Source organism: Methylobacterium sp. AC690 (genome assembly GCF_979256535.1).
In genome coordinates this window covers 112,086-167,108 of the sequence record NZ_CEEDOX010000010.1, presented here as the reverse complement: position 1 = coordinate 167,108, position 55,023 = coordinate 112,086, and the positions used below count along the sequence as shown (strand labels likewise).

Below are 55,023 nucleotides of genomic sequence, written 5' to 3'. Positions count from 1 at the left end.
CGCGGGCCGGAGCCTTGGGGATCACCAGGGTGTGGCCGTCCCCCTGGGGCATCACGTCCATGAAGGCGAGGGTGTCGGCATCCTCGTAGACCCGCTCGGCGGGGATCTCCCCGCGCAGGATCTTGGCGAAGATGTTGTCGGGATCGTAGGCGGGCGTTGGGCGCGTCTCGGTCAAGGCAGCCGGCTCCGGGTCTGGGGCGTGCGTTTCGGCGCGCACGATGCACATGCCGACGCGCCGCGTCCACCGTCCCGGGCGCCTCCGGGCCGGCCCCTCGCCGCCGCGTAGCGCCGCGACGGGACCGCGCCGGCCCGCCCTTGACCTTCCCACGATGGGAAGCCCCATCTGAGGCAAACGCCGCGCCGCTCACCCCGGCGCACCCCGGCATGGACCGGCCGCGCACCGATTCGGACGCGCCGTCCACGCCCCGGACCGCATCCCGTGGCGGCAGGCCTCGCCACCGGATCCGCACGGAGTTTCCGATGTCCAACCCCACCCAGACGACGCACCCGACCGGCACCCGGACCGCCATCCTGTTCCGCATGGTGATGCCGGAGCACACCTGTCCCTACGGCCTGAAGGCCAAGGACCTCCTGGAGCGCCGGGGCTTCACGGTCGAGGACCATTGGCTGACGACCCGCGCGGAGACCGACCGCTTCAAGGACGAGCAGGGGGTCAAGAGCACGCCGCAGACCTTCATCGACGGCCGGCGGGTCGGCGGGTTCGACGACCTGCAGCGGCATTTCGGACAGACCGTCCCCGACCCGGACGCGACCCGCTACACGCCGGTCGTGGCGGTGTTCGCGATGACGGCGCTGATGGGGCTGGCGGCGAGCTACGCCGTGTTCGGCACGCCCTTCACGGCCCGGGCGGTGGAGTGGTTCATCGCCTTCAGCATGTGCGTGCTCGCGATCCTGAAGCTGCAGGACGTGGAGACGTTCTCGTCGATGTTCCTGGGCTACGATCTCCTGGCCCGGCGCTGGGTGCGCTACGCCTACGCCTATCCGTTCCTCGAAGGCCTGGCGGGCATCCTGATGGTCGCCGGAGCCTGGAACGGGATCTCGATCCCGGTGGCCCTCTTCATCGGTAGCATCGGCGCCGTCTCCGTGTTCAAGGCGGTGTACCTCGACCGGCGCGAGATCAAGTGTGCCTGCGTCGGCGGATCGGGCAAGGTGCCCCTCGGCTTCGTCTCGCTCACCGAGAACCTGATGATGGTGGGCATGGCCCTCTGGATGCTCACCCGAGCGATGTGACCCGCGGGCCGAACGAAGGGGTTCCGGGGAGCGGCGAGCGCCAGCACGAACGCGGCGCCCCGATCATCCGGACGGGGCGAGCGGAGGGGCGAACCTTCCGGGCGCCCCGTGCGTTGCCTGCGCTTTGCCCCCCACCGGTGACGCTTGGCCGGACGCGCGGCCCGCAGCGGCGCCCGTCGGGACCGCGCCGTCCGCCCCAGAAGCCCGAGAGATCCGTCCCGCATGGCCCACGAGAGCACCAGCGCCATCTATACCGCGGCCGGGGCCAACCTCGCCATCGCGGCGGCCAAGTTCGTCGGCGCCTTCCTCACCGGCAGCTCGGCGATGCTGGCCGAGGGCGTCCACTCGGTGGTCGACACCACCAACCAGATCCTGCTCCTCATCGGCATGAAGCGGTCCCGGCGTCCGGCCACGGCGAAGCACCCGTTCGGCTACGGCCGCGAGGTGTACTTCTACGCCTTCATCGTCGCGCTGTTCATCTTCCTGGGCGGCGGCGCCTTCGCGGTCTACGAGGGCATCCACAAGCTCCAGCATCCCGAGCCCTCGGCGGACGCCGTGGTCTGGGGCTACCCCGTCTCGGGCTTCTGGGTGAACGTGGCGATCCTGGGCTTCTCGGTGATGGCCGAGGGCTATTCCTGCTTCGTGGCCATGAAGGCGTTCTGGGCGGAGAAGGGCCAGCGGCCGCCGCTCGCCGCCATCCGCCGGAGCAAGGACCCGGCCCTGTTCACCGTGCTGGCCGAGGACGTGGCCGCCCTGATGGGCCTCGTGGTGGCGCTGGCCGGCGTGATCCTGGCCCGGCTCCTCGACATGCCCGCCCTCGACGGCTGGTCCTCCATCGGCATCGGCGTGATCCTGATCGGGATGGCGGCCTTCCTGATGATCGAGACCCACGGCCTCCTGATCGGCGAGGCCGCCGATCCGGAGCTCGTGGCGGCGATTCGCGCCGTGGTGCGCGACGAGGCGGGCGTCCACCACGTCAACACCGTGCTGACCCAGCATCTCGGCCCGTCCGACGTCCTGGTGAACATCAGCCTCGACATGGACGACGACCTCAGCGCCGGTGAGATCGAGGCGATGGTCGCCCGGGTCGAGACCCGGCTGAAGGCGCACAGCCCCGACGTGACGCGGGTGTTCATCGAGGTCCAGGCCCGGGCGACGACGGCTCCGGACGCCCTCGGCGCCGCCCCGGCCTCGGCCAACGCCTGACGCGGACCGTCAGCCGCCGTCCGGACGGGTCTACCGCGATCAGTGCCCGGATCTGCGTGGCGCGGATCTCGATCGAGAAGGGCCTGGTCACCACCGCCATGCCGGGGGCGAGCAGGCCGTGGTTGCGGACGGCGTCCTCGGCAGCGCCGGTGATGAACCGCACCGTCAGGCCCGGGCGCAGCGCGGCTTGCAGCACCGGGAGGCCGGACGCCCTGTCGCCGGCCTCGACGGGGGTGCAGCCGAGGTCCTCGAGGAGGTCGTGCACCCGCATCCGCCCTTGAGGCTGGCGTACCGGTCCGGGTCGTAGACCGTCGCGCTGGCGCAAACCCGCATGGCCTCCAATCGCGGGCTGCGTACCGCCCGATCGTCCGACATCACCGGCCCGAACGTCGGCGCCCGGCCCGTCGATCAGCCCCAGCTCTTTCCGACGGCATGCCGGACGGCATCGGAGATCACCGTGTCGAACGCGACCATGTCCCGCGCGGCATCGACCGATCGCAGCAGGGTCGCGAGCGACAGGACGTCCTCCGAAGGCTTCGGATGCGACATCTCGATGGGGGCAACCCCCAGGCGGTCGAGGAGCGCGGTATAATACTCGTTGGTATAGTCGCTGTGCCCCACGACCTTGATCCGCGAGATGATCTCCATGGCGACGATGGAGTTGCCGGGCCCGAACGGGTCACTGGGCGAGCGTGTTCCGAACTGCCGGCAGAGCGGGTTGTAGAGGAAGCGGTAGCACGGCTCGGGCAGCATCCGCAGGAAGCGCTTGATGTTTCGGCCGTTCGACAGATCGTACTCCGCCGCGAAGCGGACGGATTCCAGGAGCGCGCCCAGGCGCCAGTTTTGCGCGGGATCGTCCGCGACCGCCTTCTTCGCCTGAAGCCACCGCATGCGGGCGGCCATCTCCACGAAGGGGTCCTGCACCAAGACGCCGCTGACGCAGTTGTCGTCCTGGAAGAACACCTCGTAACGCGGAAAGATCACGGCCCCCGTGATGAGCGACGACGTCAGCCAGGGGCCCTGCATGATGCTCTGCACGACCTCTTCCGAGAGCCGGTCGACGTTGAAGTAGCTGTACTGGAAGAGGTCGAACAGGTTCTGCTCGACGAAGGTGTTCTTCTGCACGGTCGTGGTGATGTTGATCAGCTTCGCCGGCAGGAAAACCTTCTCGCGAAGGGACCGGAAAATCAGAATGTTCGTGTCGGCATCGAAGATTTCGATCCGATTCGCGGAGAAGAGTTCCGGCAACTCATTCTCGGTGATCATGTAGACGCATTGACCGGTCGAGTGCCAGCCATGCGCGCGAATGTTATCGTCCGTGATCCAGGCCGACAGCTCCAAGGTCCGGCGCCCGTCGACGGAGACGAAGACTTTGCTGATCGCGCGCGGATTGTCGGGCGCCAGCCAGAAGTGTATCCCTCCGCTCACTTCCTTGTTGACGAAAAATCTCATCGTTGGGTCCTAAGGAACACCTGCGCGGATCGCCCGACCGGCAGGCCTGACACAAGCCTGGATTGAGGAAGACACGGCGACGTCGAAACGCCGCGCAGCGGACCGTCGCGCCGCACTGGATGCCTGGGCTCGCCCGTCCGATCGATCAAGGGGCCCGGGTCCCGGGTCCCGCGGCAAAAACAGCCATCCCGCTCGGAAGATCCGCACCTCGACTCGCCCATGCCGACACCGGGGCTTGGATCACGGCCGGGCCCGAACCCTGACCCCACCCGTGCGCGCCCGGGTGCGGGGCCTGGGACCGGAAGGCGGATCAGGAACCCCTGCCGTCGTTTCGCATCCCCCCGGCCCCGTGAACGGACCCGCCGCCGGACGGCCCCCCGACCCACCTCGGCATCGAGGGCCGCGTTCTCGCACACCCTGGATTCTCTCGTCCAGCGCCTTCGGGTCTCAGGGAAAAATCCGGTCTGCCGAGCGCGCCCTTCGCGCGGGGTGTGCACGCGCACGGCCCCGTAGAGCTTGCGGCTCCGCAGGGGAGGGCGCGGCGGACGCCCCGCTCAGGCGAGTTCGAGCTCGAGGGCGACGTCGGTCAGGTAGTAGGCGATGCGGCGGCGCGCCTCCGGATCGGCGCAGGCGACGCTGAAGCCGACGGTGAGGGTCTGGCCCGCGTAGCGACGCAGGACCGATTCCGCCATCAGGGCGGCCTCCCGCTCGGCCATCGCGGTCAGGACGCGGCGCCCGTCGCGGGTCTCCAGGGTCACGCGGTAGGTCTGGGCGTTCATCATGGATCAGTCCCTGCGCGTGGGAACGGTGACATCGACCGGATCCGCGCACGGTCCTAGCAACGGCGGAGACGGCAAGACCGATCCCCATCGAGCGATCCACGGCGCGGCAAACGGTGATGCAAGGTTCGAACCTGCGGCCCCGCCCCCGGTTCACGACATCTCGATCCCGTGAAGACGGGGCGGCGCCAGGCGCCGAGACGGACGGGCCGGGCAACACGCCGCCTCGGAGGCCGCGCTGATGCCCGACGCTCCGGCCCTCGCCAGCATCGCCCCCGCCCGGGTCCAGCCCGAGGGAGGGGCAGCCTCGCATAAGGCGCGGCTTCGCGCCGGTGGCGCCCCGGGGATGACGGCTCAGGCGGCCGTCGCCCCGCGCGCCTCCATCCCGAGGGAGCCGACCAGGAAGGCCCGGGCCCGACTGACGCGGCTCTTCATGGTGCCGACCTGACAGCCGATCAGCGCGGCGGCGGCCTCGTAGGTCATCCCCTGGGCCGCCACGAGCACCAGCGCCTCCCGCTGGGCGGGCGGCAGCTTGCCGAGATGCTGCCAGACCCGGCGCAGGTCGCTGCTCGCCTCCTGCGCGGCCGGCGCCACCACCTTCGCGGCGAAGGCACCGTCCGCATCCTCGACCTCGCGCTTCCGCTTGCGGCACTCGGTGTAGAACTGGTTGCGCAGGATGGTGCAGAGCCAGGCCTTGAGGTTGCTGCCGGGCTCGAAGCGGTGCCGGTTCGCCCAGGCCTTCAGCAGCGTCTCCTGCACGAGGTCGTCGGCCGCGTTCGGCGCGACGGCGAGCGACAGGGCGAAGGCGCGCAGGCCGGGCAGGGCGTCAAGCAGTCCGGCGCGGAAGTCCGCGGCGGCGGGCGGATGGACCTCCAGCCGGGCGATCAGGTCGAGCAAGGCCGTCGGAGGCGCCTCGGCCAGAACCGTGGCGTAGAAGGCCTTCAGCTCGGATCCGAGATGCAGCCGCACCCCCTCGGGCATGGCCCGGACTGGAGCCGCAGCGTCTGCCTCCCCGTTCGCCGCTGCCGATCGCCCCGTGCCTGCAGTCATGCCGTATCCCCACCTCCCCGGATCGCACCGCAAGCCGGGACGATCCGGCAACTCGGTCGGGAGTTTCTGGCATACCAAGGCTGAACGTCGGCTAACGAACTCTTCACCCGATCGTCACCTGCCCGGGCCGGACGGGCCGGTATCGGGGCCGGGACGGCCGCCTGGTCCCGCCGGTCGGCCGGCTGTTCGCGCTCCGATGCCTGTCGGGTCAAGCGGTTCCGGGGCCTGTCGGATTGGGCCAGGACTTTCCTAACCTTGGCCACGGATCGCGCCCACCGGGCTGGGGATGACGCCGACGGGTCCGGCGCATTCCGGCCGGCGGGACGGCGCGGGGCCCGACGCGGCCGGTCCGAACGCCCCGTCGCCGAGCCTCCGCCCCGAGTCTCCGCTGCCGAGCCTCCGCCGCGGCGGCTGGCCCTTCAGGAGGCGGGCGCCGGCTCCGCCAGGGCGGCCGCGACGGCGGCCTCCAGGGCCTCCGGCTTGGTGGAGGGTGCGTAGCGGGCGATCACCCGGCCATCGCGCCCGACGAGGAACTTGGTGAAGTTCCACTTGATAGCGCGGCTGCCGAGGAGGCCGGGCTTCGCCTGCGTCAGGTGCGCGAAGACCGGGTCGGCCGCGGGGCCGTTCACCGCGACCTTGGCGAGGACCGGGAAGCTGACATCGTAGGTCAGGCTGCAGAACCGGGCGATCTCGGCCGCATCCCCCGGCTCCTGGGCGCCGAACTGGTTGCAGGGAAAGCCCAGCACCACGAGCCCGTCCGTCCGGTGCTTCTGCGCCAGGGCCTCCAGCCCGGCATATTGCGGCGTGAACCCGCATTTCGAGGCGGTGTTGACGATCAGGATCACCTGCCCCCGGTGCTGGGCCAGGGGGTAGGGCGCCCCGTCGGCCGCCCTCGGAATCAGGTCGTGCAGGCTGTTCATGGACATCGACCGTGCGGCGTGCGGAAGGGGCCCTCTCCTAAGACCCCGCCGCCCCGGTTCGCAAGCGCCGCCGGGATGTCGCGGATCGTCCCGGCCGCCGGCATTCCCGCTGCACCGGTGTGTGCCGATGCGGCGATCCACGCCCTCGAGGACGCCCGGACTCCTCGCCCGCACGCGCTCAGTCGCCGTTCAGGCCTCAACACCACACCTTTCGATTGCAGAGAGATCGGAATCACCCGTATGACGACAGCGGCGACGACAGCGGCGCAGCCCTCGTCCGCCGAGGCGGGGCGCGGCGCATCGACGACGGGCGGGCGTCCGGAAACCGCCGCCTCCAGGGCGGCGGGCGCGGCGGCGGCGGTCGATCCGAGCGCGGCCGCGCAGCGGCAGATCGCCCAGAGGGGCACGGGGGCCGCCGGTCGTGTCCGGTCCCTCGATGAAATCGTCCAGGCGCGCACGAAGGCCCTGGCCGGTACGCTGACGGAGCGCCTGACCCGTCTCGGGGTACCGCAGGACGAGCCCATCGTGCTGCGCCTCGACGATCTCGGCCAGGTCAAAACCGACAGCCCCTACCGGGAGGGCATCGAGACGCTGTTCCGTGAGACTCCCGAGCTGAGACAGGCGTTCCGGGACGTCGCTGCACGCAACGTCATGAAGGCGGCCCAAACGGCCTTTGAGGCCTTCGCCGCCGAGGCGAAGGCGGCCCGGGACGACGCGGCGCGATCTGCGGCCTCCGGGCGCTACACAACCCGGCTGATGACCTCGCAGGCGTTGGCGGGGACGATGACGCTGAGTGACGGCGACCTGCACGCGGCGAGCGTGGCGTTCATGGACGCCGCCGTGGGCGACGTGGCTCCGGCCCGGGCCAGCCGGCGGGCCGAACAGGTCGCCGCGAAGCGGGTGGCGCTGACGGCCTGAGCCATCGGCCGGCCGGGGAAACCCGGACCCCCTTCGGGGTCAGCGAGCCGGAGCCGGTCCGGCGCCGGCCCGCGGATCCGCATCGGCGCGCGATTCACCCTCCTGGAGGCGGTGCGGGCCCTCATCGGGCTCGTCGCGCGCAGTCCGTGCGGGGACCCGCCGGGTCCTGCCGGCGGATCCTGCCGGCGGACATGGTCACCATCCGGCCCGACCACGCCCCGCGATTCCGGCTGGAACCGCGGGTGTGATCCCGGCGGTCCGCTCCTCAGGCTGCGGTACGCCGCTCCACGAGGCGGGCGAGGAAGGCCGAGCCGAGGGGAATGATGCTGTCGTCGAAGTCGAAGCTCGCATTGTGCAGGCCGGGGCCGGGCGTCGAGCCGATCCACGCATAGGCGCCGGGCACCCGCGCGACCATGTCGGCGAAATCCTCGCTGCCCATGCGCGGCTTCGACTGGTCGTCGACGCCCTCGGGGCCGAACAGCTCGCGGGCGACGTCGGCGGCGGCGGCGGCGTGCTGGGGGCTGTTCATCAGCACCGAGAACACGTCGCGGATGTCGACGTCGATGTTGGCGCCGTAGGCCGTCGCGATACCCGCGGCGATCTCCCGGATGCGGGTGGTGACGAGGGTGCGCAGGTCCGCGTCGAAGGTCCGCACCGTGCCGGTGATGTGCGCGCCCTCCGGGATGACGTTGTAGGCGGCGCCCGCGTGGAACTGCGTCACCGACAGGACCGCGCTCTTGAGCGGGTCGGCGTTGCGCGAGACGATCGACTGCAGCGCCTGGACCAGGGTGGAGCCCACCACGATGGGGTCGATGCCTTGCTGCGGCTGGGCCGCGTGGGCGCCGCGCCCGGTGATGCGGATGTCGAAGAAGTCCGCCGCCGCCATGGCCGGGCCGGGGCGCAGCTTGATCTTGCCGTGCGGGCCGTTGGGCTGGTTGTGGATGGCGTAGATCTCGTCGCAGGGGAATTTTTCGAACAGGCCGTCGGCGATCATCGCGCGGGCGCCGCCCTGGCCCTCCTCGGCCGGCTGGAACACGAACAGGGCGGTGCCGTCGAAGTCCCGGGTCTCGGCGAGGTAGCGCGCGGCGCCGAGCAGCATCGTGGTGTGGCCGTCATGGCCGCAGGCGTGCATCTTGCCCGGCACCGTCGAGCGGTAGGGCAGGTTGGTCTCCTCCTCGATCGGCAGGGCGTCCATGTCGGCGCGCAGGCCGATGCGCCGGCCGGAGCCGGTGCGGCCCTCGAGCACGCCCACCACCCCGGTGCCGCCGATGCCGCGATGGACGGCGATGCCGTAGCGGGCCAGCTCCGCGGCGACGATGCCGGAGGTGCGGACCTCCTCGAAGCCGAGTTCGGGATGGGCGTGGAAGTCGCGGCGGATCGCCACGAGATCGTCGGCGAAGGTCTTGATGCGGTCGATGGGGCTCACGGATCGTCCTTGGGCTCTCGCGCCTCTCGGGGGCGGGCTGGGCTGGGTCGGAGGGGCGTCCCTAACCGGAAGGATTCGCCTCCGGCGCGGCCCCAGGCAAGTCGGATGCCGTTTCGTCGGACGCTTCGGGCAAAGAATCAGGCACGATTTCCCGCCGGAAGGGGGTCATCGTGTCCAGAACTTCGGCGGCCTCGAGCACGTGTTCGCGCTCGCGCGTCAGGTAATCGGCCACCGCCCGGCGCAGGGCCGGGTCGGCGATGTCGTGGGCCGAGTGCATGAGGACTGGGCGGTAGCCGCGGGCGAGCTTGTGCTCCCCTTGCGCGCCCGCCTCGACGCGCTTCAATCCGTGGGCGATGGCGAAGTCGATGGCCTGATAGTAGCAGACCTCGAAATGCAGGAACGGGTGGTCCTCGATGCAGCCCCAGTTGCGACCGTAGAGGGCGACGTCGCCGATGAGGTTGATGGCGCCGGCCACGTAGCGGCCCTCGCGCTTGGCCATCACCAGCAGCACCCGCTCGGGCATGCGCTCGCCCAGGAGCCCGAAGAACGCCCGGTTCAGGTAGGGCCGGCCCCACTTGCGCGCGCCGGTATCGGCGTAGAATTCGTAGAAGGCGTCCCAGTGGGCGGGGGTCAGGTCGGCACCGGTGACGTGCTCGATGGTCAGGCCGGTCGCCAGGGCGTCGCGGCGCTCGCGCCGGATCGCCTTGCGCTTGCGGGAGGCCAGCGCCCCGAGGAAATCCTCGAAGGTGGCGTAGCCGGCATTGTCCCAGTGGAACTGCTGGTCGACGCGCTGGAGGAAGCCCAACGCCCCGGCCTGGGCCCACTCGCGCTCCTGCATGAAGGTGACGTGGATCGAGGAGGCCTTGGTCTCGGCGCGCAGGGCGCGCAGGCCGGCGACGATCGCGGAGGCCGCCTCGTTCACGTCCTGCCCCGGCGCGATGAGGAAGCGCGGGCCGGTGACGGGGGTGAAGGGCACGCTGACCTGGAGCTTCGGGTAGTAGCTCCCGCCCGCCCGCTCGTAGGCGTCGGCCCAGCCGTGGTCGAAGACGTACTCGCCCTGGCTGTGGGACTTCAGGTAGCAGGGCGCCACGCCCACCAGCCGTCCCTCGCGCTCCACCGCCACGTGCAGGGGCAGCCAGCCGGTCTTGCGCGAGACGCAGCCCGAATCCTCCAGGGACGACAGGAAAGCGTGCGAGGTGAAGGGGTTGTGGGTCTCGTCGCCCCCCGCCAGGGTCTCGGCCGAGGTGGCGCAGGCATCCCACTCGGCCGCCGCGATCCCGGTCAGCCCCGGCACCGCCCGCACCTGCAGTTCCGTCACGGTCTCGGCCGGAGCGTCGGCTCCGTCGCCGGACTCGGATGTGTCGCCGGACCCGGATTCATGGCCGGACCGATCTGTCTCGCCGGGTTTCATCATCGCCGGGCAATCTAGTCCCCGGGGGCGGGCGGGCCAAGGGCGGCCCGGCGCCCCGCACCGTCGCAGGGGGTCGACCGGCGCCCTACGGACGGAACCCCTCGAACACCATCTGGTCGGCATGGGCCTCGGCATTGCGGCGCTGGTCCGGGTTGCGCACGGTCCAGGTCATCACCGGGCGCTGGCCCAGGAGCCGGCACAGGACGGTGGGCGCGCAGGGCAGGTCGTCCACCCGCCAGGACAGGAAGTCCGGCCGGGTCTCGTCGAAGTGCAGCAGGTCGGAGAGGGCGCGCCGCAGGCTCGGGGGCAGCGTCGCGTAGGCGGGGTCGTCCTGGCGCGTCTCGGCGACGATGCCGCGCGGGAGCCCGGGCGCCAGCGTCCGCAGGGCGGTGACGATGTGCGGATCGAAGGATTTCAGCGCCACCGGGCCGTCATAGGCGACCGCGAGGGCGGCCACGCGCTCGGCGAGCCGCAGGTCGCCGCTGTAGCGTGACTTCACCTCGATCACGAGGGGGGTGCGCCCGCCGATCCGGGCGAGGAAGTCCGGCAGGGTCGGGATGCGCTCGGCACTCCCCGCCACCGCCAGGGCGGCGAGGGCGGCGGCGGGCCGCGTGCCGACCGCCTCCCCGGCCGCGGTCAGGCGGCACAGGGTCTCGTCGTGGAACACCATCGCCTCGCCGTCGGCGCTGAGCTGCACGTCGCACTCGATGGCGTAGCCGCCCCGGATGGCCGCCTCGGCGGCGGCCCCCGTGTTCTCCGGTACGCCGGCGGCGCGGTCGTGCAGGCCGCGATGGGCGATGGGCCGGGCGATGAGCCAGTCGGGGGCGTTGGGACCCGTCACCGGGCTCACTTGACCTCGAACATCGCCTCGACCTCGACGGCCGCGTCGAGGGGCAGCTCGGCGACGCCGACGGTGGAGCGGGCGTGGCGGCCGCGGTCGCCCAGGATCTCCACCATGAGGTCGGAGGCGCCGTTCATGATGCCGGCCAGTCCCGCGAAGGTCGGGACCGCGTTGATGAAGCCGCCGAGGCGGACGCACTGCACGACACCGCGATCGAGATCGCCCACCGCCGCCTGAAGCTGGGCCAGCACGTTGAGGGCGCAGAGCCGGGCCGCGGCGATGCCGTCCTCGGCCGAGACCTCGGCCCCGAGCTTGCCCTTGTGTGCGTCGGCGATTCGGCCGTCGGCCCCGAAGCAGATCTGCCCGGAGATCACCACCAGGTTGCCGCTGCGCACGAACGGCACGTAGTTCGCGACGGGGGCCGCGGCCTTGGGCAGGGTCAGGCCGAGGGCCTCCAGGCGTTCCGTGACGGTGCTCATGCTGCGTCGTTCCTCTGCTGGGCGGCCGCGGGTCGTCCGGCCGGCGTGCCGCGGCTCTGAGCACTTCCGGGCGCGGGGTGCAAGGCATGGTGCAGGGCGAGGCATGGTACGAGGCATCGTACGAGGCATGGCTGAAGGCAGGCCGCGCAGCGCGCGGGCAACAGCCTAATTGGCAGGCATGTCAGGACTGTGAACCCGGTCTGTCGTTGACAGAATTGGGCATTTCTCTAGTAATCGCGCGCGTGCCGCCCCATCCGAGGCGGCACTTTCATTTGGTGCGGTCGCGTTCCTCGCGTGCCCGCGAGACACACGGGAAGACGGGATCGTGACATCCGCCCTTCTGCCGACCTATGCCCGGGCTCCCATCGCCTTCGAACGCGGCGAGGGCGCATGGCTCGAGGCGCGCAGCGGCGAGCGATTCCTCGACTTCGGCGCCGGTATCGCGGTGAACGCCCTGGGCCACGCCCATCCGCACCTCGTCCAGGCCCTGACCGCGCAGGCGCAGAAGCTCTGGCACACCTCGAACCTGTTCGAGATCCCGGAGGGTGAGCGGCTGGGCCGGCGCCTCGTGGACGCGACCTTCGCGGACGTGGCCTTCTTCGCCAATTCGGGCGCCGAGGCCAACGAGGCCGCCATCAAGATGGCGCGCAAGTACCACGCCGCCGACGGCCATCCGGAGCGCTTCCGGATCATCACCGTCGAGGGCGCCTTCCACGGCCGGACGCTCGCCACCATCGCGGCCGGCGGCCAGCAGAAGTACATCGAGGGCTTCGGCCCGAAGGTCGACGGCTTCGACCAGGTGCCCTTCGGCGACCACGAGGCCCTGCGGGCCGCCATCGGCCCGGAGACGGCCGCGATCCTGATCGAGCCGATCCAGGGAGAGGGCGGCGTGCGCCCGGTGCCACCGCAATGCCTGCGCGGCCTGCGCGAACTCTGCGACGCGCACGGCATCCTGCTGATCATGGACGAGGTCCAGACCGGGGTCGGGCGCACGGGCAAGCTGTTCGCGCACGAGTGGTCGGGGGCGGCCCCCGACATCATGAGCGCGGCCAAGGGCATCGGCGGCGGCTTCCCCCTCGGCGTCTGCCTCGCCACGGCGGACGCCGCGCGCGGCATGACGGCGGGCAGCCACGGCACCACCTTCGGCGGCAACCCCCTGGCCATGGCGGTGGGCAACGCCGTCCTCGACGTGGTGCTGGCCGACGGCTTCCTCGACCACGTCCAGCGCATGGGCCTGATCCTGAAGCAGCGCCTCGCCGCCCTGCAGGACCGGCATCCGGCCGTCATCGCGGACATCCGCGGCGAAGGCCTGATGCTCGGCCTCAAGCTCCACGTGCTGAACACCGAGTTCGCCGCCGCCGCCCGCGACGCGCACCTGCTGGTGATCCCGGCGGGGGACAACGTGGTGCGCCTGCTGCCGCCGCTGATCATCACCGAAGCCGACGTGGCGGAGGCGGTCACCCGCCTCGACACGGCGGCCGGCCGGCTCGGAACGCGCCTGCGCGGCGCCGCCGAGTAGCCGCGGGGAGTCGGACACGTCACCGGACGGCCGCCCGACCCGGCCGCGCGGCCGGACCTGCCCCGACCGAAACTGCCCCGACCGAAACTGCCCAGACCGGATTTGCCCAGACCGGGACCACGCACACGAAGAACGGACCGATGACCACGACACTGAACGGGACCGGCCACGGAACCCGCCACTTCCTCGACCTCAAGGATTTCTCGTCCGAGCAGCTGCGCACGGTGCTGGACGCCGCCGCCCGCATCAAGGCGCACCGCCGCAAGGGCACCCTGGCCGAGGACCGCCCCCTCATCGGCAAGACCCTGGCGATGGTGTTCGACCGACCCTCGACCCGGACCCGGGTGTCGTTCGACGTCGGCATGCGCGAGCTCGGCGGCGAGACCCTGATGCTGACCGGCAGCGAGATGCAGCTCGGCCGGGGCGAGACCGTGGGCGACACCGCGCGGGTGCTCTCGCGCTACGTCGACGCGATCATGATCCGCATCCTGGACCACGGCCTGATGCTGGAGCTGGCCGAGTACGCCACCGTGCCGGTGATCAACGCCCTGACCAAGGTCTCGCACCCGTGCCAGATCATGGCCGACCTCCTGACCTTCGAGGAGCATCGCGGGCCGATCCGGGGCCGCACCGTGGCCTGGTCGGGGGACGCCAACAACGTGCTCGCCTCCTGGGTGCACGCCGCCGCGCGCTTCGACTTCACCCTCAACATCGCAGCCCCGCCGGAGCTGTCGACGTCCCAGCCGCTCCTCGACTGGGCGAAGGCGCAGGGCGCCACCGTCAACGTCACCACCGACGCCTACGAGGCGGTGGACGGGGCGGATGCGGTGGTCACCGATTGCTGGGTCTCCATGGGCGACGAGGACGACCAGCACCGGCACAACCTGCTGGTGCCCTACCGGGTCGATGCCCGCCTGATGGCGGCCGCGGCCCAGGACGCGATCTTCATGCACTGCCTGCCGGCCCATCGCGGCGAGGAGGTCACCGCCGAGGTGATCGACGGGCCGCAATCGGTGATCTTCGACGAGGCCGAGAACCGCCTCCACGCCCAGAAGGGCATCCTCGCCTGGTGCCTGCAGGCCCACGGCCTCTGACGGCCGCGACCGCCCCGGGGACGAGCGGCCGCGCGAAGACCTGGTGGGGGAAGACCTGCTCGGGGGAGGACCTGCTGGGGGGAAAACCTGCTGCGGGACCACCCGTGCACGGGCCGCATCCCGGCCCCGTCGCGCCGCCGCGCCCGGATGCCTATATAGGGACCATCCTTCCCTGAGGGTTGGGCGCGGACGCGCAACGAGCGCGGCCGTTCCGACCGGTGCGCCGCCGACACCGTTCGGCGATCTCATGACCCTGCCCCCGGAGGGTCACGTGGTCCATGGCCCAGCCCTCGCGTTCGTCGAGCCCGATCGGAGCTGCCATGACTTCTGGAATGCCTGCTGGAACGACCGCCGGATCCGTCCCCCCGCTCCTCATCGAGGGCGACGACGACGTGGTGCTGCCCTTCGCCGTCGAGGCCCTCGACGTGCGCGGCCGCGTGGTCCGCCTCGGCCCGTCCGTCGACACCATCCTGCGCCGGCACGGCTATCCCGACGCGGTGGCGCGCCTCCTCGGCGAGGCGGCGGCGCTCACCGTGCTCCTCGGCTCGTCCCTGAAGTTCGAGGGCCGCTTCCAGCTCCAGACCAAGACCGACGGCCCGGTCGAGATGATCGTGGTGGACTTCGAGGCGCCCGACCGCCTGCGCGCCACCGCGCGCTTCGACACCGCACGGGTGGACGCCCTCGGCGCCGGCCCGCTCCGGGACCGGGACCTGATCGGGCAGGGGCACCTGGCCATGACCATCGACCAGGGTCCCACCAGCAGCCGCTACCAGGGCGTCGTCGCCCTGGAGGGCCAGAGCCTGGAGGAGGCGGCGCACCAATACTTCCGCCAGTCCGAGCAGATCCCGACCCAGGTCCGCCTCGCGGTGGCCGAGCAGTATGCCGGCGGCGCCCGCACCTACCGGGCCGGCGGTCTCCTGGTGCAGTTCCTGCCGCAATCCATCGACCGGGCGCGGCTCGCCGACCTGCCCCCGGGCGACATTCCCGAGGGCCACGTCCATCTCGACGCGAACGGGGTGCCGGAGGACGATGCCTGGGTCGAGGCCCGCAGCCTCGTCTCCACCATTGAGGACCACGAGCTCGTCGACCCGGAGGTCTCGGCCGAGCGCCTGCTCTACCGCCTGTTCCACGAGCGCGGCGTGCGGGTGTTCGAGGCGCAGGGGGTGCGCGAGCAGTGTCGCTGCTCGCCCGAGCGGGTGATGGGCATGATCACCTCGTTCTCGCCTCAGGAGCGCCGGGACATGATCGCCGATGACGGCCGCATCGGCATCACCTGCGAGTTCTGCTCGCGACGCTACGATCTCGATCCGGCGGCGGTGGAAGCCGAAGTCACGGCCCAGTCGGCCAACTGATCCAGGGCTGCCGCGACAGATGTCGCGGCAGCATCGCCAAGCTTGACTGTTGCAGAATACAAGACGCTGCAAATTCTCGTCCCTACAGCCGGGATTTGTATTTGAACCGTTTCTGAGGTTTCGACGTTTGGGGTTTCTCAAGAGTGCTCAACAAGAGCTCAGGAGGAACGTCGATGAAGAAATTTGTGGTCGGCAAGACCCTGATCGGCAAGCGTCTGGTCAGCAAGCATCTGGTCAGCAAGAATTTCGTCGTTGGTCTGACGGCACTGCTGATGACGACCTCGGCCTACGCCCAGGGTGCGGGCCAGGCCGGCACCGCCGGCGGCAGCGAGGCCGGGGGCCGTGGCGGGGCCGCCGCACGCAGCCAGGGCGGCGAGGGCGCTGCGGGCGGCGCCCGCAGCGAAATGGGCGGACGGGCCGAGGCCGGCGGACGCCGCGAGGGCGGCCGCGGCGACACGGCGGCCCGAGACTCCCAGGGCCAAAGCTCCCAGGGTCAAGCGTCCCAGAACCAAGCGTCCCAGGGCCGGGATTCGCAGAACAAGGATTCGCAGTCCCGCAGCGCGGACCCGGGCGGCCGGGATGGCGCGCGCGGCGACCGGGCGACCCGGACCTCGTCCCGCCAGGATTCCTCGTCCCGAGAAGACCGGGTCAGCGGCCGCGAGCAGCGCGACCGGGTCTCGGTCAGCAGCCGCAGCGAGCGCTTCGAGGGCGGGCGCCGCTCGGGCCGCTTCGTCTTCATCGGCGGCCAGCGCGTGGTCTACGGCTCGCCGGAATACCGGCGCCTCGTCACCGTCGAGCATCGCGGCGGCGACCACGTGGTCGAGCGCTCGCGCCGGCGCTACGTCACCATCCGGGGCCAGCGCGTCCTCTACGGCTCGCCCCAGTACCGGCGCCTCGTGCGCGTCGAGGAGACGACCACCCGCCGTCCCGGCACCCGCTACGTGGTCGTGCGCGGCCAGCGCGTGGTCTACGGCTCGCCCGAGTATCGCCGCCTGACGGTGACCGAGCGGCGGGGCGGCACCGTCGGCGCCCGCTTCGAGGAGCGCGGCTTCCGCGGCAAGGCCGTCTCCTCCCGCACCGACGAGCGGCGCGATACGCGCAACGTCCGCGCGAGCCAGAGCGAGTCGCGGGAGGGCATCCGCAACGCCGAGACCCGCCAGCAGGGGGGCCGCACCGGCGCCGCGGCCGAGCGCAGCATGAACCGCGACCGTGGGACCGAGGGCTCGGGGATCCGCAACGCGGCCGACCGCTCGGGGGGCGCCGAGCGCGGCACCCTGAACACCGGCAGCCGGACCGGCGGCGCCGAGCGCGGCCTGAATGCCGGCGCGCAGGGCGGCAGGACCGGCAACACGGGTGGGGACAGCATGGGTGGCGGTAACATGGGGGGCGGCGAGCGCACCGGCGGGCAGGGCGGCGCGGGCCGCAACTGATCGCCAAGCTGATCGCCAAGCTGATCGCCAAGCCGATCGCCTGATGGGAAACGGCGCCGGGCCCTCTTCGCGGAGGTTCGGCGCCGCGCGTCGCGCTCAGGCCTTCAGGACGGGATCGGCGATGTCGCCGCCGCCCCGGCGGGCGAGGTAGGCGGGTTGGAACAGGCACATCCGCACCGCGTCGCGGTACTTGCCGTTGACGAAGAACTCGTCCTTCAGGATGCCCTCGGGCTCGAAGCCGCAGCGCTCGTAGATCCGCACCGCGCGGGCGTTGTCCTTGTCCACGTGCAGGTAGAGCTTGTGGATGTTGAGGACGCTGAAGGCGTAGTCCATGGCGATGCGCGTGGCCCGCGGGGCGTAGCCCTGGCCCTGGAAGGCCGGGTGGATCGCGATCTGGAATTCGCAGCGCCGGTGCAGGTGGTTGATCTCCACGAGCTCCACGAGGCCGGCGGGGGCCCCCTCCGAATTGGCGATGATGAAGCGCCGCTCGGTCTGGTTGTGGATGTTGCGCTCGTAGAGCTGCGCCAGTTCGGCGAAGGACTCGTAGGCCTCCTCGAACCAGTAGCGCATGATGCTGTCGTTGTTGTTGAGCTGATGCACGAACATCAGGTCCTCGCGCTCCAGCGGGCGCAGCTTCACCGGCCCGTCCGCCGCGATGGTGCGGGACGTGAAGGCCGTCACAGGGTCACGCACGCCGCCGCGAGGCGGTCCATGAAGGCCTCGCCGGCCTTGAGCGCCGCGAGCGTGATGTACTCGTCCGGCTGGTGGGCCTGGTCGATGGAGCCGGGGCCGCAGACCACGGTGGGGATGCCGGCGACCTGGAAGCGCCCGGCCTCCGTGGCGTAGGGCACCGAGATCGTGTGGTTGCGCTCCGCCACCCGGAGCGCCAGCCGCTCGGCGGCCGAGCCGGGCTCCGGCGCGAGGCCCGGCACCGCGACCTCCTCCAGCGTCTCGATCCGCCCGTAATCGCCGTAGCGGTTGAGCCGGTCGCGCAGCACGCTGCGCACCTTGGCCTCGAACAGGGCCGGGATCTCGCCCATGTCGAGGTCCGGCAGGCCGCGGAACTCCCAGTGGAAGGTGCAGACCTTGGGCAGGATGTTGCGGGCCGTGCCGCCCGCGATGGTGCCGACATGCACGGTGGTGGCGGGCGGGTCGAAGCGGCCCGAGGCGTCGCCCCGGGCGATCATCGCGTCGGCGATCCGGTTCAGCTCGGAGACCAGGTCGGCCGCCGCCATCACGGCATTGGCCCCGAGCATCGGCTTGGCCGAGTGCGCCTCGTGCCCGTGCACGGTGGTGAGGTAGGTGACGATGCTCTTGTGCGCGTCGGCCACCTCGAGGTCGGTGGGCTCGCCGACGATCACCGCGGCCGGGCGCGGCAGGTCGGCCCCGAAGCGCGCGATGGTGTCGGTCACACCCAGGCAGGTGGTCTCCTCGTCGTAGGACAGGAGGATGTGGATCGGGCGCTTGAGGTCGGCGGCCTGGAAGCGCGGGATCGCCGCCAGGGCGAGGGCGCAGAAGCCCTTCATGTCGACGGCGCCGCGCCCGTAGGCGCGCCCGTCCGCGACCCGCAGGGTGAAGGGATCGGCACTCCAGGCCTGCCCCGTCACCGGCACCACGTCGGTATGGCCGGAGAGCACGATGCCGCCGTCGACCATCGGGCCGATGGTGGCGAACAGGGCCGCCTTGTCGCCGCTGGCGTTGGGCACGCGGACGAAGGGCACCCCGAGCGCGTCGAGGGCGACCGCCACGCTGTCGATCAGCGCGAGGTTCGATTTCGAACTCTCGGTGTCGAAGGCCACGAGCCGCGCCAGCCAGTCGAGGGTCTCCGGACGCGGGCCTTCGGTGGACATGGCGGTGGACATGGCCCTAGTGCACGCTGCGGCGGACGTGGGGCGAATCGAGCGAGAAGGCCGGGATCTCCGCCTCGAAGCTCTCGCCGCCATGGGTCGCCATGGTGTAGCTGCCGGCCATCAGGCCGTCGGGCGTGGTGAGCGGGCAGCCGCTGGTGTAGCTGAACGATTCGCCCGGCTCGAGCACCGGCTGCTTGCCGACCACGCCGGCGCCGCGGACCTCCTGGGTCTCGCCGCGCCCGTCGACGATGCGCCAGTGGCGAGAGCGCAGCTGCACCTGCTCGGGGCCGTTGTTCACGATCTCGACCGTGTAGGCGAAGAAGTAGCGGCTCTCGGCCGGCGACGATTCTTCCTCGACGAAGCGTGGCATCACGGTCACGCTGATTCCGCGCGTCTGAGCCTTGTACATCCTCGTCATGCCTCCCTGGCCGGACCTGAACCCCGAGCGCGCTGCGTCCGCGACAAGCACAGGGCGTCGTGGTACGGCCCTCGCAAAACCGCGTCAATCGTGGCGAATGCGGGGCTGCCCGCGCAAGATCGAGGTCCGTGTCCCGTGGTCGAGGAGACCGTTTCACGCCTGTACGTCCGGTCCGCCGGCCGGGCCCTCCTCGCCAGCCTCGCCCTCGCGGGCCTGACCGTCGCCTTCGCCTGGGCCGCGCCCGAGCGCAACGGCTGGGCCGCCCTGGCCCTGGCCGTGGCGCTGGCCCTCGACGGGCTGGCGCAGGCGGCGGGGGCCTGGCTGGCCCGCCGCGGGGGCGGGGCGCCGCGGATCGCCGGCCTGCCCTCCGTGGTGCTGGCCTTCGGACCGGCCGCCGGCCTCGGCGCGGTCCTGTTCGGCGTCGCCCTGGCGGTCTGGCCGGCCGGCTTTCCGATCCTCGCCAGCGCCCTGGCGGGGCTGGTCGCCATGGGGGCCATCGCCCGCCTCGCCCTCGCCTGGATCGTGCTGCGGATCGACCGGGACCCGGAGGTTTAACCGGACCTTAGGCGATCCGGCCGCATTTCGTGCAGGATGCGGCGTTCCCGCCCCGGCCGCCGGGGCGGTGCCCGATGGACCAGCGGGTGGTGCGAGCGGATGCCGGACGGGATTGAGGACGGGGCGGGACGCCACCAGCACGGGATTCTGGCCGCGAGCGGGATCCAGGCCCTGACGCGCGCGGGCGCGATCCGGCCCGACACGCCCTACGCCCCCGACCAGATCCAGCCCGCGAGCCTCGACCTGCGCCTGGGCGCCCGGGTGTTCCGCGTGCGCACCAGCTTCCTGCCCGGCACCCGCACGGTCTCCGCCTGCATCGCCGCCTTCGCGCTGCACGAGATGGACCTGCGCCACGGGGCCGTGCTGGAAACCGGCTGCGTCTACATCGCCGAGCTGCAGGAGCACCTGGCCCTGCCGGGCGACCTCGCGGCCAGCGCCAACCCGAAGAGCTCCACCGGCCGCATCGACGTCTTCACCCGGGTCATCACCGACCGGGGCGCCGCCTTCGACCAGGTCGAGCCCGGCTATCACGGGCCGCTCTATGCCGAGATCTCGCCCCGCACCTTCCCGGTGAAGGTCCGCACCGGCTCGCGCCTGTCGCAGATCCGGTTCCGGCGCGGCGAGCCCCGCCTCACGGACACCGCGCTCGCGGCCCTGCACGCGGCCTCGCCCCTGGTCGACGCCCCGAACCCGAGCTTCCAGGGCGGCATCGGCGTCTCCATCGACCTCTCGGGCTTCTCGGGCCTGATCGGCTACCGCGCCCGGCGTCACACCGGCCTCGTCGACGTCGACGCCCCGGGCACGCACCGGGCGGCGGATTTCTGGGAGCCCCTGCACGCCGACCCGTCCAGGGCCCTGATCCTCGACCCGGGCCAGTTCTACATCCTGGCCTCGAAGGAGGCCGTGCAGGTACCGCCCGACTTCGCCGCCGAGATGGTGCCGTTCGATCCCCTGGTGGGCGAGTTCCGGGTCCACTATGCCGGCTTCTTCGATCCGGGCTTCGGCTTCGCCGCCGCCGGCGGGGCGGGGGCCCGCGCCGTCCTCGAGGTGCGCTCGCGCGACGTGCCGTTCCTGCTCGAGGACGGCCAGATCGTCGGCCGCCTCGTCTACGAGCGCATGGCCGAGCGTCCCGCCACCCTGTACGGGGCGGGCGCCGGCTCGAACTACCAGGCCCAGGGGCTGAAGCTCTCCAAGCACTTCGTCTGACGCGCGGCCCGCGCGCCGACGGCCGGCCCTTCGCCGGTCAGGGCGGGCCTCCCCGCGACCGATCCAGCTGCAATTCGAATGGCACCGATCGGAACTATGCGTTTCCCCGATGCCGGGACGCGTGGCACGGTCCCGGGGCTGCATCGCCGATGGAGCGCGCGCCGATCCCGGATCGGGGGCTCGCCGCGATTCCCTTGCGCCGTTCGAGACGCTCCCGTCAGCCTCGGCCCTCGCCGCGACCCAGCCGTCCCCGTCCACCGCGCCGTCGCTCGGGCCGCGGGCAAGGGGAGGGCGGGGTCGCGCGCCCGACGCCGGTCCGCATCTCCTTCGACGCGTCCCCCATCGACACGGAGACCCCCATGAAGGCCGTCGGTTTTCACACCTCCCTGCCCATCGGCGATCCCCAGGCGCTGGTCGATCTCGAGCAGCCCCGACCGGTGCCGCGCCCCCGCGACCTGCTCGTCCGCGTGCAGGCGGTCTCGGTCAACCCGGTCGACGTGAAGGTCCGCGGCCGGGTGACGCCGGCGCCGGGGGCGCCGCACATCCTCGGCTACGACGCGGCCGGCCTCGTCGAGGCGGTCGGCCCGGAGGTCCGCCTGTTCAAGCCAGGGGACGCGGTGTTCTATGCCGGTGCCCTCGACCGGCCAGGCACCAACGCGGAGTTCCACGCGGTGGACGAGCGCCTCGTCGGGCCGGCGCCGCGGACGCTGACGCCGTCGCAGGCCGCCGCCCTGCCGCTGACCGCGCTCACCGCCTGGGAGCTGCTGTTCGACCGCCTGCGCGTCCCCTACGGCGCGATGGCGGGCGGCGACGCGCTCCTCATCATCAACGGCGCCGGCGGCGTCGGCTCGATCCTCACCCAGATCGCCGCCCGGCTCACCGGTCTCACCGTCATCGCCACGGCCTCGCGCCCCGAGACGGAGGCCTGGTGCCGGGCCATGGGCGCGCACCACGTCGTCGACCACCGCAAGCCGATCGATCGGGAGCTGGCGCGCATCGGCCTGCCCCAGGTGCGCTACGTGGCCAGCCTGAGCGGCAGCGACCAGCACCGCGACGCCATCGTGGCGGCCCTGGCCCCGCAGGGCGCCCTGGCGCTGATCGACGATCCGGAGACGTTCGACATCGTGCCGTTCAAGCGCAAGAGCCTGTCGGTGCACTGGGAGCTGATGTTCACCCGCAGCCTCTTCGGCACGCCGGACATGGACCAGCAGCATCGCATCCTCACCGAGGTGTCGCGCCTCGTGGATGCCGGTCTCCTGCGCAGCACCCTGCGGGAGGAGATGGGCGCGATCACCGCCGAGGCCCTGCGCCGGGCGCACGCCGCCCAGGAGAGCGGGCGCAGCATCGGCAAGACGGTGCTGGCCGGCTTCTGAGGCCGGTCCGGGGCCGTTCAGGCGATCCTGAGGGCCCAGATCAGGGACAGGCTGACGAGCAGGAGGACGACGAGCGAGCCGGTCACCGCCAGGGTGACCCGGCCGCCGACCCGGGCCAGGACCCGCACGTCGACGCCGAGGCCCAGGGCCGCCATCGACACCACGGTGAGCAGGCCGGCGAGGCGCGTCACCGGCTGGGAGGCCGCGTCGGGGACGAGCCCGACCGAGCGCAGGGTCGCGAGGGCCAGGAAGCCCAGGATGAACCAGGGCACGATCTTGAAGAAGCCGAGGCGCCCGGGCCGGCCCTTGGCCGAAGAGCCCTCCGCCGGCAGGTGTGGCGCGATGAAGGAAAACGCCACCACCACGGGCCCGAGCATCAGGACGCGCACGAGCTTGACCAGGGTGCCGACCTGGGTCGCCAGGATGCCCACCGGCACCGTGGCGGCGAGCACCTGCGGCACCGCGTAGACCGTGAGGCCCGCCAGGGTGCCGTACTGGTGCTCGGACAGGCCGGCGAGGGGGATGAACAGGGGCAGGCCCAGCACCATCAGCACGCCGAGCACCGCCGTGAAGGCGATGGCGGCCACCACGTCCTTGCTGTCGGCCCCGATCACCGGCGCCACCGCGGCGATGGCGGAGTTGCCGCAGATGGCGTTGCCGCAGGCCACCAGGATCGCCATGCGGGGCGGCAGGCCGAGCACCCGGCAGATGGCGTAGCTGGCCACGATCGCCAGCACCACCGTGGCGACGATGCCGACGAGGAGGCTCGTGCCGGAGGCGACGATCGCCCCGAGGCTGATCGAGGCGCCGAGCAGGGTGACGGCGAGCTCCAGCACCTGCTTGGCCGAGAAGGCGATTCCGGCCCGGAAGCGCTCGCCCGGGCTCCACAGGGTGCGAAGGGCGATCCCCAGCAGGATCGCGATGACCAGGGCCTCGACGTAGGGGTGGCCGGTGGCGCGCTCCTCCAGGGCCTGCACGGCCAGGGCCGCCGCCGTGACGGCGAGACAGACGAGGAGGCCGGGCACCAGCGAGGCGATCCGGCCGCCGGCGGCCTCCGGCTTGCCCGCGCCGGCGGGGGCCGTCGTGATGCTCTTGGTGCTCATGCTGCCTTTCCGCGAGGCAATCGGAAGGAAATTCTGCCCCGGGCTCGGCGGCGAGAACAATGCTCTCCCGTGGCGAAAATCTTCGCAAAACCCATCCATTGATTGGGCAGGGTCGAAGCGCGACATTCACCCCTATGAGCAACCGTTCCGACAGCCCGGCGATGGCCTACGATCCCTTCGGCGAGCCCGTCGAGATCGCGTGCCAGGGCGCCCCCAACGCGGGCGACCGTCGGGCGCGCAGCGTCGCCGTGATCGGCTTCTGGCTGATCGCCGCGACCCTGACGGCGAGCCGCGTCTACCTGGCCGACGAGCCGGTGGCGCAGATGGTCGCGAACGCTCATGCGCAGGTTGCCGCCTTCATCACCGCCATCCTGTAAGGGTCCGGCGCCGCTCGGAGCGGCGCCCGTCATCCTGTCCGAGGCCTAGTACGCCGCCGCGAGGTATTCCGCGATGGCCTTGCCATCCGCCTCGTCGACCGGCGCGTGATAGACCTTGCGCATCTTCGTCACCTCGCTGGTCCAGAAGGCCGCCCCCTGGCCCGGCGGCTGCATCGCGATGTAGTCGACCGCGTGGCAGCTCTGACAATGGGCCTCGGCCGCCGCGAGGCCGGCCTCGTGTCCGGGCGCCGGGCGCAGCTGCGCGGTCGGCTCCGGCAGGTCGTAGGTCCGGGGTGCGGCGGCGGCCGGGAGGCTCGCGAAAACGTATCCGGCCAAAACACATCCCACCCGGACATATCCCCTCAGGAGGCCGGTGGCGGCCCGTGTCGCCGCGGGAGAACGCACGGTCATCCTGATTCTCCTCATGCCGCCCGCACCCGGACGGTCTCGACCCCGTTGCGCATGTAGCCCGGCGGATTCCAGCGCGACTCCATCGGCTGGGTGGCGCCGTCCTGCCCCGTCGCCCGGACCCGGAGGGCGTGCATCCCCGCGGGGAGATCGACCGACAGGGTCCAGGGCCGGAACGAATAGCGCCCGAGATCCGGGCCGAGGCTCGCCTCGGTCCAGCTTTGCCCGTCATCCGTCGAGACCGCCACCGCCCGGATGCCCGAGCCGCCGTCGAAGGCGATGCCGCGCAACGCCGTGCGCCCGGCCGGGATCGCGGCCCCGTCGGCGAGGTTGGTGACGAAGGAGCGGATGGCGAAGCGGTTGATCGGCACGGTGGCCTTGGGGGTCTGGCCGGGCTCGACGCAGGCGCAGGGATTGTCCGGAATGCGGTAGGCCGCGCGCATCCAGAAGCCCTCGTAGGGCTTGTCCGTCACCGTGATGGCGTTGAGGTGCTTGACCCAGTAGGTGCCGTAGAAGCCCGGCACCACGAGGCGTAACGGATAGCCGTTGAGCCAGGGCAGGTCCTCGCCGTTCATGGCCCAGGCCAGCATCACCTCGCCGTCGCGGGCATGATCGACGCCCAGCGCCTTGGCGAAGTCGGGGGTCTCGGGCAGGACCGGGCCGTCGAGCCCCTCGAAGACGACCTGCACCGCCCCGGCCTTCACGCCCGCCCGGTCGAGCACGGCCTTCAGGGGGACGCCGGTCCAGCGGGCGTTGCCCATGGCGCCGTTGGCGAGTTGCCCGCCCGCGACCCGCGGCGCGACGAAGCCGCGCGAATTGCCCGAGCACTGGTTGACCGCGACGATCTCGGCCCCCGGCATCGCCTTCAGCTCGGCCAGCGACAGCGCGACCGGCCCGTCGACATGGCCCGACACCGTCAGGCGGAAGGCCTCGGGATCGATGGTGGTCGGGATGTCGGCCAGGTGGTAGCGGACGAAGAAGGCGTCGTTCGGCGTGATCACCCCCTCGTCGAACACCCCGAAGGGCGTCTCGAGCTGCGGCGGCCGCGCCGTCATCTGCAGCAGCGGGCGCTTGCCCGGATAGGCCACGAGGGGGCGCTCGCCGTTGCCGAAGGGCAGGGTGACGGACTCGCCGGCCCGGGCCGCCCAGGGCGCGAGGGCGGCCCCGGACGCCGCGAGCAGGCCGGCCCCGGCCTGCCGGAGGAGCGTTCTGCGATCGGTCTCGGTCATCCCGGTCATCTCCCGTCCGGCTGAAGGCGTCCGCGCGGTCAGCGCAGGACGGAGGCGTAGTGGATGTCCTCGGTGAGGCAGGTCGACAGGCGCCACTCCACCGGCCGGTCCTCGAGATCGACGGCGACGCGGTCGACCTCGAGCACCGGAATCCCCGCCGGCACCCCCAGCAGGGGCGCCTTGTCGGGGCCCAGGGCGATCGCCTTCAGGCGCTCGTGCGCGGTGGCGATCGTGATGCCGAACCGGGTCGCGTAGAGGCTGTAGAGCGTGTTCGGGAGCTCCATCGCGGCCAGGCCGGGGAACAGGCTCGACGGGACGGCGATCGTCTCGACGAGGCAGATCCGTCCGTCGAGGGCGCGCACCCGCTCCAGCCGCACCACGCGCGCGTTGCGCAGGAGGGCGAGCCGGTCGCGCTCGTCGATGGTGGCCGCGGCCTCGGCGATCGCGACGACGCGGCTGGTCGGGGTGCCGGCGACCGCTCCGTCGGGGCGCAGCTTGAAGAAGCGGAAGACGCTCTGCTTGTCGTCGTGCTCGGCCACGAAGGTGCCGCGGCCCTGGCGGCGCACCAGCAGGCTGTCGGCGGTGAGCGCGTCGAGGGCCTTGCGGACCGTGCCCTGGCTGACGCCGAGCTCGGCCGCCAGCACCCCCTCGCTGGGCAGGATCTGGCCCGGCTGCCAGACGGCGTCGGCGAGGCGGCGCAGGAGCGTGTCGTAGACCTGCCGATAGAGCGGCCGGAAACCCACCGCATTCCCACCTGTGCGTTCCATGTCGGTGCGCCGCTGCTCCCCGGGCGTGGGCGGAGGAAAGGAGAGGTTTCCCAGCACGGTGTCCCGTCCCTCGTTAAGGCCGAGCCCGGCTCCGGGCAATCGGTCGATCCGCAGGGCCGGCGGCCGGGGGCGGGTCCCGCTCGGAAGCGCGGCCTTCATCGTCAGAGCGCCGCGATCTCGGCCACGAGGGCGTCCGGGACGCTGAGCCCCTCGGCCTCGGCCCGGGCCCGGAGGGCGAGGCGACGGACCCCGGGCAGGCGGGCCCCGTCCTGTACCTCGATGGAGCCGGCGAGTTCCGCGAACCGGGCCAGCGCCCCGGGACCGAAGGCATCCGCCGCGAGGGCGATGACGAGCTGCCCGGTGCCCGGCGGATCGCCCTCGGCGTCGAGGAACGAACTCGCCTCGCCGGCGAAGCGCCCGCCGGTCAGGCCGGCGGCGAGGAGTTCCACCATCAGGGCCAGCGCCGTGCCCTTGGCGTCGCCGAGGGGCACCATGGTGCCCTTCAGGGCCGCGGCCGGATCGGTGGTCGGCGCGCCCGCGGCATCGAGGGCCCAGCCCTCGGGGATGGCCTCACCGCGCTGGCGGGCGGCCATGATCGCGCCGCGGGCGACCTTCGAGAGGGACAGGTCGACCACGATCGCCGGGCGGCCGGGCAGGGGGCAGGCGAAGGCGAGGGGGTTCGTCCCGAACACCGCCCGGGATCCGCCCCAGGGCGCCATGGCGGCGGGGGTGTTGGCCAGCAGGATCGCCACGAGCCCGGCCTCGGCCAGGGCCTCGACGGGGCGGCCGGCCGCGCCGCAATGGTGCGAGCGCCGGAGGCCGGCCGCCGCGACGCCCTGCTCCCGGACCATCGCCGGCAGTTGCTCCACCACGGCGTCGAGGGCCGGGTAGGCGAAGCCGTGGGCGGCGTCGACGGCGAGGAGGCCGGGTCGGGGCCGCGTCACCGCGACCGCGGCGTCGCCCACCACCTTGCCGGCCCGGACCTGGGCCGCATAGGAGGCCACCCGCGAGAGCCCGTGGCCCTTCAGCCCATCGGCCTCGGCCCCGACCAGGGCGCGGGCGACGCTGTCGGCGGCGGGCGGGCAGGTGCCGCAGCGGACCAGGGCCTCGCTGACGAGGGCGTGGGCGGCGGCGAGGCTCAGGGTGGTCATGGCGCTTCAGTCCTCGGAGAGGTGGCGGCGCACGGCCTGGGCCGTGACGCGGGACACGCGCACGTTCGATTCCCGGGTCACTCCGGCGATGTGCGGCGTCAGGATGAGATTGGGCAGGTCGCGGAAGAGGGCGCCCGCGGCGGCATCGAGGGGTTCGTGCGGGAAGACGTCGAGGGCGGCCCCGCCGAGGTGCCCGGCCCTGAGCGCCGCCGCAACCGCGGCGCCGTCGACCACCTCGCCCCGGGCGGCGTTGATCAGCACCGCCCCGGCGGGCATCCGGGCGAGGACGCCCGCATCGATCATCCCCCGGGTCTCGGGCGTGAGCGGCACGTGCAGGGAGAGGACGTCGCTGTCGGCGATGAGCCCGTCGCGATCGGCGCGCACCACCGGACCGCCGTCCGGTCGCCAGGCCGGGTCGTCGGCCGGCAGGAAGGGGTCGTAGGCCGAGACCCGCATCCCGAGGGCGAGAGCGCGCCGGGCGGTCTCGCGGGCGATGGCACCGAAGCCGACGAGGCCGAGGCGCTTGCCCGAGATCTCCCGGCCCATCAGGGCGTTGCGCGGCCAGGTCCCGGCCGCCACCGCGGCGCTGGCCCCGTAGGCGCCGCGCAGGAGCAGCATGGCGGTGCCGATGACGTACTCGGCCACCGCGACGTCGTTGGCGCCGGTGGCGGGATAGACGGCGACGCCGCGCGCCCGGCACGCGTCAAGGTCGATGTTGTCGAGGCCGACGCCGAGGCGCCCGACCACCTTCAGGTCGGGGGCGGCGGCCAGGAGCGCCGCGTTCACCTGGGTGCGGTTGCGGACCACGAGGGCGTCCGCATCGGCCAGCGCCGCCCGCAGATCCTCGGGCCGGTCCACCAGGGCCAGGTCGTAGTGCGTGGCGAACCCGCCGAGCTCGGCCGCGATGGCGGCCTCGTCCATGAACTCGGCGATCACGACCTTCGGCATGCGGCCGGTCCGGGTCGGGGATGGGGTCATATCTGGTGGCGTCATGGCACTGGGCCTCCGGTTTGCGGGGACGCGGCGCGTCAGGTGGCGGGGAGCGCGGCGGCCATCGCCCGGTGGCGGGCCGGGCTCGGGGGGGCGGGCGCCTCCTCGAACGCCTCGTCCGGCTCGTCGAGGCTGTCGAGGTCGGGCTGGATGCGCCCGTCGAGGACCGCGCGGGCATGGGCGAGGTCGATCTTGCCCTCCCAGCGGGCGATCACCAGGGTCGCCACCATGTTGCCGATGGCGTTGGTGATGCAGCGCAGCTCGTTGAGGATGCGGTCGACGCCGATGATCAGCGCGATGCCGGCGACGGGCAGGAGCTGGGACGCCTGCAGGGTGGCGGCGAGCACGAACAGGATGGCCCCGGCGACGCCCGCGACCCCCTTCGAGGTCACCAGCGCGATGGCGAGGATCCCGAGTTCCTGCTCCCAGGTGAGCGGGATGTTGAGCGCCTGGGCGATGAAGCCGATCGCCATGGTGAGGTAGATGCACGAGCCGTCCATGTTGAAGGACAGGCCGGCCGGCATCACCAGGCCGGTGACGCCCTTCTCGACGGAGAGACCGCCGAGCTTGGCCATCAGGCGCGGCAGGACCGATTCCGTGCTGGTCGTGCCGAGCAGGATGAACATCTCCTCGCGGACGTAGAGGAACAGCTTCCACAGGCTCAAGCCCACGTAGAACCGCATCACGCCGCCGAGGAACAGCACGATGAACACGAAGAAGGTCAGGTAGAGGGACAGGATCAGCATGCCGTACTGGGCCAGGATGCCGAGGCCGAACTTGCCGATGGTGAAGGCCATGGCCCCGAACGCCCCGATGGGGGCGAAGCGCATGATGATGCCCACGACCTTCATCAGGATATCGCCGAAGGCGTGGATGACCCTGAGGGGGAACTGCCCCTTCGGCCCCATGGCGGCGAGGCCCATCCCCACCAGCACGGAGAAGAACATCACCTGCAGGAGGTCGCCCTTGGCGAAGGCGTCCACGGCGCTGTGCGGGATGATGTTGGCGATGATCTCCATCACGCTCTGGGCGTGGGCCTTGCCGGCGATCGTGGCGACGCTCTTGGCGTCCAGGCTCTCCACCGTGGCGTTGATGCCGTCGCCCGGCCGCAGCAGGTTGACGAAGAGCAGGCCGGCGCCGAGGGCCACGGTGGTCGAGACCTCGAAATACACGAGCGTCTTCAGGCCCATCCGGCCGACGCTCTTCATGTCGCCCACATGGGCGATGCCGACCACCACCGTGCAGAAGATCACCGGCCCGACGACCATCTTGATCAGGTTGATGAACATGTCGCCGAGGATCTTCAGGCCGACGGCGAAGCCGGGGGCCAGCACGCCCACGACGATGCCGAGGGCGATGCCGATCAGGACCTGACCGTAGATCGATCGCAAGAAACGTATGGGCGCGGATCGTATCGGCGCTGATTGCATTGGCGTTCCTCCCACGCGCGCTTCGAACGGGATGCGCCGCTCTGCGGTCTTCATCACTTCGCGAAAAATTCCGCCTTCGCAGAAACCCCGATGGCGTCGGGGCGGGACGCCGCGTTCCGGGCCGGAACGCGGCGGGAGAGGCCGCCGGTCAGGCGCTCCGGTACAGCTTCGTCATCACGAACTCGCGGTGGCCGAGGGATTCGGCGGCCGTGAGCCGTCCGTTCGCGGTCCGCACCACCATGTCGATCAGGGCGTCGCCGGCCTGCGGGATGGTCATCTCCCGGGTGAGCACGCCCGAGACGTCGACGTCGATGTGCTCGCCCATGGTGCGCACCGTGCGCGGGTTGCCGGTGATCTTGATCACCGGGACGATCGGGTTGCCGATGACGTTGCCCTGGCCGGTGGGGAAGGTGTGGACCACGTAGCCCGCCGCCGCCATCAGGGTCACGCACTCGGCCGCCGCCGAGGAGGTGTCCATGTAGTAGAGGCCCGGCCCCCTGGCGGGGGACTCGGCCGGCTGCAGCGCGTCGATGTAGCGGCAGTCGTGGCCGATCTTCTCGAGGTTGCCGAGCGCCTTCTCCTCGATGGTGCTCAGGCCGCCGAGGATGTTGCCCTTGGTCGGCTGGGAATCCGAGAGATCGTCGGTCTTGTGGGCCTCGATGACGTCGTCCTGGTAGGACTTCCACATGGCGAACCACTTGTCGCCGATCTCCGGCGTGGCGGCGCGCTCGCGGCAGAGGTGCTCGGCCCCGGTGATCTCCGAGGTCTCGCCGAACACGCCGTAGATCCCCTGCGGGATCAGCTTGTCGTAGAGGTTGCCCACGGTGGGGCAGGAGGACAGGCCGGTGGTGGTGTCGGACTCGCCGCACTTGGTCGAGATCCAGAGGTCCGAGATCGGGCATTCCTCGCGGGGCAGCTCGGTCGCCCACTGCACGAAGCGCTTGGCCTGGTAGCTCGCCTTGGCGATGGTGGCGATGTCGCCGTGACCCTCGATGCCGAAGCCGACCACGGGCTTGCCGGTCTTGGCGATGCCCTCGACGATCCGGTTGGTCCACTGGTCCTCGATGCCGATCACCACCACGGCGGCGACGTTCGGGTTGGAGCCGATGCCGATCAGGGTGCGGAAGTGGAGCTCGAGATCCTCGCCGAACTGCAGGCGGCCATAGGCGTGGGGCAGGGCCATCGTGCCCTTGACGGTGTTGGCGACCGCCTCGCAGGAGGCGTTCGAGAGATCGTCCAGGGGCAGGAGGACGACGTGGTTGCGCACGCCGACGCGGCCGTTCTCGCGGCGCCAGCCCATGAAGGTGGCGGCCTTGACGTCCGCCGAGGGGCGGGCGGCGCCGAGGGCGCCGGTGGCGAACTGGTCGGGGGCTCCGCCGACGAAGGGGGAGGTGGTCTCGGGGGCGTTCATGATCGTCTCTCCGGGCATCGCGACCTCACCAGCGCTTCGTCTTGAGGTTCTGGACATGGACGTGTTCGCCCTTGGCGACGTCCTTGATGATCTTGCCGATGTCCTGGCCGTACTTGATGGCCGTGTCGCCGGCCTTCAGGTCGGTGAGCGCCACCTTGTGGCCGATCGGGATGTCGTGGCGGACATGCACCGCGAAGGTCGAATCGTTTTCGGTGATGACGCCGAACGCATCGGTGTCGGCACCGAGGCCCTCGATGACCGCGACGGCGACGTTGTCCAGCGGGCTGTGGGCGAGAAGGTGCGGCTTCGTCCGCCCCTCGCCCGATCCGGCGTGGCTGTTCATTCCGAGATCCTCCTTGGTGAAGCCGTCGGCTCTTTGCGGCGACTGAGTCTTGTATAAGACATGAGATTTTCCGGCGTCAATCCGGAAGGCGCCCCGGTCGTGTCAGCGGACGCGTCCGGAGCGATCCCGCCCGGGGAAACGCGCCGCCGGCCATCCGCTTCCCCCGAGCGGCCCGTCGCCCGCATCGCCACCGGCTTGATCCCCGCGTAATCTTATATAAGACATAAATACTCACGTTCCGCGGTCCGGCCGGTCCGCCTCCCGACGATCCCCGCAGACCGAGACGCCGCGTGAGCGAGACCCTCCAGATCGTCCTGTGCCTCGCCTGCGCCGGCCTCATCTCCGGCCTGACGGGCTTCGCCTTCGCCCTGGTGGCCTCCGGCACCCTGCTGTCGATCCGGGCGCCGGTCGAGGCGACCGCCCTGGTGCTGACCTGCAGCATCCTCTCGCAGGCCCTGTCGGTGATGCGGCTGCGGACCCTGCCGCCGCGGGCGACGGCCCTGGCGATGATCGGCCCCGGACTCCTCGGGGCGCCGATCGGCATCTACCTCCTCAACGATCTCAATCCCGCCCTGATCAAGGTGCTGATCGGGGTCTTCCTGATCCTCTACAGCGCCGGGGTGGCGCTGCTGCGCAGCGACTTCCGGGTGCCGTTCGGCAATGCCTGGAGCGACGGCGCCGTGGGCTTCCTCGGCGGTATCCTCGGTGGCATCGCCGGGCTGTCGGGCGCGCTTCCCACCGCCTGGAGCCTGGTGCGTGGCTGGGAACCGCGCATGCAGCGGGCGGTCTACCAGAGCTTCACCCTGGTCCTGCAGGTCTGGTCCCTGGCGATCCTGGCCGTGCTCAACCCGTTCCCGCCCGAGTTGCTGGGCGACCTCGCCCTCGGCCTCCCCATCGTCCTCGTCAGCGTGCTGGCCGGGCTGTCGCTGTTCGCGCAGATCGACCAGCGCCGGTTCCGCGCCCTCGTCCTGGCGCTGCTCGCCGCCATCGGCATCACCACCACCGCCCTGGCGCTCCCCGGCCTGCTGCCCTGAGGCGCCGCCGGGCCTGGCCCCGGAGAGGGGGGAGAAGACCGAACACCAGGTCTTCGGGACGCTTGATTTCGCGCGCCGTTTCTTCAGCTCGCCGCGAGGCGTTTCTTCCTGAAGCGTTCGCGATCCCCGGGCGGTCTCCGCGAAACGATCCAGCCTCAGCCGGATGCGCGGTCCGCACGCCGGGGCTTCGGCGACGGCCCGTCCGCCCAAGGTTGCGCGCATCACGCAAAATTGTTGACGCCATGCGCGTTATGCGCAGAATGATGCGATTCGATACGATCGGCTCCTGATCCGGATCGATGCACCATCTTCAAAAGCGAAAAAATTGCGCGAAACGCGCACGGAGGAAACGCGCATGCAGATTCCGATCAAGCGGGCCATCGAGGCGGTGCCCGGCGGCATGATGGTGGTGCCGCTCCTGGCCGGCGCCCTGATCGCCACCTTCTTTCCCGGCACGCCGAAGCTGTTCGGCTCGTTCACCGGCGCGCTCTTCTCCGGCGCCCTGACGATCCTGGCGGTCTTCTACGTCTGCATGGGCGCCAGCATCGACTTCCGCGCGACGCCCTACATCATGAAGAAGGGCGGCACCCTGCTGATCGTGAAGGTCGGCATCGCCATCCTGCTCGGGCTGATCTTCGGGCAGGTCCTCGGCGAGGCGCCCGTGGCGGCCGGCATGTTCGCGGGCCTCTCCACCCTGGCGGTGGTCGCCGCCATGAACGACACCAACGGGGGCCTCTACATGGCGCTGATGGGCCAGTACGGCCGCCCTCGCGACGTCGGGGCCTACACCGTGATGTCCCTGGAGAGCGGGCCGTTCCTCACCATGGTGACCCTCGGGGTCGCCGGACTCTCGGCCTTTCCCTGGCAGACCCTGGTGGGCGCGATCCTGCCGCTCCTCGTCGGCATGATCATCGGCAACCTCGACCGGGAGATGCGCGCCTTCCTCAGCCGGGCGATTCCCGTGATGATCCCGTTCTTCGCCTTCGCCCTCGGGGCCGGCCTCGACCTGAGCAAGGTCTGGCAGGCGGGCCTGCTCGGTCTCGCCATGGGCGTCGCCGTGGTGATCGTCACCGGCATCCCGCTGTTCTTCGCCGACCGGCTCACGGGCGGGACCGGCGTCGCCGGGATCGCGGCGGCCTCGACGGCAGGCAACGCCGCCGCCGTGCCGGCGATCGTCGCCTCGGCCAACCCGGCCTATGCCGACGCCGCTGGGCCGGCGACGATCCTGGTGGCGGCCTGCGTCGTGGTCACGGCGATCCTCGTGCCGATCGCCACCGCCTGGGCCTCCCGGCGCTTCGGCGGCGCGGCCGACGTCGAGACCGAAAGCGAGGCCGGGAGCCCGGAGGTCGCGGCGCCCGCGCCGCCCGTCGCCGGCCGCTGACATGACCGCCGCCGATTCGGCCCGCCGCTGGCTCATCCTGGCCGACGACCTGACGGGGGCGGCCGATTGCGCCATCGCCTTCGGGCGACGCGGCCTCGACGCGGCGGTGACCTGGGGGGACGCCGCGGGCGTCGCCGACCGGGACCTCGCGGTGCTGGCCTACGACGCCGACAGCCGCGGCCTGTCCGGGGAAGCGGCGGCGGCGCGGCACGCCGACCTGCTGGGACGCTGGTTCGAACCGGACCGGGTCCTGTTCAAGAAGATCGATTCGACCCTCCGGGGCCAGCCCGCCGCCGAGACCGCCGCCACCATGGCGGTCCTGGCAGCCCAGACCGGCTCCGCCTTCGGGATCTGCGCCCCGGCCTTCCCGGCCACCGGCCGGACCACGCTGGAGGGCCGGGTCCGGGTGGACGGCCGCCCCCTCGAGGCGGCGGAGGTCTGGCGCCGCGACCACACCTACGCGAGTGCCGATCTCGGGGCCGTCCTCGCCAGCGCGGGGATCCGCAGCGAGACGGTGCCGCTGGCGGCCGTCCGCGGACCCGGCCTCGCCGCCGACCTCGCCCGGATCGCCGCCGCGGGGCCGGCCGTCGCGGTCTGCGACGCCGAGACCGAGGCCGACCTCGGCCGGATCGCGGCGGCGGGCTTGTCCGTGGCGCCGGTCCCGTTCTTCATCGGCAGCGCGGGCCTCGCGCATGCGCTCGCCGGCCTCCCGACGGCGCCGGCGATCCCGCCCCGGTCGCACCCGCCGAGCCGCTTCGGCAGCCTGATCGTGGTCGGCTCGCTGGCGGCCGCCAGCCGCGCGGCCGCCCGCAGGCTTGCCGGATGCGACGGCGTCACCCACCTGCCCGTGGACCCCGAGACGCTGCTCGACGACGGACCGGGCCGGGCCGCCTTCGCCGGCCGCGTCGCCGCCATCCTCGAGGCCGGCGGCGACGCCCTGGTGGAGATCACCACCGCGGGCGAGCCCGACATGGCCCTCGGCCCGCGCCTGGCCCGGGGCCTCGCCGAGGCCCTCGACCCGGTGGCGGGCCGGATCGGGGCCGTGGCGGCCACCGGGGGCGAGACCGCCGCGGCGCTGCTGGCGCGCCTCGGCGTCGACGGCATCCGCCTCGTCGACGAGATCGAGCCGGGGGTCTCCCTCGGCCTGACCCTGGGACGGCTCACCGTGCCGGTCGCCACCAAGGCCGGCGCCTTCGGCGACGCCGACTCCCTCATCCGCATTCGCGCGCGCCTGCGCGTCGCCCGAACCGAAGGACGCTTCTCATGACCGGCCCCAGCTCCACCCGCCCGACCCTGGCGATCACCATGGGCGATCCCGCCGGCATCGGGCCGGAGATCATCATGAAGGCCCTGGCCCATGCCGACGTCCAGGCGACGTGCCGGCCCCTGGTCATCGGCGACGCCGAGCGCCTGCGGCAGGCCGGGCGGATCGTCGGTTCCGGCCTGACGGTCGATTCCCTGTCCGCGGCCGGGGAGGCGGACTTCGACGGCGGCGCGGTGCAGTGCCTCGACCTCAAGGTCGTGCCGGCCGACCTGCCGTTCGGGCAAGTCTCGCCGGTCGCCGGGGAGGCGGCCTATCGCTACATCGAGAAGGCCGTGGCGGTGGTGCAGGCCGGGCAGGCCCAGGGCATCTGCACGGCCCCCCTGTCGAAGGAGGCGCTCCACGCCGCCGGTCACAAGTTCCCCGGCCACACCGAGCTTCTCGCCCATCTCACGGGCACACCGGAGGTCTCGATGATGCTGGTCTCGCCCAAGCTGCGGGTGATCCACGTCACAACCCATATCGGCCTCATCGACGCCATCGCGAAGATCGAGCCCGGCCTCGTCGAGCGCGTCATCGCCCGCGGCCACGCCGTCCTGGTGAAGGCGGGCATCGCCGATCCGAAGATCGGCGTCTGCGCCATCAATCCCCATGCGGGCGAGAACGGCCTGTTCGGGCGCGGCGAGGAGGCGGAGAAGATCACCCCGGCCATCGCGGCCTGCCAGGCGAAGGGCTGGGACGTGCGCGGGCCGCTGCCCGCCGACACGCTGTTCTTCCTGGCCGGGCGCGGCGACTACGACATGGTGGTGGCCATGTACCACGATCAGGGACACGGCCCGATCAAGGTCCTGGGGCTCGAGGCGGGGGTGAACATCACCGTGGGCCTGCCGGTGATTCGCACCTCCGTCGACCACGGCACGGCCTTCGACATCGCCGGCAAGGGGATCGCGGACGAGCGCAGCCTGATCGAGGCCCTGCGCCAGGCGGTCGACCTGGCGCCGAAATCGATCGCCGCCTGACACCGCGTCCCGCCCGCGCCGCGGCCGCCGACCCGGGTGAAACGCCCTGGCCAGCGGCCGCGACCTCGGCCATGACGAGGGACCGAAGCCGGGAGAGCCACGAACCCATGTCGATGCGCAGCCAGGAGCGTCGGGCGTTGCTGCTGGAGGCGCTGAGCGTCGGCGAGATCGACGTCGACGATGTCGCGGCCCGCCTGAAGGTCTCCGCCTCGACGGTCCGGCGCGACCTCCAGCACCTCTCCGCCACCCGGGCGGTACGTCGGACCTATGGCGGGGCGATCCTGACGCGCCACCCGCCCGAGACCACCCTGACCGAGCGGCTCGCGGTGAACGGCGCCGAGAAGCGGGCGATCGCCCGCGCCGCCCTCGACCTCGTGGCGGACGGGGACACGCTGATCCTCGATGCCGGCTCGACGGTGGCGGCCTTCGGCCAGCTCCTCGCCAAGCGGCGGCTGCGGATCATCACCAACAACCTCGCGCTGCTGCCCTTCCTGGCCGAGGCCCCGGAGCTCGACCTCGTCGTGCTCGGGGGGGCCCTGCGGGCCACCAGCATGAGCACCGTCGGCCCCCTCGCCATCGAGGCCCTGCGCCTGATGACGGCGGACCGGGCGATCGTCAGCGCCGACGGCGTCGTGGCCGGGCGCGGCCTGTGCGAGGCGAGCCTCGATCAGGTCGCCCTCAAGTCCCTGATGATGCGCCAGGCGCGCGAGGTGATCGTGCTGGCCAATGCGGGCAAGCTCGGCCGCGCCGAGCAGACCGCCTGGGCCCCCCTTCCGCGCGACTGGACCCTGGTGACGGATTCGGCCGAGCCACGCGAGCAGCTGCGGCGCCTGGCCGAGGCCGGCGCCCGGATCCACGTGGCGACCGACCGGGACGCTTGAGGCGCGCACCGGCTACCGCCGGACCATCCGCCCGGGCTAGGATCGCCCGCTCCTGAGCCGGAGGCCGGACCCGTGCGGCGACGCCTGATGAAGTTCCTCCACACGATGGGCTCGACCGGCCTGCTGGGCGCGATGGCGGCCCTCGTCGTCATGCTCGGCGTGGCGCCGCCGCCGAGCGCCCTCGACGGCTACGCCGCGGCGCGGGCCGCCATGGGGGCGGTTGCCACCTGGATCGTCCTGCCGAGCCTGGCGCTGACCCTGGTCTCCGGCCTGCTGGCCATGACCCTGAACCGCGGCTTCCTCAACGCGGGCTGGGCCTGGCTGAAGCTCGCCACCGGCGTGCTGATGTTCGAGGGCGTGCTCGTCTACGTGCAGGGACCGATGCGCCAGGAGGCGGAGCAGAGCGCCCTGGCGCTGGCGGGACGGGTCGATCCCGCCACCCTGGCGGCCACCCTCGGGCCGGAGCGCAACACGCTCTGGGTGTTGCTGGCGGTGGCCACCGCGAACGTCGTCCTCGGCATCTGGCGGCCGCGCCTCCTGCGCCTGCCCCGCTAGGGGATCGCGGCCGGGCCACGACCCGATCCTGGCGCCCCGCTGGCAAGCGCGTCGGACCGCGCGGCTTCCAAGTGCTCCTCCGAGTGCCCGCCGAGTATCCCGCCGAATGTCCCGCGAAGGCTTTCCCGGAGCCTGTCCTGGTAAAAGCCGCGGTCACGCCAGTCAGAGGACAGCATTGCGATCCGGCACCAGCGATCATCGGCCGGCGAGCCGCGTCGTGATCCGACATCGACCAGGTCAGGACTGGGTCCAAGCCCGTAAACGCGCCCGGCAATGGGTTTAATCCCGAAAAATCGCGACCCGTTGTAGAATTATTCTGCTTGCACGGGTTCGTGGCATACCAAATAATGCAAGTGCGCTGCCCGGCAAGTGAACCACAGGATTCGCCTCAGGCGTGCGGGCCGCATTCCAGCATTCCGACCGGGATATTCAGCACTGACTGCTCGGTCTTAAGCAAAACGAGGAACTCAGCTCATGGCGATGACGGCTGCCGCGCCCCCTATGACGAAACCTTCCGTCAATCGATGGTTGCAACTGATCCTCGGCGTGGCCTGCATGGTCGCGGCCGCGAATATACAATATGCCTGGACACTCTTCGTTCCGGAGATCCAGAAGACCTTCGGCTGGGATCGCGCGGCGATCCAGGTCGCCTTCACGATCTTCGTCGTGGTCCAGACCTGGCTGACCCCGATCGAGGGCTACTTCATCGACAAGTACGGCCCGAGCCGCGTGGTGCTGTTCGGCGGCCTGATGACCGGCCTCGCCTGGGTGATCAACTCCTACGCCACCTCGCTCACCGGCTTCTATGCCGGATCGGTGGCGGGCGGCATCGGCGTCGGCTGCGTCTACGCCACCTGCATCAACAACGCCCTCAAGTGGTTCCCGGACAAGCGCGGCCTCGCGGTCGGCCTCACGGCGGGCGGCTACGGCGCGGGCTCGGCCCTGACGATCATCCCGATCGCCAACATGATCTCGCAGGGCAGCTACGCCCAGGCGTTCTTCATCTTCGGGCTGATCCAGGGCGGCATCATCATGCTGGCGGCCCTCGGCCTGCGCGCGCCGGCCAAGGACGAGGTCATCTTCTCCACCAAGGTGCTGCAGACCCGGCGCGACTACACCCTGCGGGAGGCCCTGCGCACGCCGGTCTTCTGGGTGATGCTGCTGATGTTCACCTGCACGGTGACGGGCGGCCTGATGGCGGTGGCCCAGCTCGGCGTCATCGCGCAGGACCTCGGCGTGAAGGAATTCCAGGTCAACCTGTACTTCTTCGCCATGGCCGCGCTGCCCTTCGCGCTGATGCTCGACCGGATCATGAATGGTATCTCGCGCCCGCTCTTCGGCTACGTCTCCGACCGCATCGGCCGCGAGAAGACGATGTTCATCGCCTTCACCATGGAAGGCCTCGGCATCGTCGCGCTGGGCTACTTCGGCACCAACCCGTGGGCCTTCGTCATCCTCTCGGGCATCGTGTTCCTGGCCTGGGGCGAGGTCTACTCGCTGTTCAGCGCCACCGCCGCCGACACCTTCGGCTCCAAGCACATCGGCAAGATCTACGGCGTGCTCTACTGCGCCAAGGGCTTCGCCGCTTTGTTCGTGCCGGTGGGCAACCTGCTGATGCAGGCGACCGGGACCTGGGCGACGGTGCTCTACACCGTGGCGGTGATGGACCTCATCGCGGCCTTCCTCGCCATCGCCGTGCTGCGGCCGATGCTGAAGCGTCACCACGCCGCGCAGGGCGTCGCCCAGCCGGCCGGGGTTCTGGCCCACGCCTGACCCGGCCCGCGCCCCGGCCCTCGGGCCGGGGCCACTCTCGCGAGCCGGGCCCAGAGCCCGGCTCGAAGCCATCCGCGCTCCCGGCGATCCCCGGCGGTATCAATCAGCCTTCCAACCGGCCAAGGCTTCGAAGAAGGTGACGAGATGGTCCTCTCCGTCCTCCTCGCACTGGTGAGCATCCCCTTCGCGTTCGTCGTGCTGCAGACCGCCGACTTCAATCGCGACGTCTTCACCGTGCTGTACGTGTCCTCTCTCGGCCTGGTCCTCTCGGCCATCCTGCTGGTCGGCGGCTATTACCTGCTGCCCCTGCCGCCGATTCTCCCCGAGCCGGTACATCGCTAGCCGCGGCTTCGGCGTCGCAGGATCGACGGGCAGCGCCTGTCCGTCACCCCGGCCGGCGAGCCCGGCCCCGGCCGCATGACCGCCTTGCGGCCCGTGGCATACCAAGCTCCGTTGTGCAGTGCGATAACGATCCGTCGCACCGCACCCGGGATCCCACGATGCTCTCCCTGTTCGTTCTCGGCCTGGCCGCCGTCGCCATCGGCCCGATGCTGGCCCTGCTGATCGACGAGGAGGCCACGGGATCGTCGGTCGCCGACACGGGCTCCGCCGGCATGTTCGTGACGCTCAACGACAACGCCCTGCAGACGGCCCGTCGCGCCGCCTGATCGCGGCGCGTCCACCCGACGTTTCGACCCGCCCGGCGTCCGTCGCGGCGGGTGTTTTCATGCCGCGCCGTGAGCGGACGGCGTCAGGGGGTTCTGGAGGGCTTGGCCGCGGCGGCGCGGGCCGGCCGGACCGGCTTGGCGGCCGCCGCCGGATCCTCGATCGCGAGGGCGCCGCTCGCATCGTCGAGCACCGGGATCAGGTCGAGGCTGAGGGCCGAGCGCGCGCCGCTCCCGTCCCCGCGCCCCGGGGTCGGCGCCGGGGCGGCGGGGCCCGCGCCGCGCGCGTCGCGGCTCGGAACGGGCTCGGCCCCGGCTCCCGCCGCCGCGACCGGCCCCCTGGCAGGCGCACGGGGGGGCACCGGAGGATCGGCCGCGGCCCGCGCGACCGGCTCGGCGGCCCAGACCCGGGCGACGGCGGGCGCTTCGTCCATGACCGGGGAGGGGGCCTTTACGGTGAAAACCAGCAGGATGGGCAGGCCGAGGCCGGCCACCAGGGCGAGGCCCGCGATCGCCCCCGAGCGCATGCCGCGCAGGATCGGATGCGGCGCGGCCTCGGACACGGAGCGCAGCGGTCCGATCCGGTGCCGGGGCGTGCGGCGCCACCGCCGGTGAGGGGCAGGGCGGCGGGACAGGCCTACGGAAGAGTCCACGCCCATGACACAGCGTTGCGAGACCGGGACATTCCGGCAATCCGAAAGTGTTCGCCTACCGATACCGACAAATCAACATCTTTTATCAGTGAAGCGTCGGCCGGGACCGACGAAACTCTGCGATCGTGCAGATCAGCCCCCTGCCGCCGCTTGGTCGACCAGCCAGACCAGGCGGCCAACACTGCGCAGATGGCGGGCAGGCAGGTCTTCGCCGCGCGCGAGTCGGCGTAAGGGTTCCTGCTTCCCGGCGCCCGTCACGAGGACCAGGGTCTCGCGGGCCGAGGCGAGGGCCGGAAAGGTGAGGGTGATGCGCGGCACGAAGGGGGCGAGCCCCGCCTCCGGCACCGGCGCCGTCCAGGCGTGCCGCTCCGCCAGGGCCGGCTTGCCGGGGAACAGGGAGGCCGTGTGCCCGTCCTCGCCGAGGCCCAGGAGGACGAGGTCGAACAGGGGCCGGGCGGGATCGAGGACGGCAGCGCCGTAGAACGCCCGCAGGGTCTCGGCATAGGCGCGCGCGCCCTCCTCCGGGGTTCCGCCCGTGTCCATCCCGTGCAGGTGGCCCTCCGGGATCGGCGCATCGCCGAAGGCCTCGCGGGCCATGCGGACATTGCTCGCCGCATCCGTCCACGGCACCATCCGGTCGTCGCCGAAGAACCAGTGCAGGCGCTCCCAGGGCAGCCGCGCCCGGTAATCCGGGCCGCTCAGCCGGGCGTAGAGGCGCTTGGGCGTCGCGCCGCCGGAGAGGCAGACCGCGATGGCCGGCCGCGGCGCCGAATCGCAGAGGGCCACGAGGCGTTCGGCGGCGGCCCCCGCCACCGCGTCGGCATCGGGCAGGATCTCGGCGGCCTCGGGCAGGGGGATCATCGGCGCGGGACCTCGGTGGGGGCGGGACGCGTCCGGGGACAGGCCGCCGGACGCGGGGGCGACCGCCGCGGGGTTATTTCGGTTCCTGGTGGCCGCCGAAGCCCTTGCGCATGGCCGAGAGCAGCTTGTCGGCGTAGCTCGCCTCCTCACGGGAGCGGAAGCGCGCGTAGAGGGCGGCCGAGAGCACGTTGGCCGGCACGGATTCCTCGATGGCGGCGTTCAGGGTCCAGCGTCCCTCGCCGGAATCGGCGACGAAGCCGGAGAAGTCCTCCAGGTGCTCGTCCTGGGCCAGGGCCCCGGCGGTGAGGTCGAGGAGCCAGGACGAGACCACGCTGCCGCGGCGCCAGACCTCGGCGATGTCGCCGATGTTCAGCTGGAAGCGCTGGGCCTCGGGCAGGTCCTCGGAATCGGCGTGCCGGAGGATGTCGAAGCCTTCGGCATAGGCCTGCATCAGGCCGTACTCGATGCCGTTATGGACCATCTTGACGAAGTGGCCGGCCCCGCTCGGGCCAGCATGGATGTAGCCGGCCTCCGCCCGCGGGTCGCGGCCCTCGCGGCCGGGGGTCTTCGGGATGGTGCCGAGGCCGGGCGCCAGGGTCCGGAAGATCGGGTCGAGGCGCTCCAGGGCGGCGCTGTCGCCGCCGATCATCATGCAGTAGCCGCGCTCCAGGCCCCAGACGCCCCCGGAGGTGCCGACGTCGACGTAGTGGATGCCGGCGCCCTTCAGCGCGGCGGCGCGGCGGATGTCGTCCTTGTAGAAGGAGTTGCCGCCGTCGATGATGACGTCGTCCCGGGCCATCAGGCCCCCGAGGGTCGTCACCGCGGCCTCGGTGATGGCGCCCGCCGGGAGCATCACCCAGGCGGCGCGGGGCGCGCTCAGCTTGGCGACGAAGTCCTCGAGGCTGTCGGCCCCCGTGGCGCCCTCCGCCACCAGGGCGGCGACCGCCTCCGGGTTCTGGTCGAAGACCACCGCCTGGTGCCCGTCCCGCAGGAGCCGGCGGACGATGTTGCCGCCCATCCGGCCGAGGCCGATCATGCCGAGTTGCATCCGTGTCTCCCGTGCCCGCGAAGAGCCGCCGGACTCGCGTCCGGCCGTCGCACGCTCCCTCGTGCGAAGGGCTATCGCATTTGGCCTGCCAGGGCGAGGCGGCGGTCCGGCCGCCGCCCCTGCGTCCGGCGCGCGGGTCACCCCCTTGCCGGACGCCGTCGCCGCCCTCAGGCGGAGGTCGGCCCGACCCCGGGCTCGGCCAGGACCGGGCTGGTGCCGATCTCGGCCGCCTGCGCCTCGACCACGGCGGCGGCCGTGACGTTGACGATGCCGCGGGCGGTCACCGAGGGCGACAGGATGTGGGCGGGCTTGGCCGGGCCGATGAGCAGGGGCCCGACGGGCAGGGCGTCGGCCAGCACCTTGGCGAACTGGAAGGCGATGTTGGCCGCATCCAGGTTCGGCAGGATCAGCACGTTGGCCGCCCCCTTTAGGCGCGAGGCCGGCATCACCCGGTCGCGGATCAGCTCCGACAGGGCGGAATCGGCCTGCATCTCGCCGTCGACCTCGAGGTCGGACCGGCGCTCGCGGATCAGGCCCAGGGCGGTGCGCATCTTCACCGCCGAGCGCGAATCCGACTGGCCGAAATCCGAGTGGCTGAGGAGCGCGATCTTCGGGGTCAGGCCGAAGCGGCTGACGTGCTCGGCGCAGGCCACGGCCACGTCCGCGATCTCCTCCGCGCTGGGATCCGGCCGCACGTGGGTGTCGGCGAGGAAGTAGGCGCCCTCCTTGGTGACGATCAGGCTCATGGCGGCGAAGTCGAGCACGCCCGGCGCGAGGCCGATCACGTCGCGGATCACCCGCAGGCGGGTCTCGAAGCGGCCCTCGAGGCCGCAGATCAGCGCGTCCGCCTCGCCGCGGCGCACCGCGATGGCGCCGATCACCGTGTTGTTGGTGCGCACCAGGGTGCGGGCGGCGTCCGGCGTGATGCCGCGCCGCCCGGCGGCCTCCAGGTAGGTGGCGACGTAGTCGCGGTAGCGCGGATCGTCCTCGGGATCGATGAGGTCGAAGTCGACGCCCTGCTTGAGGGAGAGGCCGAAGCGCTTGATCCGGGTCTCGATCACCCGGGGCCGGCCGACGAGGATCGGCCGCGCGACCTTGTCCTCGCAGATCGCCTGCGCGGCGCGCAGCACGCGCTCGTCCTCGCCCTCGGTGTAGATGACCCGCTTGGGGTTCTCCTTCGCCTTGGAGAAGATCGGCTTCATGATGAAGCCCGAGCGGTGGACGAAGCGGTCGAGGCTGTCGGTATAGGCCTGGACGTTCTCCAGGGGCCGCCCGGCGACGCCCGAATCCATCGCGGCCTGGGCCACGGCGGGGGCGATGCGCAGGATCAGGCGCGGGTCGAACGGGCTCGGGATCAGCGAGCGCGGGCCGAAGGGCCGGGCCTCGCCGCCATAGGCGCGGGCGACCACGTCGGAGGGCGTCTCGCGGGCCAAAGCCGCGATCGCCTTCACGGCGGCCTGCTTCATCTCCTCGTTGATCGAGGTGGCGCCGACGTCGAGGGCACCCCGGAAGATGTAGGGGAAGCACAGGACGTTGTTGACCTGGTTCGGGAAGTCCGAGCGCCCGGTGCAGATCATCGCGTCCGGGCGCTTCTCCTGCGCGAGGTCCGGCATGATCTCGGGGTAGGGGTTGGCCAGCGCCATGATCAGCGGCTTGTCGGCCATCTTCTCCAGGTATTCGGGCTTCAGCACGCCGCCGGCCGAGAGGCCGATGAAGACGTCGGCGCCGGGGATCACCTCGGCGAGGGTCCGGGCCTGCGTCTCCTGGGCGTAGACGTCCTTCCAGCGGTCCATCAGCTCGGGCCGGCCCTTGTAGACCACGCCCTTGATGTCGGTGACGGTGATGTTCTCGACCCGGGCGCCCAGCGACACCAGGAGGTTGAGGCAGGCCAGAGCGGCCGCACCGGCGCCCGAGGTGACGATGCGGACGTCGCCGAGCTGCTTGCCGGCGAGTTCCAGGCCGTTGAGGACGGCGGCCGCCACGATGATCGCGGTGCCGTGCTGGTCGTCGTGGAAGACCGGGATGTTCATCCGGGCCCGGCACTGCTCCTCAACCTCGAAGCACTCCGGCGCCTTGATGTCCTCGAGGTTGATGCCGCCGAAGGTCGGCTCCAGGGCGCAGACCACGTCGACGAGCTTGCCGACATCGTTCTGGGCCACCTCGATGTCGAACACGTCGATGCCGGCGAACTTCTTGAACAGGACGGCCTTGCCCTCCATCACCGGCTTGGAGGCGAGCGGCCCGATATCGCCGAGGCCGAGCACGGCCGTGCCGTTGGTGAGCACCGCGACGAGGTTCTGGCGGATGGTGAGGGTGGCGGCCTCCTGCGGATCCTCGTGGATCGCCATGCAGGCGGCGGCGACGCCGGGCGAGTAGGCGAGCGCCAGGTCGCGCTGGTTGCCGAGGGGCTTGGTCGCCTGGATCTCCAGTTTCCCGGGCCGCGGCAGTCGGTGATAGACGAGCGCTCCCGACTTGAGATCGTCGGACATATTGTCGCCCATGGTCGTCCTCCTGAGGATTGCGCGCTGCCCCGGCGTCGGAGCGCGTCTCCCATCATCGGCGGGATCTTCGCTGGGGGCTCCTGTTGCACCGGCTGCCGGATGGGCGCAACCCGCGCGCGGAGACCCGGATCGACCGTGCCCGCCCGCCCTCCGGGCCGGTTTTCCCTTCGGCACAAACTCCTACGGCGGGGCATTCCTGTCGCGTCCGGACTGGGGTCCGACGCTGACGATCGGCGCATTTTGTTCCATCGTGCCGGGGATTGCGTTCCTGGCCGCCCCCGCGGCGGGGGTGGCGGGCGGCCCGGCGTTGCGGCCCCGCGCCGAATCCCGTACCCGCATGCGCTCCTGCTCCGCATGACCTGAACCGATCCAAGGCCCGCGACGATGTCCGACACGCCCCCCGACCGCCTCGCTGTGAATCCCAACAGCCCGTACTACGACGAGAAGATCCTCGAGCGCGGCATCGGCATCCGCTTCAAGGGCGTCGAGAAGACCAATGTCGAGGAATACTGCGTCAGCGAGGGCTGGGTCCGCCTCTCGGCCGGCAAGACCCTGGACCGCGCCGGCAATCCGATGACGGTGAAGCTGAAGGGCCCCGTGGAGCCGTATTTTCGCGATGACGCGCCGGCCGAGGGCTGACGCGTCCTTCGGCGGGACCGGCGTCGGCCCCCGGTAGGGCTGGATCTCGGTGCCGCGGATGTTGTCCGCTTCCCGGCCGTGCAGGATTGTCGCGAGCGCGGCCCGGTCGCCGGCCAGAAGCGGCTCGCTCACGCTCCGGACCATCCGGCGGCGTTTCGCGCCCGTGCCGCATCCAGGTCGCCGCGAGCGATGTGGAAGATCAGGCAGGCTTCCGGCCCTTGCCGCACCTTGCGATCGGTGCCGTCGGTGCAGACCGCCCAGAATGCCGACGGAGCATCGATCGCTCGAAGCCGGGGAAGTGCACCCATTGCGATGACCGGGAGCAGGTTCTCGATCGTCGCCGGGTCCGACCAGTCCCATTCGGCCACGCGGGACGATGCAGGTAGCCGGAACAGCCGATGCTCGTCAGCAGATCGGCACCGGGCATGAAGCTCTGCAACATCGTCCTTTGCGGCGTACAGACGTCCTCGTGCGAACTGCGGTCGATCAGGACGCGCAGGGCCACGTGGCGGCCCGGACGAAGCCCGAGATAGGGGACCCGATCTGCTTCAGGTCGTCATCCTGCGCTGCCAGGGGCCCGAAAACCTGCTCGATCTGCCTGGCGTTCGTCATCGGGTCGGCCTTCTTTCATTCCCGATGATGCGCTGGATGCCAGGGAAATCGAAGGCCACCATCCGTGCGATCCGGGTCGCACGCAGCACTGCGAAGCCGCTCTCGCCGGCCCGCGTCCGGGGCAGATCGGGATCGTACGCCCGGGAGAGGAGAGGCCCGACGCGGAGCCGTCCGCGTTCGACTCTCAGGGCCGCGAGGTCACAGGGGCGTGTCGCGCGTTCCGCGCTCTGACGACCTGACAGGGATACAGGCGTGGGAGGTGGGCGTGGGACGCGGGCGGAGCTCCGGAGAGATCGAGCGACCGGCCCACTTCTCTCATGGAACCCCAAATATCTATCAATAAAAGCCTGTTCTAGCCCTATATTCAGGCCTGGGATGGTCCGTTCGCACCCGTTTCGCGCTCCCGCTTCGCTCGCTCGCCGGCGAAATTCCGCACCGCCACGGCCACCGCCTCCGCCAGCGCCGCCTCGGAGGTCGGGTCGCGCAGGACGAGGCTGGTGATGGCGTCGGGGTGGTTCTTGCGCTGCTTTGCCGTGCGGGCGTGATTCGAGACCCGCAGGGCGAAGGCGCAGGCCTCGGGCTTGAGGTAGACGCTGTCGCCCCGGGTGTTGCGGGCCACCACCGCGAAGCCCTGCGCCGCGAGGCGTTCGACGGCGCGGGCCAGGGCCTCGGCGGGCCGGAGGACGACGGTCATGCGCGCGGAGTCCCGCCGGCCCGAAGGCACGCGGCCGCCCCCGTGCGGGGAGGGCCCGGGCGCGGCCGCCTCAGACGCCCTTCTCGGGCAGGTTGAGGCGGATGTGGAGCTCGCGCAGCTGCTTCGGCGTGGCCTCGGCGGGGGCGCCCATCATCAGGTCCTCGGCGCGCTGGTTCATGGGGAACAGCACGACCTCGCGCAGGTTCTGCTCGCCGCAGAGCAGCATGACGATGCGGTCGATGCCCGGCGCGATGCCGCCGTGCGGCGGGGCGCCGAGCTTCAGGGCGTTGAGCATGCCGCCGAACTTCTCCTCCAGCACCTCGACGCCGTAGCCGGCGATGCCGAAGGCCTTCTCCATCACGTCGGGGCGATGGTTGCGGATCGCGCCCGAGGACAGCTCGGTGCCGTTGCAGACGATGTCGTACTGGAACGCCTTGATGTTCAGGATCGTCTCGGCATCCGCCGGGTCGAGGGCGAGGAACGCCTCCCGGTCGAAGTTCGGCATCGAGAACGGGTTGTGCGAGAAGTCGATCCGCTTCTCGTCCTCGTTCCACTCGTACATCGGGAAGTCGGTGATCCAGCAGAACGCGTACTGGTCCTTGTCGGACAGGCCGAGCTCGTCGCCGATGCGGATGCGGGCCTTGCCGGCGAGCGCCGCCGCCTTGGCCTCGGTCCCGGCGGAGAAGAACACCGCGTCGCCGGCCTTCGTGCCGGTCTTCTGCGCAATCAGGGCCTGGACCTCCGCCGGGATGAACTTGGCGATCGGACCCTTGCCGGTGAGCATGCCGCCATCGTCCTCGAAGATGATGTAGCCGAGCCCCGGCGCGCCCTCGGCGCGAGCGAAGTCGTTGAGCTTGTCGAAGAACGAGCGGGACTGGGTCGCCGCCCCCGTGGCGGGGATGGCCCGGACCACGCCGCCGGACGCGATCACGCCCTTGAAGGCCTTGAAGGCGACGTCCTCGCGGGCGAACTCCGCCGTCACGTCGGCGATGATCAGCGGGTTGCGCAGGTCCGGCTTGTCGACGCCGTACTTCAGCATCGCCTCGGCATAGGGGATGCGCGGGAAGGTGCCGGTGACGCGCTTGCCCTCGGCGAATTCCTCGAAGACCGAGCGCAGGACCGGCTCCACCGCCTGGAACACGTCCTCCTGCGTGACGAAGCTCATCTCGATGTCGAGCTGGTAGAACTCGCCCGGCGAGCGGTCGGCGCGGGCATCCTCGTCGCGGAAGCAGGGCGCGATCTGGAAGTAGCGGTCGAAGCCCGCGATCATCGTCAGCTGCTTGAACTGCTGCGGGGCCTGCGGCAGCGCGTAGAACTTGCCCGGGTGGACGCGGGACGGAACGAGGTAGTCGCGCGCGCCTTCCGGCGAGGAGGCGGTGAGGATCGGGGTCTGGAACTCGAAGAAGCCGCCGTCCCGCATGCGCCGGCGCAGGCTGTCGATGATCGCGCCGCGCTTCATGATGTTGGCGTGCAGCTTCTCGCGCCGCAGGTCGAGGAAGCGGTACTTGAGGCGCGTCTCCTCCGGGTAGTCGAGGTCGCCGAAGACCGGCATCGGCAGCTCGCCCGCCGGGCCGAGCACCTCGAGGTCGTCGATGTAGACCTCCAGCGCGCCGGTGGGCAGGTCCGGGTTCTCGGTGCCGGCGGGGCGGGTGCGGACCCGGCCGTCGATGCGGATGACCCATTCCGAGCGCGCCGCGTTGGCGGCCTGGAAGGCCTTCGAATCCGAATCCACCACGCACTGGGTCAGGCCGTAATGGTCGCGCAGGTCGATGAACAGCACGCCGCCATGGTCGCGGATGCGGTGGCACCAGCCGGAGAGGCGGACGCTCTCGCCGACGTCGGACGGCCGGAGCGCCCCGCAGGTATGGGTCCGGTAACGGTGCATGACGGGCTGCTGCATAACGGGCTGACGGATCACGGGCTTTGGGGATTGAGCGGCGCACCATTCACGCGGGGGAGGTGAAGTCAAGGCGACGGGGGTGCGGGGGCGAGGCCGGACGCCCGCCCGAAGTCTGTCCGAGGTCCGCCGGAACGCGACGGAAATGGCCCCGAAACTCTTCCGGAATCGCCCGGCGATTCCCATATTAGTCCCATGAATTCCAACGCTTTTTTCGATATTCTGCGGCAGGCCGCGGCGGAGGCGTCCGAGCCGGCCCGCGCCCCCGCCCCCGCGGCGCGCGAGGGGCAGGAGGGCCGATGGCGCGTCCTGCCCCTCGAGGGCACCTTCGAGATCGTCTACGAGGATTCGCGCGGGGCCTGGAGCACCCGGCGGGTCGAGGCGCGCGAGCTGAAGCTCGGGCCGGGCCGGACGCTGCTGGGCGGCATCGACCGGGGACGTGGCGGCTACCGCGGCTTTCGCGCCGACCGCATCCGTCGGCTCACCGACCCGGCCAGCGCCACGCGGATCGAGGCCGGCATCCTCGACTGGCTCCTCGCCCGGGCCGAGACGCAGCGCCGGGAGCGCGCGGCCCAGATCCGGGCCCTGGCGTCCCGCCGGCGCGGGGCGAGCAGGTCGGATACGCCGCGCGACGCCGCCGCCTGACCGTCCTCGGGCGCGCGAATTCTGGTGACCGGGTCCGGCGTCCCTCGCCTGAGGCGAGAACCTTCGGTATAGCCGATTCTATGGATCTGATCGCCACCACTGCGGCCCTGGCCGAGGCCTGCACCCGCCTGTCCGCCCATCCCTTCGTGACCGTCGACACGGAGTTCATGCGCGAGACGACCTACTATCCCAAGCTCTGCCTCATCCAGATGGCGGCGCCCGACGGGACGGGCGTGCTCGTCGATCCCCTCTCCCCCGACCTCGACCTGGCGCCGTTCTTCGCCCTGATGGCCGACGAGGGCGTGGTGAAGGTGTTTCATTCCGCCCGCCAGGACCTGGAGATCATCTGGCTCCTCGGGGGCCTGCTGCCGCAGCCGTTCTTCGACACCCAGGTCGCCGCCATGGTCTGCGGCTACGGCGACTCGGTCTCCTACGAGCAGCTCGTCAACGACGTGGCCAAGGCCAAGATCGACAAGTCCTCGCGCTTCACCGACTGGTCGCGCCGGCCGCTCTCGGACGCCCAGCTCAGCTACGCCCTCTCGGACGTCACCCACCTGGTGAAGGTCTACGAGGTGCTGGCCGGCAAGCTCCTCTCCACCGATCGCGGCGAGTGGCTCGACGAGGAGATGAGCGTGCTCACCTCGCCGGAAACCTACCGGGCCGATCCGGCCTCCGCCTGGCGCCGCCTGGCGGGGCGGATGCGCAAGCCCCGCGAGATCGCGGTGCTGATGGAGGTCGCCGCCTGGCGCGAGCGCGAGGCCCAGAACCGCAACGTGCCGCGCGGGCGCATCCTCAAGGACGAGGCGGTGATCGACGTGGCGACCTCCGCCCCGCGCAGCGTCGAGGCGCTGGGTCGCCTGCGCTCGATCCCCGCCGGCTTCGAGCGCTCGCGCACGGGCACCGACATCCTGGCGGCGGTGGAGCGGGGCTTCACCCGCGACCTCTCGGACATCGCGCTGCCCGAGCGCACCCGCAGCCGGGGCGGCAACGGGGCGCTGGTCGAGCTGCTCAAGGTCCTGCTGAAGGCCGTGTGCGAGACCGAGGGCGTCGCCCCGAAGATCATCGCCACCGTGGACGACCTCGAGGCCATCGCGGAGGACGACGCGGCCGACGTGCCCGTGCTGCACGGCTGGCGCCGAGCGCTGTTCGGCGAGAAGGCCCTGGCCCTCAAGAGCGGCCGCCTCGCCCTCTCGGCCGAGCGCGGCCGGGTGGTGGTGCGCGACCTGGCGTGAGTCAGTCCGGCGTGAGTCAGTCCGGCGTGAGTCAGTCCGGCATGAGACCCTCCGGCGCGACGCCCCGCGGCGGAGGCCCGGTCGGGCGGCCGCCGTGGAGCTGAAGTGGCTGGAGGATTTCCTCAGCCTCGCCCAGACCCGCAGCTTCTCCCGCTCGGCGGAAGCCCGCCACGTCACCCAATCGGCCTTCAGCCGGCGCATCCGGGCCCTGGAGCTCTGGCTCGGCGTGGCCCTCGTCGACCGCAGCACCTACCCCACCACCCTGACCCCTGAGGGTCGCCGCTTCCGCGACACCGCCGAGGAGAGCGTGCGGGTGCTCCTCGGCGCCCGGGCCGACCTGCGCGCCGGCCTCGACGCCGCCGAGCCCCTGGTGCGGATCGCCGGCCTGCACACCCTGGCCCTGACGTTCTTCCCGGCTTGGTTCCGGACCCTCGCCGCGCGCACCGGACCGGTGGCGACGCGGCTCCTGCCGGACGACTTCCACGACTGCCTGCAGGCCCTGGTGGAGGGCGGCGCGGACTTCCTCCTGACCTTCCATCATCCGGGCGTGCCGATCCCCCTCGACCCGGCGCTCTATCCCCACCGGGTGGTCGGGGCCGACGCGCTGGTTCCGGTGCGGAGCCCGGACCTCGCCGCCGGGGCGGAGGGCCGGCCGCTGCCGCGCCTCGACTACGGACGGGATTCCTTCCTCGGCCGCGTCAGCGCGCTCGCGCAGGCCGAGCTCGGCCTGCCGCCGGGGCCGGTGGTCCACGCCAACCCGATGGCCGAGGCCCTGAAATGCATGGCCCTCGAGGGACACGGCCTCGCCTTCGTGCCGCGCAGCCTCGTCACCCGGGAACTCGCCGAGGGCCGCCTCGTCGCCAGCGGGCCCGCGATGCCCCTGGAGATCCGCCTCTATCGCAACGGCGCCCCGACCCACGGCCCCCGGGCGCGAGCCGCCGTGGCGGCGATCTGGGCCGCGGCCGAGGCGGGGCCGTCCGGACCCGCATGACGCCAGAGGCGGGTTCCTTCGGACCCGCATGACCCCAGGGGCGGGTTCGTCAGAACCCGCACGACTCAAGGAGCGGGTTAGTCCGAACCCGCATGGGCCGTTCCGACACGGCATTGGCCTCCGCGCCGGTCCTCGCGCATCCCGTCAGCGGAACGCGCGACGGGGATCAGGATGATGGCGGGGAACGAGGTGCTGGGCGCGCCCCTGTTGGGTATCCTTGGCGGCATGGGGCCGATGGCGACGGTGGATTTCCTGCGGAAGCTCGTGGAGGCGACGCCGGCCGCCCGCGACCAGGACCATCTCGCCGTGATGGTGGCCCAGGCCGCCGACATTCCCGACCGGACCCGGGCGATCCTGGGGCAGGGGCCCGACCCGCTCCCGGCGATGACCCTGGCCCTGCGCCGCCTCGAGGCGGCCGGCGCCACCCGCCTCGCGATCCCCTGCAACACCGCCCACCATTGGCACGGCGCGCTCCAGGCGCTGACGCCCGTCCCGATCCTGCATATCGTCGACGCGGTGGCGGCGGCGCTCGCCCGCCGGGGCCTCGCGGGCGGACCGGTGGGGCTGCTCGCCACCGACGGCACCCTCCGGTCCGGGCTCTATCCCCGACATCTCGGCCGCCACGGCTTCACCTGCCGCGTGCCCGCGGACCAGGCGGCGGTGATGCGGGCGGTCCGCCTGGTCAAGGCGGGGCAGGAGGCGCAGGCGCGGCCCCTGCTGGAGGCCGCGGCCGCGGCGCTGGTGGCGCAGGGGTGCCGGCAGGTGGTGATGGCCTGCACCGAGATCCCCCTCGCCCTGACCGATCCGGCCGGGCCGCCGAGCGCGGTCCTGCTCGACGCGACCGACGCCCTGGCGCGGGCCTGCGTGGCGGCCGCCGCGCCGGCCCGCCAAGCGGCGTGATCCTGCTGCCCGGCGCGCCTGCCGCGATGCCGCGGCCTCAATTCGCCTTGGCGTTCACCTCGAGGCGATCGAACAACGCGGCCGGGGTCGGGGCGGCGCTGAATTCCAGCATGCCGATGCCGGCGGCGTTCTTCGGCCGCAGGCTCACCGAGAGGCTGCCGGGCTTGGTCACGAACTGGCCCATCGCGGCGCCGATCGCCTTGGCGCCCACCGAGTTGCCGAGGATCGCGGGCACGCCGAACACGCTCGCGGTGACGTATTCCTGCTTCAGCTCCTCGGGCTTGAGGCTGAGCACCTTCGACTGCGCGGCGATGAAGCGGTCGAACAGGCCGGTATTCTCGACCGTGAGGTCGAGGGCCTTGGCGGTGGCCGACAGCATGGCGAAGCTCGACACCGCCACGTCCGGGTTGAAGACCTCCGGGCCGATGCCGCCGATCATGCCCTTGATGCGCAGGCTGCCCATGTCCTTGCCGGAGACCGAGACCTCGCCGAGCTTGAGCTCGCGGGCGGTCTCGTCCCAGGAGGTGTCGGCCACCAGGGCGAGGTCGAGGTCGTTGTAGCCGTAGAGGCCGAGGGAGCCGAGGCCCGGCACCCCCGCCACCGCCGAGGCCGGCAGGGTGAGGCCCGACAGGCTGAGGCGCCCGGCCGTCGGCACCCCGTCGCGCGGGGGCGCGAAGTTCATCGAGCCGTCGCGCAGGCCGACATGAAGGCCGACCTGGGTCGGGGCGGGCGCCGTCCTGTCGGCCAATGCCTTGTCGGTCAGCATCTTCTCGGCCGGGTCGCGGGGCGCCTTCGCCTCGGGCGGCAGGTCGAGGCTGAGATCCTTCAGGGCCAGGGTGCCGAGGGCCGGGGTCAGCAGGCGCAGCTCGGCATCCGAGGGCGGCGTGGTCAGGGCAGCGAGCTTGCGCAGGGCCGCGACCGTCGGGCCGAGGGAAAAGCCGTCGAGGGAGAGCCGGGCGAGGCGCGCCTTGGCGCCGTCGACGCCCGCGAAGCTGATGTCTTCCAGGAGGAGGCCTGCGCCGGTCAGCCCGAGGCGGGCGATGCCGAGGCTGAAGGCGTCCCGGGGCTTGGCCTCCTGGACGCTGAGGCCGGTGGCCTCCAGGGAGCCGACGGAAACGGCCTCGGCGAGGTCGGCCCCGAGGCTCATCAGGCGCGTGCGCTCGGGCGGGGCCAGCCGCTCGTAGTCGACGGCCGTGAAGGCCTGGATCGCCCCCGTCCAGGTCGCCGGGATCTGGCGGCCGCTGAGGTCGCGCCCCTCGATCCGGGCGATCTTCACGGCGGTGCCGCGGGCATCCACGTAGGCGACGTCGTCGACCGCGAAGGTGGCGTAGATCCGCTGCAGGGCGCTCTTGCCGTCGCCCGGCTCGCCGTAGAGGCGGGCGAGCACGGTCATGTCGAGATCGGTCGCCTGCATCCGGCCATAGGTACCGGTGCCCTTCTGGGGGCCGCCCTCCAGGAGGATCGAGGCCCCGGCGGCGGTGACCTCGGCGGCGCGCCCGGCCCGAACGTCGCGGGCCACCACGTCGCGGTAGGTGACCACCGGCGTCGCTCCGGCGGTGCCGGTGCGCTCCACCCGCAATTCGGGCATCGCCAGGCTCGCGGCGTCGAGGCGCACGAGGCGGGAGGCCCAGGATTCGCCCGGGCCGGGCTTGAGCAGGGCGGTGAGTTCGTCCTTCGAGAGACGGGTGCCGCTGGCGGTGAGGCGCGGGGCCTTCAGCACCGTGTCGCCGAAGGTCAGGGTCACGTCCTGTAGGGTGACGTCCTGGACCGCCGAGGCGGCCTCCTGGGCCTGCGCCGCACCGGGCTGCACGGCGCCCCCCGCGCCGAGGAGGACGAGGACACAGGCCGAGGCACCGGTCGCCCACGCGAGGAGGGGGCGGCCTTTCGAGCAGGTCATGGGCTTATCCGGATCGCTGGCGAAGAGGCGCTTTCAGGGGAAAGGCCCGGAGGCGTCGGGGAGAGGGCCCATCCGTGCCGCAGTTTCACGCGGGAGGCAATCGCGGGGGCGGGCCCCCGCGGGGGCCGCGCCGCATTCACAGCGA

Annotated in this window: 55 protein-coding genes (2 of these 55 running past the window's edge); 25 read left to right on the top strand and 30 right to left on the bottom strand. The window is 71.7% G+C overall.

Translation table 11 applies throughout. From position 1 onward, the window contains the following. Positions 1 to 175, bottom strand: the 5' portion of a protein-coding gene (locus AC0IY1_RS13625) for an HIT family protein (protein ID WP_055950847.1). Its footprint begins 272 nt before the window's first position; only the first 175 of its 447 coding nucleotides appear in the window; the start codon lies at positions 173 to 175; its stop codon lies beyond the left edge, outside the window. Between the two features lie 305 nt (positions 176 to 480). On the opposite strand from AC0IY1_RS13625, the gene AC0IY1_RS13620 reads away from it, so the two are divergent. Beyond that, the gene (locus AC0IY1_RS13620) at positions 481 to 1,251 is read left to right on the top strand and encodes a glutaredoxin family protein (protein ID WP_055950849.1); all 771 of its coding nucleotides are present in this window, start codon (positions 481 to 483) and stop codon (positions 1,249 to 1,251) included. 222 nt (positions 1,252 to 1,473) lie between these two features. Continuing rightward, entirely contained in the window at positions 1,474 to 2,457 is a 984-nt protein-coding gene (locus tag AC0IY1_RS13615; protein ID WP_055950852.1) for a cation diffusion facilitator family transporter, read from the top strand. 408 nt (positions 2,458 to 2,865) lie between these two features. Here the strand turns inward: AC0IY1_RS13615 and AC0IY1_RS13610 are convergent, their stop codons facing one another. The 4 genes from AC0IY1_RS13610 to AC0IY1_RS13595 form a co-directional block, all read right to left on the bottom strand. Continuing rightward, the gene (locus tag AC0IY1_RS13610) at positions 2,866 to 3,909 is read right to left on the bottom strand and encodes a hypothetical protein (RefSeq protein ID WP_471770171.1); all 1,044 of its coding nucleotides are present in this window, start codon (positions 3,907 to 3,909) and stop codon (positions 2,866 to 2,868) included. Positions 3,910 to 4,463: 554 nt separating this feature from the next. Then, entirely contained in the window at positions 4,464 to 4,691 is a 228-nt protein-coding gene (locus tag AC0IY1_RS13605; protein WP_055950858.1) for a hypothetical protein, read from the bottom strand. Between the two features lie 351 nt (positions 4,692 to 5,042). Further along, the gene (locus tag AC0IY1_RS13600) at positions 5,043 to 5,738 is read right to left on the bottom strand and encodes a sigma-70 family RNA polymerase sigma factor (RefSeq protein ID WP_471770169.1); all 696 of its coding nucleotides are present in this window, start codon (positions 5,736 to 5,738) and stop codon (positions 5,043 to 5,045) included. Positions 5,739 to 6,157: 419 nt separating this feature from the next. Beyond that, the gene (locus AC0IY1_RS13595) at positions 6,158 to 6,658 is read right to left on the bottom strand and encodes a glutathione peroxidase (protein WP_103709475.1); all 501 of its coding nucleotides are present in this window, start codon (positions 6,656 to 6,658) and stop codon (positions 6,158 to 6,160) included. 240 nt (positions 6,659 to 6,898) lie between these two features. Here AC0IY1_RS13595 and AC0IY1_RS13590 point away from each other — a divergent pair, with 240 nt between their 5' ends. Further along, a complete protein-coding gene (locus tag AC0IY1_RS13590) occupies positions 6,899 to 7,576 on the top strand; it encodes a hypothetical protein (protein WP_471770167.1) in 678 nt (225 codons plus the stop codon). Between the two features lie 265 nt (positions 7,577 to 7,841). On the opposite strand, the gene AC0IY1_RS13585 is transcribed toward AC0IY1_RS13590, so the two are convergent. The 4 genes from AC0IY1_RS13585 to AC0IY1_RS13570 form a co-directional block, all read right to left on the bottom strand. Then, positions 7,842 to 9,002, bottom strand: a complete 1,161-nt coding sequence (locus AC0IY1_RS13585) for a M20 aminoacylase family protein (protein WP_471770165.1) — start codon at positions 9,000 to 9,002, stop codon at positions 7,842 to 7,844. Between the two features lie 61 nt (positions 9,003 to 9,063). Continuing rightward, positions 9,064 to 10,416, bottom strand: coding sequence for a GNAT family N-acetyltransferase (locus AC0IY1_RS13580; RefSeq protein ID WP_471770164.1), 1,353 nt, complete (start codon positions 10,414 to 10,416; stop codon positions 9,064 to 9,066). An 82-nt stretch (positions 10,417 to 10,498) separates the two neighbouring features. After that, positions 10,499 to 11,254, bottom strand: a complete 756-nt coding sequence (locus tag AC0IY1_RS13575) for a glycerophosphodiester phosphodiesterase family protein (RefSeq protein ID WP_471770162.1) — start codon at positions 11,252 to 11,254, stop codon at positions 10,499 to 10,501. Between the two features lie 5 nt (positions 11,255 to 11,259). Next, positions 11,260 to 11,733, bottom strand: coding sequence for a RidA family protein (locus AC0IY1_RS13570; protein WP_471770161.1), 474 nt, complete (start codon positions 11,731 to 11,733; stop codon positions 11,260 to 11,262). A gap of 325 nt (positions 11,734 to 12,058) precedes the next feature. Between AC0IY1_RS13570 and AC0IY1_RS13565 the strand changes: the two genes are divergently transcribed. From AC0IY1_RS13565 to AC0IY1_RS13550, 4 genes are all read left to right on the top strand, one after another. Next, on the top strand, positions 12,059 to 13,252 hold the full coding sequence (locus tag AC0IY1_RS13565) for an acetylornithine transaminase (RefSeq protein WP_471770159.1): 1,194 nt from the start codon (positions 12,059 to 12,061) through the stop codon (positions 13,250 to 13,252). Positions 13,253 to 13,392: 140 nt separating this feature from the next. Next, positions 13,393 to 14,346, top strand: coding sequence for an ornithine carbamoyltransferase (gene argF, locus AC0IY1_RS13560; RefSeq protein ID WP_471770157.1), 954 nt, complete (start codon positions 13,393 to 13,395; stop codon positions 14,344 to 14,346). A gap of 332 nt (positions 14,347 to 14,678) precedes the next feature. Further along, positions 14,679 to 15,698 (top strand): Hsp33 family molecular chaperone, encoded by a 1,020-nt coding sequence (locus AC0IY1_RS13555; protein WP_471770156.1) that lies wholly within the window; start codon positions 14,679 to 14,681, stop codon positions 15,696 to 15,698. A gap of 173 nt (positions 15,699 to 15,871) precedes the next feature. Continuing rightward, positions 15,872 to 17,128, top strand: coding sequence for a hypothetical protein (locus AC0IY1_RS13550; protein WP_471770154.1), 1,257 nt, complete (start codon positions 15,872 to 15,874; stop codon positions 17,126 to 17,128). A 96-nt stretch (positions 17,129 to 17,224) separates the two neighbouring features. Here AC0IY1_RS13550 and speG read toward each other — a convergent pair whose 3' ends face one another. The 3 genes from speG to apaG are packed head-to-tail and all read right to left on the bottom strand — an operon-like array spanning position 17,225 to position 19,387. Further along, complete coding sequence (gene speG / locus AC0IY1_RS13545) at positions 17,225 to 17,821, bottom strand: spermidine N1-acetyltransferase (protein WP_280137536.1); 597 nt, start codon at positions 17,819 to 17,821, stop codon at positions 17,225 to 17,227. Next, positions 17,806 to 18,978 (bottom strand): acetylornithine deacetylase, encoded by a 1,173-nt coding sequence (argE, locus tag AC0IY1_RS13540; protein WP_471770231.1) that lies wholly within the window; start codon positions 18,976 to 18,978, stop codon positions 17,806 to 17,808. Before argE ends, speG begins: the two co-directional genes overlap by 16 nt. A 16-nt stretch (positions 18,979 to 18,994) precedes the next feature. Further along, on the bottom strand, positions 18,995 to 19,387 hold the full coding sequence (gene apaG, locus AC0IY1_RS13535) for a Co2+/Mg2+ efflux protein ApaG (RefSeq protein ID WP_055950877.1): 393 nt from the start codon (positions 19,385 to 19,387) through the stop codon (positions 18,995 to 18,997). Between the two features lie 144 nt (positions 19,388 to 19,531). On the opposite strand from apaG, the gene AC0IY1_RS13530 reads away from it, so the two are divergent. The 3 genes from AC0IY1_RS13530 (at position 19,532) to AC0IY1_RS13520 (ending at position 22,530) form a co-directional block, all read left to right on the top strand. Then, positions 19,532 to 19,951 (top strand): hypothetical protein, encoded by a 420-nt coding sequence (locus tag AC0IY1_RS13530; RefSeq protein ID WP_471770152.1) that lies wholly within the window; start codon positions 19,532 to 19,534, stop codon positions 19,949 to 19,951. A 99-nt stretch (positions 19,952 to 20,050) separates the two neighbouring features. Next, complete coding sequence (locus AC0IY1_RS13525; RefSeq protein WP_055950881.1) at positions 20,051 to 21,157, top strand: 2'-deoxycytidine 5'-triphosphate deaminase; 1,107 nt, start codon at positions 20,051 to 20,053, stop codon at positions 21,155 to 21,157. A 359-nt stretch (positions 21,158 to 21,516) separates the two neighbouring features. After that, complete coding sequence (locus AC0IY1_RS13520) at positions 21,517 to 22,530, top strand: zinc-binding alcohol dehydrogenase family protein (protein ID WP_471770150.1); 1,014 nt, start codon at positions 21,517 to 21,519, stop codon at positions 22,528 to 22,530. A gap of 17 nt (positions 22,531 to 22,547) precedes the next feature. On the opposite strand, the gene AC0IY1_RS13515 is transcribed toward AC0IY1_RS13520, so the two are convergent. Next, a complete protein-coding gene (locus AC0IY1_RS13515; protein WP_082512958.1) occupies positions 22,548 to 23,633 on the bottom strand; it encodes a YeiH family protein in 1,086 nt (361 codons plus the stop codon). 134 nt (positions 23,634 to 23,767) lie between these two features. Between AC0IY1_RS13515 and AC0IY1_RS13510 the strand changes: the two genes are divergently transcribed. After that, a complete protein-coding gene (locus AC0IY1_RS13510; protein ID WP_055950885.1) occupies positions 23,768 to 24,010 on the top strand; it encodes a hypothetical protein in 243 nt (80 codons plus the stop codon). Between the two features lie 45 nt (positions 24,011 to 24,055). Here AC0IY1_RS13510 and sorB read toward each other — a convergent pair whose 3' ends face one another. The 8 genes from sorB to AC0IY1_RS13470 all read right to left on the bottom strand — a co-directional run bounded on the left by sorB (position 24,056) and on the right by AC0IY1_RS13470 (position 31,739). Beyond that, a complete protein-coding gene (sorB, locus tag AC0IY1_RS13505) occupies positions 24,056 to 24,346 on the bottom strand; it encodes a SorB family sulfite dehydrogenase c-type cytochrome subunit (RefSeq protein WP_348271578.1) in 291 nt (96 codons plus the stop codon). Between the two features lie 86 nt (positions 24,347 to 24,432). Further along, positions 24,433 to 25,647, bottom strand: a complete 1,215-nt coding sequence (gene sorA / locus AC0IY1_RS13500; RefSeq protein ID WP_055951004.1) for a SorA family sulfite dehydrogenase catalytic subunit — start codon at positions 25,645 to 25,647, stop codon at positions 24,433 to 24,435. Positions 25,648 to 25,685: 38 nt separating this feature from the next. Then, on the bottom strand, positions 25,686 to 26,414 hold the full coding sequence (locus AC0IY1_RS13495) for a GntR family transcriptional regulator (RefSeq protein ID WP_103709479.1): 729 nt from the start codon (positions 26,412 to 26,414) through the stop codon (positions 25,686 to 25,688). Between the two features lie 161 nt (positions 26,415 to 26,575). Beyond that, entirely contained in the window at positions 26,576 to 27,565 is a 990-nt protein-coding gene (locus AC0IY1_RS13490) for an Ldh family oxidoreductase (RefSeq protein WP_471770147.1), read from the bottom strand. Positions 27,566 to 27,571: 6 nt separating this feature from the next. Next, positions 27,572 to 28,513: an NAD(P)-dependent oxidoreductase gene (locus AC0IY1_RS13485; protein ID WP_471770145.1), complete on the bottom strand. Its 942-nt coding sequence runs from the start codon at positions 28,511 to 28,513 to the stop codon at positions 27,572 to 27,574. Positions 28,514 to 28,593: 80 nt separating this feature from the next. Then, on the bottom strand, positions 28,594 to 29,946 hold the full coding sequence (locus AC0IY1_RS13480; RefSeq protein ID WP_471770143.1) for a cation:dicarboxylate symporter family transporter: 1,353 nt from the start codon (positions 29,944 to 29,946) through the stop codon (positions 28,594 to 28,596). A gap of 187 nt (positions 29,947 to 30,133) precedes the next feature. Continuing rightward, positions 30,134 to 31,396: a UxaA family hydrolase gene (locus AC0IY1_RS13475; protein WP_471770140.1), complete on the bottom strand. Its 1,263-nt coding sequence runs from the start codon at positions 31,394 to 31,396 to the stop codon at positions 30,134 to 30,136. Between the two features lie 25 nt (positions 31,397 to 31,421). Then, complete coding sequence (locus AC0IY1_RS13470; protein WP_055950896.1) at positions 31,422 to 31,739, bottom strand: UxaA family hydrolase; 318 nt, start codon at positions 31,737 to 31,739, stop codon at positions 31,422 to 31,424. 290 nt (positions 31,740 to 32,029) lie between these two features. Here AC0IY1_RS13470 and AC0IY1_RS13465 point away from each other — a divergent pair, with 290 nt between their 5' ends. From AC0IY1_RS13465 to AC0IY1_RS13425, 9 genes are all read left to right on the top strand, one after another. Then, positions 32,030 to 32,773, top strand: coding sequence for a sulfite exporter TauE/SafE family protein (locus tag AC0IY1_RS13465; RefSeq protein ID WP_055950898.1), 744 nt, complete (start codon positions 32,030 to 32,032; stop codon positions 32,771 to 32,773). 355 nt (positions 32,774 to 33,128) lie between these two features. Then, positions 33,129 to 34,154, top strand: coding sequence for a 2-keto-3-deoxygluconate permease (locus AC0IY1_RS13460; RefSeq protein ID WP_055950900.1), 1,026 nt, complete (start codon positions 33,129 to 33,131; stop codon positions 34,152 to 34,154). A 1-nt stretch (position 34,155) separates the two neighbouring features. Then, entirely contained in the window at positions 34,156 to 35,421 is a 1,266-nt protein-coding gene (locus tag AC0IY1_RS13455) for a four-carbon acid sugar kinase family protein (RefSeq protein WP_471770137.1), read from the top strand. Then, positions 35,418 to 36,434 (top strand): 4-hydroxythreonine-4-phosphate dehydrogenase PdxA, encoded by a 1,017-nt coding sequence (pdxA, locus tag AC0IY1_RS13450; RefSeq protein ID WP_055950905.1) that lies wholly within the window; start codon positions 35,418 to 35,420, stop codon positions 36,432 to 36,434. Before AC0IY1_RS13455 ends, pdxA begins: the two co-directional genes overlap by 4 nt. Positions 36,435 to 36,541: 107 nt before the next feature. Beyond that, positions 36,542 to 37,315 carry a DeoR/GlpR family DNA-binding transcription regulator gene (locus tag AC0IY1_RS13445; protein WP_055950907.1) on the top strand — a complete coding sequence of 258 codons (774 nt, stop codon included), beginning with the start codon at positions 36,542 to 36,544 and terminating at the stop codon, positions 37,313 to 37,315. Positions 37,316 to 37,402: 87 nt separating this feature from the next. Continuing rightward, the gene (locus tag AC0IY1_RS13440; protein ID WP_055950908.1) at positions 37,403 to 37,870 is read left to right on the top strand and encodes a hypothetical protein; all 468 of its coding nucleotides are present in this window, start codon (positions 37,403 to 37,405) and stop codon (positions 37,868 to 37,870) included. A 480-nt stretch (positions 37,871 to 38,350) separates the two neighbouring features. Further along, entirely contained in the window at positions 38,351 to 39,643 is a 1,293-nt protein-coding gene (gene oxlT, locus AC0IY1_RS13435; protein WP_471770230.1) for an oxalate/formate MFS antiporter, read from the top strand. Positions 39,644 to 39,787: 144 nt separating this feature from the next. Beyond that, positions 39,788 to 39,985 carry a hypothetical protein gene (locus tag AC0IY1_RS13430; protein ID WP_471770135.1) on the top strand — a complete coding sequence of 66 codons (198 nt, stop codon included), beginning with the start codon at positions 39,788 to 39,790 and terminating at the stop codon, positions 39,983 to 39,985. A 158-nt stretch (positions 39,986 to 40,143) separates the two neighbouring features. Further along, positions 40,144 to 40,311 carry a hypothetical protein gene (locus AC0IY1_RS13425; RefSeq protein WP_471770132.1) on the top strand — a complete coding sequence of 56 codons (168 nt, stop codon included), beginning with the start codon at positions 40,144 to 40,146 and terminating at the stop codon, positions 40,309 to 40,311. A gap of 83 nt (positions 40,312 to 40,394) precedes the next feature. Here the strand turns inward: AC0IY1_RS13425 and AC0IY1_RS13420 are convergent, their stop codons facing one another. From AC0IY1_RS13420 to AC0IY1_RS13405, 4 genes are all read right to left on the bottom strand, one after another. Next, positions 40,395 to 40,871 carry a hypothetical protein gene (locus AC0IY1_RS13420; RefSeq protein WP_471770131.1) on the bottom strand — a complete coding sequence of 159 codons (477 nt, stop codon included), beginning with the start codon at positions 40,869 to 40,871 and terminating at the stop codon, positions 40,395 to 40,397. A gap of 222 nt (positions 40,872 to 41,093) precedes the next feature. Then, a complete protein-coding gene (gene pgl, locus AC0IY1_RS13415; protein WP_471770129.1) occupies positions 41,094 to 41,822 on the bottom strand; it encodes a 6-phosphogluconolactonase in 729 nt (242 codons plus the stop codon). Positions 41,823 to 41,895: 73 nt separating this feature from the next. Beyond that, positions 41,896 to 42,870 carry a phosphogluconate dehydrogenase (NAD(+)-dependent, decarboxylating) gene (gene gnd, locus AC0IY1_RS13410; protein ID WP_471770127.1) on the bottom strand — a complete coding sequence of 325 codons (975 nt, stop codon included), beginning with the start codon at positions 42,868 to 42,870 and terminating at the stop codon, positions 41,896 to 41,898. Positions 42,871 to 43,037: 167 nt separating this feature from the next. Continuing rightward, complete coding sequence (locus tag AC0IY1_RS13405; RefSeq protein WP_055950919.1) at positions 43,038 to 45,371, bottom strand: NADP-dependent malic enzyme; 2,334 nt, start codon at positions 45,369 to 45,371, stop codon at positions 43,038 to 43,040. 384 nt (positions 45,372 to 45,755) lie between these two features. On the opposite strand from AC0IY1_RS13405, the gene AC0IY1_RS13400 reads away from it, so the two are divergent. Beyond that, a complete protein-coding gene (locus tag AC0IY1_RS13400; protein WP_055950921.1) occupies positions 45,756 to 46,010 on the top strand; it encodes a DUF3297 family protein in 255 nt (84 codons plus the stop codon). Between the two features lie 128 nt (positions 46,011 to 46,138). Here AC0IY1_RS13400 and AC0IY1_RS13395 read toward each other — a convergent pair whose 3' ends face one another. From AC0IY1_RS13395 to aspS, 3 genes are all read right to left on the bottom strand, one after another. Continuing rightward, positions 46,139 to 46,378, bottom strand: a complete 240-nt coding sequence (locus tag AC0IY1_RS13395) for a hypothetical protein (protein ID WP_471770124.1) — start codon at positions 46,376 to 46,378, stop codon at positions 46,139 to 46,141. 608 nt (positions 46,379 to 46,986) lie between these two features. Continuing rightward, entirely contained in the window at positions 46,987 to 47,316 is a 330-nt protein-coding gene (locus tag AC0IY1_RS13390; protein ID WP_471770122.1) for a hypothetical protein, read from the bottom strand. A 70-nt stretch (positions 47,317 to 47,386) separates the two neighbouring features. Beyond that, entirely contained in the window at positions 47,387 to 49,201 is a 1,815-nt protein-coding gene (gene aspS, locus AC0IY1_RS13385; protein ID WP_471770229.1) for an aspartate--tRNA ligase, read from the bottom strand. A 207-nt stretch (positions 49,202 to 49,408) separates the two neighbouring features. Here aspS and AC0IY1_RS13380 point away from each other — a divergent pair, with 207 nt between their 5' ends. From AC0IY1_RS13380 to cuyB, 4 genes are all read left to right on the top strand, one after another. Then, entirely contained in the window at positions 49,409 to 49,858 is a 450-nt protein-coding gene (locus AC0IY1_RS13380; RefSeq protein ID WP_471770120.1) for a hypothetical protein, read from the top strand. 80 nt (positions 49,859 to 49,938) lie between these two features. Continuing rightward, positions 49,939 to 51,090, top strand: coding sequence for a ribonuclease D (rnd, locus tag AC0IY1_RS13375; RefSeq protein ID WP_055950928.1), 1,152 nt, complete (start codon positions 49,939 to 49,941; stop codon positions 51,088 to 51,090). 94 nt (positions 51,091 to 51,184) lie between these two features. Further along, entirely contained in the window at positions 51,185 to 52,081 is an 897-nt protein-coding gene (locus tag AC0IY1_RS13370) for a LysR family transcriptional regulator (RefSeq protein WP_055950930.1), read from the top strand. Positions 52,082 to 52,252: 171 nt separating this feature from the next. Next, complete coding sequence (gene cuyB, locus AC0IY1_RS13365; RefSeq protein ID WP_471770118.1) at positions 52,253 to 52,981, top strand: cysteate racemase; 729 nt, start codon at positions 52,253 to 52,255, stop codon at positions 52,979 to 52,981. A gap of 37 nt (positions 52,982 to 53,018) precedes the next feature. Here the strand turns inward: cuyB and AC0IY1_RS13360 are convergent, their stop codons facing one another. Continuing rightward, the gene (locus tag AC0IY1_RS13360) at positions 53,019 to 54,878 is read right to left on the bottom strand and encodes a hypothetical protein (RefSeq protein WP_471770116.1); all 1,860 of its coding nucleotides are present in this window, start codon (positions 54,876 to 54,878) and stop codon (positions 53,019 to 53,021) included. Between the two features lie 136 nt (positions 54,879 to 55,014). Then, positions 55,015 to 55,023, bottom strand: the final stretch of a protein-coding gene (gene erpA, locus AC0IY1_RS13355; RefSeq protein ID WP_471770114.1) for an iron-sulfur cluster insertion protein ErpA. The gene runs 318 nt beyond the window's last position; only the last 9 of its 327 coding nucleotides appear in the window; its start codon lies off the right edge, out of view; the stop codon is at positions 55,015 to 55,017.

What these genes read in the sequence shown, in the direction of transcription:
- AC0IY1_RS13605 (WP_055950858.1), bottom strand. Translation starts at nt 4,691, where the DNA reads ATGATGAACGCCCAGACCTACCGCGTGACCCTGGAGACCCGCGACGGG.
- oxlT (WP_471770230.1), top strand. Translation starts at nt 38,351, where the DNA reads ATGACGGCTGCCGCGCCCCCTATGACGAAACCTTCCGTCAATCGATGG.
- AC0IY1_RS13510 (WP_055950885.1), top strand. Translation starts at nt 23,768, where the DNA reads ATGAGCAACCGTTCCGACAGCCCGGCGATGGCCTACGATCCCTTCGGC.
- AC0IY1_RS13470 (WP_055950896.1), bottom strand. Translation starts at nt 31,739, where the DNA reads ATGAACAGCCACGCCGGATCGGGCGAGGGGCGGACGAAGCCGCACCTT.
- AC0IY1_RS13520 (WP_471770150.1), top strand. Translation starts at nt 21,517, where the DNA reads ATGAAGGCCGTCGGTTTTCACACCTCCCTGCCCATCGGCGATCCCCAG.
- AC0IY1_RS13400 (WP_055950921.1), top strand. Translation starts at nt 45,756, where the DNA reads ATGTCCGACACGCCCCCCGACCGCCTCGCTGTGAATCCCAACAGCCCG.
- AC0IY1_RS13610 (WP_471770171.1), bottom strand. Translation starts at nt 3,909, where the DNA reads ATGAGATTTTTCGTCAACAAGGAAGTGAGCGGAGGGATACACTTCTGG.
- AC0IY1_RS13475 (WP_471770140.1), bottom strand. Translation starts at nt 31,396, where the DNA reads ATGAACGCCCCCGAGACCACCTCCCCCTTCGTCGGCGGAGCCCCCGAC.
- AC0IY1_RS13445 (WP_055950907.1), top strand. Translation starts at nt 36,542, where the DNA reads ATGTCGATGCGCAGCCAGGAGCGTCGGGCGTTGCTGCTGGAGGCGCTG.
- cuyB (WP_471770118.1), top strand. Translation starts at nt 52,253, where the DNA reads ATGATGGCGGGGAACGAGGTGCTGGGCGCGCCCCTGTTGGGTATCCTT.
- rnd (WP_055950928.1), top strand. Translation starts at nt 49,939, where the DNA reads ATGGATCTGATCGCCACCACTGCGGCCCTGGCCGAGGCCTGCACCCGC.
- aspS (WP_471770229.1), bottom strand. Translation starts at nt 49,201, where the DNA reads ATGCACCGTTACCGGACCCATACCTGCGGGGCGCTCCGGCCGTCCGAC.
- AC0IY1_RS13615 (WP_055950852.1), top strand. Translation starts at nt 1,474, where the DNA reads ATGGCCCACGAGAGCACCAGCGCCATCTATACCGCGGCCGGGGCCAAC.
- AC0IY1_RS13550 (WP_471770154.1), top strand. Translation starts at nt 15,872, where the DNA reads ATGAAGAAATTTGTGGTCGGCAAGACCCTGATCGGCAAGCGTCTGGTC.
- argE (WP_471770231.1), bottom strand. Translation starts at nt 18,978, where the DNA reads ATGTCCACCGAAGGCCCGCGTCCGGAGACCCTCGACTGGCTGGCGCGG.
- AC0IY1_RS13555 (WP_471770156.1), top strand. Translation starts at nt 14,679, where the DNA reads ATGCCTGCTGGAACGACCGCCGGATCCGTCCCCCCGCTCCTCATCGAG.
- AC0IY1_RS13360 (WP_471770116.1), bottom strand. Translation starts at nt 54,878, where the DNA reads ATGACCTGCTCGAAAGGCCGCCCCCTCCTCGCGTGGGCGACCGGTGCC.
- apaG (WP_055950877.1), bottom strand. Translation starts at nt 19,387, where the DNA reads ATGTACAAGGCTCAGACGCGCGGAATCAGCGTGACCGTGATGCCACGC.
- AC0IY1_RS13595 (WP_103709475.1), bottom strand. Translation starts at nt 6,658, where the DNA reads ATGAACAGCCTGCACGACCTGATTCCGAGGGCGGCCGACGGGGCGCCC.
- AC0IY1_RS13405 (WP_055950919.1), bottom strand. Translation starts at nt 45,371, where the DNA reads ATGGGCGACAATATGTCCGACGATCTCAAGTCGGGAGCGCTCGTCTAT.
- AC0IY1_RS13485 (WP_471770145.1), bottom strand. Translation starts at nt 28,513, where the DNA reads ATGCCGAAGGTCGTGATCGCCGAGTTCATGGACGAGGCCGCCATCGCG.
- AC0IY1_RS13390 (WP_471770122.1), bottom strand. Translation starts at nt 47,316, where the DNA reads ATGACCGTCGTCCTCCGGCCCGCCGAGGCCCTGGCCCGCGCCGTCGAA.
- AC0IY1_RS13570 (WP_471770161.1), bottom strand. Translation starts at nt 11,733, where the DNA reads ATGAGCACCGTCACGGAACGCCTGGAGGCCCTCGGCCTGACCCTGCCC.
- AC0IY1_RS13620 (WP_055950849.1), top strand. Translation starts at nt 481, where the DNA reads ATGTCCAACCCCACCCAGACGACGCACCCGACCGGCACCCGGACCGCC.
- AC0IY1_RS13515 (WP_082512958.1), bottom strand. Translation starts at nt 23,633, where the DNA reads ATGAGCACCAAGAGCATCACGACGGCCCCCGCCGGCGCGGGCAAGCCG.
- pdxA (WP_055950905.1), top strand. Translation starts at nt 35,418, where the DNA reads ATGACCGGCCCCAGCTCCACCCGCCCGACCCTGGCGATCACCATGGGC.
- sorA (WP_055951004.1), bottom strand. Translation starts at nt 25,647, where the DNA reads ATGACCGAGACCGATCGCAGAACGCTCCTCCGGCAGGCCGGGGCCGGC.
- AC0IY1_RS13600 (WP_471770169.1), bottom strand. Translation starts at nt 5,738, where the DNA reads ATGACTGCAGGCACGGGGCGATCGGCAGCGGCGAACGGGGAGGCAGAC.
- AC0IY1_RS13490 (WP_471770147.1), bottom strand. Translation starts at nt 27,565, where the DNA reads ATGACCACCCTGAGCCTCGCCGCCGCCCACGCCCTCGTCAGCGAGGCC.
- AC0IY1_RS13590 (WP_471770167.1), top strand. Translation starts at nt 6,899, where the DNA reads ATGACGACAGCGGCGACGACAGCGGCGCAGCCCTCGTCCGCCGAGGCG.
- AC0IY1_RS13495 (WP_103709479.1), bottom strand. Translation starts at nt 26,414, where the DNA reads ATGGAACGCACAGGTGGGAATGCGGTGGGTTTCCGGCCGCTCTATCGG.
- gnd (WP_471770127.1), bottom strand. Translation starts at nt 42,870, where the DNA reads ATGCAACTCGGCATGATCGGCCTCGGCCGGATGGGCGGCAACATCGTC.
- AC0IY1_RS13380 (WP_471770120.1), top strand. Translation starts at nt 49,409, where the DNA reads ATGAATTCCAACGCTTTTTTCGATATTCTGCGGCAGGCCGCGGCGGAG.
- argF (WP_471770157.1), top strand. Translation starts at nt 13,393, where the DNA reads ATGACCACGACACTGAACGGGACCGGCCACGGAACCCGCCACTTCCTC.
- pgl (WP_471770129.1), bottom strand. Translation starts at nt 41,822, where the DNA reads ATGATCCCCCTGCCCGAGGCCGCCGAGATCCTGCCCGATGCCGACGCG.
- AC0IY1_RS13460 (WP_055950900.1), top strand. Translation starts at nt 33,129, where the DNA reads ATGCAGATTCCGATCAAGCGGGCCATCGAGGCGGTGCCCGGCGGCATG.
- AC0IY1_RS13430 (WP_471770135.1), top strand. Translation starts at nt 39,788, where the DNA reads ATGGTCCTCTCCGTCCTCCTCGCACTGGTGAGCATCCCCTTCGCGTTC.
- AC0IY1_RS13525 (WP_055950881.1), top strand. Translation starts at nt 20,051, where the DNA reads ATGCCGGACGGGATTGAGGACGGGGCGGGACGCCACCAGCACGGGATT.
- AC0IY1_RS13425 (WP_471770132.1), top strand. Translation starts at nt 40,144, where the DNA reads ATGCTCTCCCTGTTCGTTCTCGGCCTGGCCGCCGTCGCCATCGGCCCG.
- AC0IY1_RS13440 (WP_055950908.1), top strand. Translation starts at nt 37,403, where the DNA reads ATGAAGTTCCTCCACACGATGGGCTCGACCGGCCTGCTGGGCGCGATG.
- AC0IY1_RS13455 (WP_471770137.1), top strand. Translation starts at nt 34,156, where the DNA reads ATGACCGCCGCCGATTCGGCCCGCCGCTGGCTCATCCTGGCCGACGAC.
- AC0IY1_RS13580 (WP_471770164.1), bottom strand. Translation starts at nt 10,416, where the DNA reads ATGATGAAACCCGGCGAGACAGATCGGTCCGGCCATGAATCCGGGTCC.